The 57,671-nt window shown below is 63.6% G+C and carries 46 protein-coding genes and 5 pseudogenes; 31 read left to right on the plus strand and 20 right to left on the minus strand.

Annotation, left to right across the window (positions count from 1 at the left end):
* Positions 1–169: 169 nt before the first annotated feature.
* The 4 genes from FBY03_RS18025 to FBY03_RS18040 form a co-directional block, all read right to left on the minus strand.
* Positions 170–1,585 carry an efflux transporter outer membrane subunit gene (locus FBY03_RS18025; protein WP_147173740.1) on the minus strand — a complete coding sequence of 472 codons (1,416 nt, stop codon included), beginning with the start codon at positions 1,583–1,585 and terminating at the stop codon, positions 170–172.
* A complete protein-coding gene (locus FBY03_RS18030; RefSeq protein WP_147173741.1) occupies positions 1,582–4,755 on the minus strand; it encodes an efflux RND transporter permease subunit in 3,174 nt (1,057 codons plus the stop codon). Before FBY03_RS18030 ends, FBY03_RS18025 begins: the two co-directional genes overlap by 4 nt.
* A 12-nt stretch (positions 4,756–4,767) precedes the next feature.
* Positions 4,768–6,009: a multidrug efflux RND transporter periplasmic adaptor subunit MexE gene (mexE, locus tag FBY03_RS18035; protein ID WP_147173742.1), complete on the minus strand. Its 1,242-nt coding sequence runs from the start codon at positions 6,007–6,009 to the stop codon at positions 4,768–4,770.
* Between the two features lie 140 nt (positions 6,010–6,149).
* Positions 6,150–7,067 (minus strand): LysR family transcriptional regulator, encoded by a 918-nt coding sequence (locus tag FBY03_RS18040; protein WP_147173743.1) that lies wholly within the window; start codon positions 7,065–7,067, stop codon positions 6,150–6,152.
* A gap of 212 nt (positions 7,068–7,279) precedes the next feature.
* On the opposite strand from FBY03_RS18040, the gene FBY03_RS18045 reads away from it, so the two are divergent.
* From FBY03_RS18045 to FBY03_RS18160, 24 genes and pseudogenes are all read left to right on the plus strand, one after another.
* A complete protein-coding gene (locus tag FBY03_RS18045) occupies positions 7,280–8,308 on the plus strand; it encodes a zinc-dependent alcohol dehydrogenase family protein (protein WP_147173744.1) in 1,029 nt (342 codons plus the stop codon).
* Between the two features lie 422 nt (positions 8,309–8,730).
* On the plus strand, positions 8,731–9,576 hold the full coding sequence (locus FBY03_RS18050; RefSeq protein WP_147173745.1) for an IclR family transcriptional regulator: 846 nt from the start codon (positions 8,731–8,733) through the stop codon (positions 9,574–9,576).
* A gap of 218 nt (positions 9,577–9,794) precedes the next feature.
* Entirely contained in the window at positions 9,795–10,745 is a 951-nt protein-coding gene (locus tag FBY03_RS18055; protein ID WP_147173746.1) for an AraC family transcriptional regulator, read from the plus strand.
* A 237-nt stretch (positions 10,746–10,982) separates the two neighbouring features.
* On the plus strand, positions 10,983–12,341 hold the full coding sequence (benA, locus tag FBY03_RS18060) for a benzoate 1,2-dioxygenase large subunit (RefSeq protein WP_147173747.1): 1,359 nt from the start codon (positions 10,983–10,985) through the stop codon (positions 12,339–12,341).
* Positions 12,341–12,829, plus strand: a complete 489-nt coding sequence (benB, locus tag FBY03_RS18065) for a benzoate 1,2-dioxygenase small subunit (protein ID WP_025166123.1) — start codon at positions 12,341–12,343, stop codon at positions 12,827–12,829. Before benA ends, benB begins: the two co-directional genes overlap by 1 nt.
* A gap of 125 nt (positions 12,830–12,954) precedes the next feature.
* Positions 12,955–13,965 (plus strand): benzoate 1,2-dioxygenase electron transfer component BenC, encoded by a 1,011-nt coding sequence (benC, locus tag FBY03_RS18070; protein ID WP_147173748.1) that lies wholly within the window; start codon positions 12,955–12,957, stop codon positions 13,963–13,965.
* Between the two features lie 111 nt (positions 13,966–14,076).
* Complete coding sequence (locus FBY03_RS18075) at positions 14,077–14,853, plus strand: 1,6-dihydroxycyclohexa-2,4-diene-1-carboxylate dehydrogenase (protein ID WP_147173749.1); 777 nt, start codon at positions 14,077–14,079, stop codon at positions 14,851–14,853.
* Positions 14,854–14,924: 71 nt separating this feature from the next.
* The gene (locus FBY03_RS18080; protein WP_147173750.1) at positions 14,925–16,265 is read left to right on the plus strand and encodes an MFS transporter; all 1,341 of its coding nucleotides are present in this window, start codon (positions 14,925–14,927) and stop codon (positions 16,263–16,265) included.
* A gap of 32 nt (positions 16,266–16,297) precedes the next feature.
* Positions 16,298–17,434, plus strand: a complete 1,137-nt coding sequence (locus FBY03_RS18085) for a muconate cycloisomerase family protein (protein WP_147173751.1) — start codon at positions 16,298–16,300, stop codon at positions 17,432–17,434.
* 39 nt (positions 17,435–17,473) lie between these two features.
* Positions 17,474–17,764: a muconolactone Delta-isomerase gene (gene catC / locus FBY03_RS18090; RefSeq protein WP_147173752.1), complete on the plus strand. Its 291-nt coding sequence runs from the start codon at positions 17,474–17,476 to the stop codon at positions 17,762–17,764.
* Positions 17,765–17,814: 50 nt separating this feature from the next.
* On the plus strand, positions 17,815–18,753 hold the full coding sequence (gene catA / locus FBY03_RS18095; protein ID WP_025166117.1) for a catechol 1,2-dioxygenase: 939 nt from the start codon (positions 17,815–17,817) through the stop codon (positions 18,751–18,753).
* A gap of 165 nt (positions 18,754–18,918) precedes the next feature.
* Positions 18,919–20,133: a benzoate/H(+) symporter BenE family transporter gene (locus FBY03_RS18100; protein WP_147173753.1), complete on the plus strand. Its 1,215-nt coding sequence runs from the start codon at positions 18,919–18,921 to the stop codon at positions 20,131–20,133.
* Positions 20,134–20,277: 144 nt separating this feature from the next.
* The gene (locus tag FBY03_RS18105; RefSeq protein ID WP_147173754.1) at positions 20,278–21,567 is read left to right on the plus strand and encodes an OprD family porin; all 1,290 of its coding nucleotides are present in this window, start codon (positions 20,278–20,280) and stop codon (positions 21,565–21,567) included.
* Between the two features lie 87 nt (positions 21,568–21,654).
* On the plus strand, positions 21,655–22,827 hold the full coding sequence (locus tag FBY03_RS18110; protein WP_147173755.1) for an ABC transporter substrate-binding protein: 1,173 nt from the start codon (positions 21,655–21,657) through the stop codon (positions 22,825–22,827).
* Between the two features lie 75 nt (positions 22,828–22,902).
* Positions 22,903–23,763 carry a branched-chain amino acid ABC transporter permease gene (locus FBY03_RS18115; RefSeq protein ID WP_147173756.1) on the plus strand — a complete coding sequence of 287 codons (861 nt, stop codon included), beginning with the start codon at positions 22,903–22,905 and terminating at the stop codon, positions 23,761–23,763.
* Between the two features lie 26 nt (positions 23,764–23,789).
* On the plus strand, positions 23,790–24,830 hold the full coding sequence (locus tag FBY03_RS18120; protein WP_147173757.1) for a branched-chain amino acid ABC transporter permease: 1,041 nt from the start codon (positions 23,790–23,792) through the stop codon (positions 24,828–24,830).
* Positions 24,827–25,585 carry an ABC transporter ATP-binding protein gene (locus tag FBY03_RS18125; RefSeq protein WP_147173758.1) on the plus strand — a complete coding sequence of 253 codons (759 nt, stop codon included), beginning with the start codon at positions 24,827–24,829 and terminating at the stop codon, positions 25,583–25,585. The genes FBY03_RS18120 and FBY03_RS18125 overlap by 4 nt, the downstream gene beginning before the upstream one ends.
* Positions 25,585–26,301 (plus strand): ABC transporter ATP-binding protein, encoded by a 717-nt coding sequence (locus FBY03_RS18130; RefSeq protein WP_147173759.1) that lies wholly within the window; start codon positions 25,585–25,587, stop codon positions 26,299–26,301. The genes FBY03_RS18125 and FBY03_RS18130 overlap by 1 nt, the downstream gene beginning before the upstream one ends.
* A 521-nt stretch (positions 26,302–26,822) precedes the next feature.
* Positions 26,823–27,224, plus strand: a pseudogene (locus FBY03_RS23570) (methyl-accepting chemotaxis protein); the annotation flags it as partial.
* 123 nt (positions 27,225–27,347) lie between these two features.
* Positions 27,348–28,196, plus strand: coding sequence for a CoA transferase subunit A (locus FBY03_RS18140; protein ID WP_147173761.1), 849 nt, complete (start codon positions 27,348–27,350; stop codon positions 28,194–28,196).
* Positions 28,196–28,978 (plus strand): CoA-transferase subunit beta, encoded by a 783-nt coding sequence (locus tag FBY03_RS18145; RefSeq protein ID WP_147173762.1) that lies wholly within the window; start codon positions 28,196–28,198, stop codon positions 28,976–28,978. Before FBY03_RS18140 ends, FBY03_RS18145 begins: the two co-directional genes overlap by 1 nt.
* Positions 28,975–30,180 (plus strand): 3-oxoadipyl-CoA thiolase, encoded by a 1,206-nt coding sequence (gene pcaF, locus FBY03_RS18150; protein WP_147173763.1) that lies wholly within the window; start codon positions 28,975–28,977, stop codon positions 30,178–30,180. Before FBY03_RS18145 ends, pcaF begins: the two co-directional genes overlap by 4 nt.
* A 163-nt stretch (positions 30,181–30,343) precedes the next feature.
* Positions 30,344–31,132, plus strand: coding sequence for a 3-oxoadipate enol-lactonase (pcaD, locus tag FBY03_RS18155; RefSeq protein ID WP_147173764.1), 789 nt, complete (start codon positions 30,344–30,346; stop codon positions 31,130–31,132).
* A gap of 22 nt (positions 31,133–31,154) precedes the next feature.
* Positions 31,155–31,361, plus strand: a pseudogene (locus tag FBY03_RS18160) (YbfB/YjiJ family MFS transporter); the annotation flags it as partial.
* Between the two features lie 63 nt (positions 31,362–31,424).
* Here FBY03_RS18160 and FBY03_RS18165 read toward each other — a convergent pair.
* The 6 genes from FBY03_RS18165 to FBY03_RS18190 all read right to left on the minus strand — a co-directional run bounded on the left by FBY03_RS18165 (position 31,425) and on the right by FBY03_RS18190 (position 36,156).
* Complete coding sequence (locus tag FBY03_RS18165) at positions 31,425–32,477, minus strand: nitronate monooxygenase family protein (protein WP_147173765.1); 1,053 nt, start codon at positions 32,475–32,477, stop codon at positions 31,425–31,427.
* A gap of 221 nt (positions 32,478–32,698) precedes the next feature.
* Positions 32,699–33,430, minus strand: coding sequence for an SDR family NAD(P)-dependent oxidoreductase (locus FBY03_RS18170; RefSeq protein WP_147173766.1), 732 nt, complete (start codon positions 33,428–33,430; stop codon positions 32,699–32,701).
* A 451-nt stretch (positions 33,431–33,881) separates the two neighbouring features.
* Positions 33,882–34,070: a pyridoxal-phosphate dependent enzyme gene (locus FBY03_RS18175; RefSeq protein ID WP_147173767.1), complete on the minus strand. Its 189-nt coding sequence runs from the start codon at positions 34,068–34,070 to the stop codon at positions 33,882–33,884.
* Positions 34,071–34,200: 130 nt separating this feature from the next.
* A complete protein-coding gene (locus FBY03_RS18180; RefSeq protein ID WP_147173768.1) occupies positions 34,201–34,407 on the minus strand; it encodes a 4-oxalocrotonate tautomerase family protein in 207 nt (68 codons plus the stop codon).
* A 25-nt stretch (positions 34,408–34,432) separates the two neighbouring features.
* The gene (locus tag FBY03_RS18185; RefSeq protein WP_147173769.1) at positions 34,433–35,467 is read right to left on the minus strand and encodes a zinc-binding alcohol dehydrogenase family protein; all 1,035 of its coding nucleotides are present in this window, start codon (positions 35,465–35,467) and stop codon (positions 34,433–34,435) included.
* Positions 35,468–35,493: 26 nt separating this feature from the next.
* Positions 35,494–36,156: a DsbA family protein gene (locus FBY03_RS18190; RefSeq protein ID WP_147173770.1), complete on the minus strand. Its 663-nt coding sequence runs from the start codon at positions 36,154–36,156 to the stop codon at positions 35,494–35,496.
* A 249-nt stretch (positions 36,157–36,405) separates the two neighbouring features.
* Here FBY03_RS18190 and FBY03_RS18195 point away from each other — a divergent pair, with 249 nt between their 5' ends.
* The 6 genes and pseudogenes from FBY03_RS18195 to FBY03_RS18220 form a co-directional block, all read left to right on the plus strand.
* Positions 36,406–37,326: a LysR family transcriptional regulator gene (locus FBY03_RS18195; RefSeq protein ID WP_147173771.1), complete on the plus strand. Its 921-nt coding sequence runs from the start codon at positions 36,406–36,408 to the stop codon at positions 37,324–37,326.
* Positions 37,327–37,455: 129 nt separating this feature from the next.
* Positions 37,456–38,210 (plus strand): annotated as a pseudogene (locus FBY03_RS18200) (IS630 family transposase).
* A gap of 273 nt (positions 38,211–38,483) precedes the next feature.
* Positions 38,484–38,900 (plus strand): organic hydroperoxide resistance protein, encoded by a 417-nt coding sequence (locus FBY03_RS18205; protein ID WP_147173772.1) that lies wholly within the window; start codon positions 38,484–38,486, stop codon positions 38,898–38,900.
* Between the two features lie 68 nt (positions 38,901–38,968).
* Positions 38,969–39,100, plus strand: coding sequence for a hypothetical protein (locus FBY03_RS18210; RefSeq protein ID WP_256677980.1), 132 nt, complete (start codon positions 38,969–38,971; stop codon positions 39,098–39,100).
* Positions 39,101–39,402: 302 nt separating this feature from the next.
* Positions 39,403–40,134 (plus strand): ABC transporter substrate-binding protein, encoded by a 732-nt coding sequence (locus FBY03_RS18215; protein ID WP_147173773.1) that lies wholly within the window; start codon positions 39,403–39,405, stop codon positions 40,132–40,134.
* Positions 40,135–40,282: 148 nt separating this feature from the next.
* A pseudogene (locus tag FBY03_RS18220) lies at positions 40,283–40,438 on the plus strand (M20/M25/M40 family metallo-hydrolase); the annotation flags it as partial.
* Between the two features lie 578 nt (positions 40,439–41,016).
* Here the strand turns inward: FBY03_RS18220 and FBY03_RS18225 are convergent.
* From FBY03_RS18225 to FBY03_RS18250, 6 genes and pseudogenes are all read right to left on the minus strand, one after another.
* Positions 41,017–41,622, minus strand: a pseudogene (locus FBY03_RS18225) (IS256-like element ISPa1328 family transposase); the annotation flags it as partial.
* Positions 41,623–42,003: 381 nt separating this feature from the next.
* Positions 42,004–43,665, minus strand: coding sequence for a fatty acid--CoA ligase (locus FBY03_RS18230; RefSeq protein WP_147173774.1), 1,662 nt, complete (start codon positions 43,663–43,665; stop codon positions 42,004–42,006).
* 287 nt (positions 43,666–43,952) lie between these two features.
* Positions 43,953–45,731 (minus strand): acyl-CoA dehydrogenase C-terminal domain-containing protein, encoded by a 1,779-nt coding sequence (locus tag FBY03_RS18235; protein ID WP_147173775.1) that lies wholly within the window; start codon positions 45,729–45,731, stop codon positions 43,953–43,955.
* Positions 45,732–45,782: 51 nt separating this feature from the next.
* Positions 45,783–46,460, minus strand: coding sequence for a TetR/AcrR family transcriptional regulator (locus FBY03_RS18240; protein ID WP_147173776.1), 678 nt, complete (start codon positions 46,458–46,460; stop codon positions 45,783–45,785).
* Between the two features lie 50 nt (positions 46,461–46,510).
* A complete protein-coding gene (locus tag FBY03_RS18245) occupies positions 46,511–47,362 on the minus strand; it encodes a 3-hydroxybutyryl-CoA dehydrogenase (RefSeq protein ID WP_147173777.1) in 852 nt (283 codons plus the stop codon).
* 22 nt (positions 47,363–47,384) lie between these two features.
* Entirely contained in the window at positions 47,385–48,569 is a 1,185-nt protein-coding gene (locus FBY03_RS18250; protein ID WP_147173778.1) for an acetyl-CoA C-acyltransferase family protein, read from the minus strand.
* Between the two features lie 169 nt (positions 48,570–48,738).
* Between FBY03_RS18250 and FBY03_RS18255 the strand changes: the two genes are divergently transcribed.
* Entirely contained in the window at positions 48,739–49,752 is a 1,014-nt protein-coding gene (locus FBY03_RS18255; protein WP_147173779.1) for an AraC family transcriptional regulator, read from the plus strand.
* Between the two features lie 759 nt (positions 49,753–50,511).
* On the opposite strand, the gene FBY03_RS18260 is transcribed toward FBY03_RS18255, so the two are convergent.
* From FBY03_RS18260 to FBY03_RS18275, 4 genes are all read right to left on the minus strand, one after another.
* Complete coding sequence (locus FBY03_RS18260; RefSeq protein ID WP_147173780.1) at positions 50,512–52,950, minus strand: RND family transporter; 2,439 nt, start codon at positions 52,948–52,950, stop codon at positions 50,512–50,514.
* Positions 52,951–52,981: 31 nt separating this feature from the next.
* Complete coding sequence (locus FBY03_RS18265; RefSeq protein WP_147173781.1) at positions 52,982–54,052, minus strand: YCF48-related protein; 1,071 nt, start codon at positions 54,050–54,052, stop codon at positions 52,982–52,984.
* Positions 54,053–54,210: 158 nt separating this feature from the next.
* Positions 54,211–55,569, minus strand: coding sequence for a DUF1329 domain-containing protein (locus FBY03_RS18270; RefSeq protein ID WP_147173782.1), 1,359 nt, complete (start codon positions 55,567–55,569; stop codon positions 54,211–54,213).
* Positions 55,570–55,608: 39 nt separating this feature from the next.
* Positions 55,609–57,588, minus strand: coding sequence for a DUF1302 domain-containing protein (locus FBY03_RS18275; protein WP_147173783.1), 1,980 nt, complete (start codon positions 57,586–57,588; stop codon positions 55,609–55,611).
* Positions 57,589–57,671: the final 83 nt, after the last annotated feature.

The following is a 57,671-nucleotide window of genomic DNA, read 5'->3' on the forward strand; positions in this document are numbered from 1 at the left end:
GCTGAAAGGCTTGAGTATCCATGGTGGGCAGACCTCACAAGCGGATGTCTGCCTTAAAGCTTAGTCCTTGCAACACAATTTTGGGACAGAGCCAAAAAAAAGCCCCACGCTCAGGAGCACAGAGCGTGGGGCACAAAGAGGTCGGCAGCGCCGACCGAGGAGCTCGGTGTCAGGCGCGCGGCTGCCAGCCGCCGCCCAGTGCCTTGTAGATGGCGACTATGCCGCGGTACAGCGCCACCTCAGCCAGGGCCTGGGCATCTTCGGCAGCCAGGCGTTCGCGCTCGGCATCCAGCAGCACCAGAAAGTCCACCGTGCCTTCGCGATAACGCACGCCGGCCTGTTGCGCGGCGGCGCGGCTGGCTTCCGATTGGCGGACCAGGGCGAGCAGGCGCTGCTGGTGCTGGGCGTAATCGCTGAAGGCGTTTTCCGACTCCTCCAGCGCCAATAGCACCTGCTGCTCGTAGTTAGCCAAGGCACCTTCGGATTCCGCTTCGGCGCCGCGCAGGCGCGCACGCACGCTGCCCAGATCGAAGGCGGCCCAGGTGATGGTCGGCGCTACCGCCCAGGCACGCGCGGCCGAAGAACCCAGCTGCGAGCCGCGCCCGGCGGTAAAGCCGAGAAAACCACTGAGGCTGACCCTGGGGAACAGGTCGGCGGTGGCGACCCCGACATTGGCGGTGGCCGCCGCCAGTTGACGCTCGGCGGCGAGGATGTCCGGGCGCCGGCGCAACAGCTCGGTGGCGTCACCGATGGGCAGACGTTTGCCGATCACCGGCAGCGGGCGGGCGGATAGATCCACGCTCAGCTGCTCGGGACGCTGGCCGAGGAGGGTGGCGATGCGGTGACGCGCCCGCGCTTCCTCGGCCTGCAATTGCGGCAGGCTGGCTTCGGTGGCCGCCAGGCGCGCGTCGGCGCGCAACACGTCCAGTTCGCTGCCGACCCCGGCCTCGCGCAGCCGCTCGGTGAGATCGCGCGAGGCGTGCTGGTTTTTCAGGTTGTCGCGCGCGATACCCTCGCGCAGCTGAGCGCCGCGCAGGCTACCGTAGGCATCCACCAACTCGGCAATCAGGCTGACCTGCAACTGGTACAGCTCGGCTTCGGCCACTTGCGCCTCGGCATCGCTGGCTTCCAGCTGGCGCTGAATACGGCCGAACAGGTCCAGTTCCCAAGCCATGTCCAGACCCAGGTCGTAGCGCTCGGCATTCACCCGCTGTTCAGTCACACCAGGCTGCTGGGCCTTGCCGATTTCACTGCTGGCGCGGCTGGTGATGGTCGGCAGGCGATCGTTGGCCGTGTCGTCACGGATGGCGCGCGCCGCGCGCAGGCGGGCGAAGGCCACCCGCAGCTCGCGGTTGTCCGCAAGCGACTGCTGCACCAGCTGGTCCAGGGTCGGGTCGTCGAACTGCTGCCACCAGACCGATTCGAAACGTGAACGGTCGTAGTTGCCGCTTGTGGCGCTGGCCAGCACGGCGGGCTCAGTCAGCGGCGCGCGATAGTCCGGGCCGACGGTGCAGGCCGCCAGGGTGAATGAAGCGGCCAGGCCGAGCAGGCTGGTTCTCAGGGGATTGGTTGCGAAGCTGCTCATGCCTGCACCTCCTGCAGTCGCATGGCTTTTTTCGCTTCACGCCGCTCGACGAAACCGCGGATCAGTACATAGAACAGCGGGGTCAACAGCAGGCCGAAGAAGGTCACCCCGAGCATCCCGCTGAACACCGCGACGCCCATGGCATGGCGCATCTCGGCGCCTGCACCGGAGGAAACCACCAGCGGCACCACACCCATGATGAAGGCGAAGCTGGTCATCAGGATCGGCCGCAGGCGCAGGCGGCAGGCTTGCAACACCGCAGCGATGCGGTCCAGGCCCTCGTCCTGTTTCTCCTTGGCGAACTCGACGATCAGGATGGCGTTCTTGCAGGCGAGGCCGACCAATACGATCAAACCGATCTGGGTGAAGATGTTGTTGTCGCCCCCGGTCAGGATCACCCCGGTGATGGCCGACAGCAGGGTCATCGGTACGATCAGGATTACCGCCAGCGGCAGGCTCCAGCTTTCGTACTGGGCGGCCAGCACCAGAAAGGCCAGCAGCACGCACAGCGGGAAGACGAAGATCGCGCTGTTGCCGGCGAGGATCTGCTGATAGGTCAGCTCGGTCCACTCGAAACTCATGCCGTTGGGCAGCTCTGCCTTGAGCAGGCGTTCCATGGCGGCCTCGGCCTGACCGGAACTGTAGCCGGGCGCAGCCGCGCCATTGATCTCGGCGGTGAGGAAGCCGTTGTAGTGCATCACCCGGTCGGGACCGGCACTGTCGCTGACCTTGACGAAGGTCGACAGCGGCACCATCTCGCCGCGGTTGTTGCGCACCTTCAGTTGGCCGATCTGCTCGGGAGCCAGACGGAACTGTTGCTCGGCCTGGACGTTGACCTGGTAGGTACGGCCGAAGCGGTTGAAGTCGTTGGCATACAACGAGCCCAGGTAGACCTGCATGGTGTCGAAGATGTCGCTGATGGCCACGCCATGCGTCTTGGCCTTCTCGCGGTCGATATCGGCATCGATCTGCGGCACGTTGACCTGATAGCTGCTGAACAGGCCAGCCAGTTCCGGCACGTTCTGGCTCTTGGCGATGATGTTCTGCGTCTGCTTGTACAGCTCCTCGTAGCCCAGATTGCCGCGATCCTGCAACTGCACGCGGAAGCCGCCGATGGTGCCGAGGCCTTGCACCGGTGGTGGCGGGAAGATGGCGATATAGGCGTCCTGAATCTCGCCGAACTGCTGGTTCAACTCGGCGGCGATGGCCCCGGCGCTCATCGACGGATCAGTACGCTGGTCGAAGGGCTTGAGCGGGGTGAAGACGATGCCGCTGTTCGGGCTGTTGGTGAAGCCGTTGATCGACAAGCCGGGGAAGGCCACGGTGTTCTCCACGCCCGGGTGCTGCGCGGCGATGGCCGACATGCGCTTGATCACCGCCTCGGTGCGGTCCAGGGTAGCGGCATCCGGCAATTGGGCGAAGGCCACCAGGTACTGCTTGTCCTGCGGCGGTACGAAGCCGGTCGGCGTGCTGGCGAAACCCAGGTAGGTCAGGCCCATCAGCCCTGCGTAGACCACCAGGGCGATGCCGCTGCCACGCAGCACCCGCTTGACGGTGCCGACATAGCCATGGCTGGCGCGGTCGAACAGGCGGTTGAAGGGCTTGAACAGCCAGCCCGCGAACAGCTTGTCGAGGCCCCTGGAGAAGCGGTCCTTGGGCGCATCATGGCTGCGCAGCAGCACGGCGGCCAAGGCTGGCGACAGGGTCAGCGAGTTGAACGCGGAAATCACCGTGGAAATCGCGATGGTCAGAGCAAACTGCTGATAGAACTGCCCGGTAAGGCCGGAGATAAAGGCGGTGGGCACGAACACCGCGCAGAGCACCAGAGCGGTGGCGACAATCGGCCCGGTGACTTCCTTCATCGCCTGTTTGGTGGCTTCGACCGGTGATTTGCCCAGGCCGATATTGCGTTCGACGTTCTCCACCACGACGATGGCGTCGTCCACCACGATGCCGATGGCCAGTACCAGGCCGAACAGCGACAAGGCATTCAGCGAGAAACCGAGCAGGTGCATCACGGCGAAGGTGCCGATCAGGGACACCGGTACGGCGACCAGCGGAATGATCGAGGCGCGCCAGGTCTGCAGGAACAGGATCACCACCAGCACCACCAGCACTATGGCTTCGAGCAGGGTGTGCACCACTGCCTCGATGGAGCCGCGGACGAAGATGGTCGGGTCGTAGACGATCTCGTAGTCCACGCCCTGGGGGAAGCTCTGCTTCAGCTCGGCCATGCGCCCACGCACCGCGTCGGAAATCTCGATGGCGTTGGAACCCGGACGCTGGAACACCGGGATGGCCACCGCGGGCTTATTGTTCAGCAGTGAACGCAGGGCGTACTGGCTGGAGCCCAGCTCGATCCGGGCGATATCTTTCAGGCGGGTGATCTCACCGTCTTCGCCGGCCCGCACGATGATGTTCTCGAACTCTTCCTCGTTGACCAGGCGGCCCTGGGTGTTGATCGACAGCTGGAAGCTGTTGTCGCTGGCCGCGGGCGGCGCGCCGAGCGAGCCGGCGGCGACCTGGCGGTTCTGCTCGCGGATGGCGTTGACCACGTCGCTGGCGGTGAGGTTGCGCGAGGCCACTTTGTGCGGGTCCAGCCAGACGCGCAGGGAGTAGTTGCCCAGGCCGAACAGCTTTACATCGCCGACGCCGTCCAGGCGCGCCAGCTCGTCCTTGACGTTGAGCGCGGCGTAGTTGGACAGGTAGAGCATGTCGTAGCGGTCGTCCGGCGAGGTCAGGTGCACCACCATGGTCAGGTCCGGCGAGGCCTTGTCGACGGTGACGCCGAGCCGCTGCACTTCGGTGGGCAGGGTCGGCATGGTGCGGGTCACGCGGTTCTGCACCTGCACCTGGGCGGTATCCAGATCGGTGCCCAGGGCGAAGGTTATGGTCAGGGTCATGCTGCCGTCGGCAGTGCCTTGGGACGACATGTAGAGCATGCCTTCGACCCCGGTGATCGCCTGTTCCAGTGGTGAAGCCACGGTTTCGCCAATCACCTTGGGGTTGGCGCCGGGAAAGCTGGCGCGCACCACCACAGTCGGCGGCACCACTTCCGGGTATTCGCTGATCGGCAACTGGAACAACGAGATGGCCCCGCCGATCAGGATCAGCAGCGACAACACCGCGGCGAAAATCGGCCGCTGAATGAAAAATTGCGAGAAGTTCATGGTCGTTTACCCTTAGCTGCGCGGCGTACTGATCGGCTTGAGGTTCTGATCGGCGACGCGCGGTGCGTCACTGGCATCCACGGCGCGGCGCTGGCGGGCCAGGGCCGCGAGGGTTTCGGCATCGGCCATGGGCACGCTTTGCGGGTCGACGGTCGAGCCGGGCATGGCGCGTTGCAGGCCGTTGACCACTATCTGTTCACCCTTGGCCAAGCCGCTGCGGACGATACGCAAGCCTTGCAACTTGGGGCCCAGTTCGATGGCGCGGTAGCCCACGCTGTTGCCTTCGCCGAGCACCAGTACGTACTTCTTGCCCAGGTCAGTGCCGACGGCCTCGTCCTTGATCAGGGTGGCGTCGTAGGTGCTGCTGCCGACCAGCTTGAGGCGTGCATAGAGGCCGGGGGTGAACTGGCCGTCGCGGTTGTCGAACACCGCACGCCCGCGAATGGTCCCGGTCTTCGGGTTGACCTGGTTATCGAGAAAATCCAGTTGACCCAGGTGGGGATGGCCCTCCTCATTGGACAGGCCAAGGTAGACCGGGCTGGCGTCACGGGCATCGCTGCCATCCTGACGGGCCAGCTCGATGTACTTGAGGAACACCCGCTCATCGGCGTCGAAGTAGGCATATACCTTGTCGGTGCTGACCACCGTAGTGAGCAGGCTTTGCCCGGCGTTGACCAGGTTGCCGGCCGTCACTTCGGCGCGACTGATGCGACCGTCGATGGGCGCGGTGACACGGGTGAAACTGAGGTTCAGGCGTGCATTGTCCAGTTCGGCCTGAATACCGCTCACCGCGGCCTTGGCCTCCTGCGCGGCACTGGCGCGGGCATCGGCCAACTCGGCGGAGATCGCGTTACTCTGGCGCAGGCGTTCGCCACGGCGGGCCTCGCTGATCGCTCTAGTCTGGCCGGCACGGGCTTGCTGCAACTGGGCCTCGAGGCGCTTGACCTCAGCCTGGAACGGCCGCGGGTCGATCTGGAACAGCAGATCACCTTTGTTTACCAGGCTGCCTTCGGCGAACGTGACGGTGTCGATAAAACCCGAGACACGTGGGCGAATTTCCACCGACTCCGGCGCTTCCAGGCGCCCACTGAGTTCATCCCACTCGTTGATAGGTTGTTGAATGACTGCTGCGACGCTGACCTGGGCAACCGGCATTTGCTGGCTGGTTTCCGCGGCCTTGCCGCAGGCGCTCAACAGCAGTGCGGTCGCGAAGGCCGCTGAAAAGCGCCAGGAGAGATGTGTGAACCGTTCCATGTGTGACTCCGCCAGTCGAATATGTGGACGGGCGGAGTTTGGGTCGCGGATGGCGTGGGCACGAATCGAACGCTGCGAAGGTTAATATCAGCCGGAATGATGATAGCGCCGGTTCAATCGATACCGGCTAATGCTGTGGATTACCCCAGGCTGTCCGGGTCGCCGCAGAACATCTGAATCCGCGAACGCAGCCAGCGTTCGGCAGGGTCGTTGTCCTGCGCGCCGCGCCAGGTCATGTGCAGCTCGAAGGTTTGGGTTTCCAGCGGCAGTTCTTCGGCCCGTACACCACCGGCTGCGGTCAGCGCCGCGGCGGTATAGTCGGGCACGGTGGCGAGGATATCGGTGCCGCTGAGCAGGGTGCCGAGGCCATTGAACTGCGGCAAGGCCAACACCACGCGGCGCTGGCGGCCGACTTTTGCCAATGCCTCGTCGATAAAACCGCTGAGGTCACCGGCGAACGACACCAGGGCATGGGGGCGGGCGCAATAATCATCCAGACTCAACGCGCCGGGCACGCTGTCGGCGCGCAGCAGCTTGGCCCTGCTGCGGCGCAGCACCTTGCGCTTGGCATTGGCCGGCAGTTCCTCGGTGTAACTCACCCCGACGGAAATTTCGCCCGAGGCCAACAGGCCTGGCATTAATAGGTAGTTGGTACGCCTGATGACCAGCACCACGCCCGGCGCCTCGGCACGCAAACGCTTGATCAGCGGTGGCAAGAGGCCAAATTCGACGTCATCGGACAAACCAATGCGAAACACCGCAGTGCTGGTCGCCGGATTGAAGTCGGCGGCCCGGCTGACGGCCGTGGAGATAGAGTCCAGCGCCGGCGTGAGCAGGGCGAAGATCTCCTGCGCCCTCGCCGTGGGCTCCATGCTGCGCCCGGTGCGCACGAACAGCGGATCGTCGAACAGGCTGCGCAGGCGGGAGAGGGCAGCGCTGATGGCCGGTTGACCGAGAAACAACTTTTCCGCCGCGCGCGTCACGCTGCGCTCATGCATCAGCGTTTCAAAAACGATCAATAAGTTGAGGTCGACTCTGCGGAGGTCGTTGCGGTTCATCCGGTGTCCATTTAGGGTGTGGGGCGCGGGACTCTGCGGGTCTCAGGCTAATGCGGATCACTGCGGATAGGCAATACACAAGTAAAGGTGAGTGATATTTAGCGGCTGTATCATCATCGACAGGCATGGTGATTATCAGTTTCGGCAGGTGGCATTGCTGGTAAAGCCCAGATAAAGTCCACGGCATAAGGGGTTAACCGGCGAGGTTTGCAATGTCCCGCATCATTCGTTTTCATCAGTTTGGCGAAGCCGACGTTCTCAAGCTTGAAGAGCGTCAATCGCCAAAACCAGGCGCAGGCGAAGTTCTATTGCGCGTTTGCGCCATCGGCGTCAGTTGGTTCGACGTGCTCTGGCGGCAGAATCTGGCAACCACGCCGGCCCAGCTGCCAGCAGGACTCGGCCATGAACTGGCCGGTGAAGTGCTGGCTGTGGGCGAGGGGGTCGATGACCTGGCGGTTGGCGACCAAGTCGCCAGTTTTCCCGGCCATAGCGTCAACCGCTACCCCAGTTATGCCGAGGAAGTGGTACTGCCGCGCAGTTCCTTGACCCGTTACCCGGATGGGTTGACCCCGCAACAAGCCAGCGTGCACTACCTGCCATCGCTAGTCGGCTGGTTCGGTTTCATCGAACTGGCTCGCCTGCAGCCGAATGAAAGCGTACTGGTCACCCAAGCCAGCCGCTGCTGGGGGCCTTATATCGTACAGATGGGCAAGGCCCTGGGCGCGCGAGTCATCGCTGCCAGCGAAGACCCCGAAGACAGCGAGTTTCTGCGTGAACTGGGCGCCGATCATGTGATCCTCACCGAGGAGCAGGACCTGGTGAGCCGAGTGAATAAGCTCACTGATGGCCGCGGCGTCGATGTGGTGATGGATGCCCTGGGCGGCCCGCAGATGTGCCTGCTCGGTGACGCCCTGGCGCCGCGCGGACGCTTGATCCTCTACGGCCTGCAAGGCGGTAACGAGACGCCGTTCCCGGCTTGCGCGGCCTTTCAGAAGAACATCCAGTTCTTCGTCCACTGCATCGGTAACTTCACCGGCAAGGAAGAACTGGGTATCCCGCAGGACAAGGAAGCCGTGGCCAAGGCGCTCAAAGGCATCAACCAGCTCACCGCCGATGGCTTGCTGCGGCCACTCATAGACTCGGTGTTCGACTTCGACAAGGTCGTCGAAGCGCATCGCCATATGGAAACCTGCCCAAGCCGGGGCCGGGTAGTGCTGCAGGTTCCAACCGAGTCGCACTAAGAGCTACTACAACGCCTGTACTCGAGCCCGATAAGACTCGAGCACATGCTGATATCTAAATAGCCGCCTTTAGGTTGTGCATGGTTCAGGACAATCCGAACGGTCCTGACGCTGCATAGCCTAGGCGTGACTATGCGTAAGTCCCTCGATACGCCTGCCGGCCTGATCAGGCGCCCAGTGCTGGCCGTGACCATTGCCCCCGGCGACTCATGCTGCTTTGGCCTTGAACTAGCTCTGCCTGTCAGAACGGGTGAACGGGCTGCCGGGGGCGGAATGAATCCTCGTACCCTCGTACCAGCCCTTGAAGCCGCAAGGCTGAAAGATGACCAGGTCATCCGCTGGGAAGAGTGGACCAATTGCGATTATCGACCTTGCGTTCGATAATCGCTCGAAAGTCCACCCAACTCTTCTTCGGAGGCTGTATGAGCGAAACGCGACCGCCCCTTTCCGCCTTGGCGCCCCCCCCCTATGTGTCGCCGGCCAAGCGCATCGCCGAATTCGGCGGCGACCCGAACTTCATGGCCTCTCTGGCGCGCGGTCTCGCGGTGATCAACGCCTTCCAGGAGCGCAAGCGTCACCTGACCATTGCGCAGATCAGCCATCGCACCGATATTCCCCGCGCCGCCGTGCGTCGCTGCCTGTATACCCTGATGAAACTGGGCTATGCGACCACCGATGGGCGCACCTACTCGTTGCTGCCCAAGGTGCTGACCCTCGGCCATGCCTACCTGTCGTCCACCCCCCTGGCGGTGTCGGCGCAGCCCTACCTGGACCGCATCAGCGAACAGCTGCACGAGGCCTGCAACCTGGCCACCCTGGAGGGCGAGCAGGTGCTGTATATCGCCCGCTCGGCTATTCCCCAACGGCTGATCTCGGTGGACTTGAGTGTCGGCAGCCGCCTGCCTGCCTACTGCACCTCGATGGGCCGCATCCTCCTGGCCGCGCTGGACGACGACAGCCTCCACGATTATTTGAATAACGCCGAATTGCAGGCCAAGACCAGCCGCACCCTGCATACCCCGGAAGACCTCTGGGAGTGCTTGCAGCGGGTGCGCCAGCAGGGTTGGTGCATGGTCGACCAGGAGCTGGAGCAGGGCCTGCGCTCGCTGGCGGTGCCGGTGTACGACTCGGCCGGGCACGTGCTGGCGGCGATGAACGTCAGTACCCACGCCGGCCGTGTAGCGGCCAGCGAATTGGAGAAGCGCTTCCTGCCGATCATGCTCAACGCCAGTCGGGAGCTGAGCAGCCAGCTGTTTGCGCCTCTGTAAGGGCGGGGGGCAGGCGCGATAATCGAACGCTTTTTACCGCAAGCGGTTGACGGGATTTCCGACAGTTTTCTATGGTGGCGGTCTGCCAATAGCTCGACGAGGCCATTCGTCCGTTTGCCGAGACGCTGCCCAGCTGTTGGGTAGACTCAGAGAAATACCAGGCGGTGCAACGCCCGTAATGGCGGGCGTCAATATAAAAATAATCGGGTACTTCGCGGATGCTGCTACTGAGTGACAAGAGCATGGTGTTCGACCATGCCGATCCCTATGCCGTGTCGGGTTATGTCGACCAGCACGTAGGGCATCATTGCATCCAGTTGCCGGCCAAGGGCGGCGTCTCGGCCAGCCTCAGTCACCGCAAATTTGCCAGTATGGACCTGTGCCGGATCAGCTATGGCGGCAGTGCGCGGGTCACCTCGGAGGCGTTGGAAACCATCTATCATCTGCAGATCCTGCTCAAGGGCCACTGCCTGTGGCGCAGCCGCCATGACGAGCACTACCTGGCTCCCGGTGAGCTGCTGCTGATCAACCCGGACGACCCTGTCGACCTGACTTATTCCGAAGACTGCGAGAAGTTCATCCTCAAGCTGCCGGTCAGTCTGTTGCAGGCCACCTGCGACGAGCAGCGCTGGAAGGTCCCGGAGCGGGGCATTCACTTCACCCGCAACCTGTATGCCTTGTCCGAGCTGGAGAGCCTGACCCGTCTACTCGGCCTGGTGTGCCTGGAGGCCGAGGCCGACGACAACGCCCTGCAGACCCAGGAGCACTACAGCCGCATAGTCGCCAGCAAGCTGTTGACCCAACTCGGTAGCAACCTATGTCGCGCGCAGCCGCTGCCTCAGGCCGCACCCTTCGAGCACCTGATCGAGTACATCGAGGCCAACCTCACACAGGACATCAGCGCCGAGCACCTGGCCGCCTGTGCGCAGATCAGCCTGCGCTCGCTCTACGCCCTGTTCGAGCGCCACTCCGGCAACACCCCCAAGCAATATGTCCGAGAACGCAAACTGGCGCGCATCCACAGCTGCCTGAGTGACCCGAACTGCCATGTGCGCAGCGTCACCGAGATCGCCCTGGACTATGGCTTCCTGCACCTCGGGCGCTTCTCCGAGAGCTACAAGAACAGCTTCGGCGAGCTGCCGTCGGATACCCTGCGTCGGCGCGGCTGATTGTCAGCGCGGTGCCTCTGCCTTCCCCCCCCCCCCCAAAAAAAAAATCCCTGAAACGCCCCCGAGCAGTCCGCGCGTGCGGCCCCGGCGGCGTTTGTGCGTCCATTCGGCCGCATGCATAGCCATTTTTTGCAGTCTGCAGAAAACGGATAACGGTCATGCACAAAGCGGATATTGTCCGACAAGTTTGCCCCGTAGCCTTAATACCGTTGAAACAATAACAACGGAGCCATGGCCATGACCCTGGGACTCGAATACCTCAATAGCCTGCTTGAAGAAGACAAGGACAAGGGCATCTACCGCTGCAAGCGCGAGATGTTCACCGATCCTCGGTTGTTCGACCTGGAGATGAAGCACATCTTCGAGGGCAACTGGTTGTACCTGGCCCACGAGAGCCAGCTTCCCGAGAACAACGACTACCTCACCACCACCATGGGCCGCCAGTCGATCTTCATCGCACGCAACAAGGACGGTGAGCTCAACGCCTTTCTCAACGCCTGCAGCCACCGTGGCGCCATGCTCTGTCGGCACAAGACCGGCAACAAGAGCTCCTATACCTGCCCGTTTCATGGCTGGACCTTCAACAACTCCGGCAAGCTGCTCAAGGTCAAGGATCCCAAGGAGGCCGGCTATCCGTCGAGCTTCAACTGCGACGGCTCGCACGACCTGCAGAAGGTCGCGCGCTTCGAGTCCTATCGCGGCTTCCTGTTCGGCAGTCTCAATCCTGACGTGCCGCCGCTGGTCGAGCACCTCGGCGAGTCGGCGAAGATCATCGACATGATCGTCGACCAGTCGGCCGATGGCCTGGAAGTGCTGCGCGGCTCCAGCAGCTACATCTACGAAGGCAACTGGAAGCTCACCGCCGAGAACGGCGCCGACGGTTACCACGTCAGCTCGGTGCACTGGAACTACGCCGCCACCCAGCAGCAGCGCAAGCAGCGCGAGGCCGGCGAAGAGATCCGCACCATGAGCGCCGGCAGCTGGGCCAAGAATGGCGGCGGTTTCTACTCTTTCGACAAGGGCCACCTGCTGCTCTGGACCCGCTGGGCCAACCCCGAGGATCGCCCGCTGTACGAGCGCCGCGACCAGCTGGCCAGCGATTTCGGCCAGGCCCGCGCCGATTGGATGATCGAGAACTCGCGCAACCTGTGCCTGTACCCGAACGTCTACCTGATGGATCAGTTCAGCTCGCAGATCCGCATCGCCCGACCGATCTCCGTGGACAAGACCGAGATCACCATCTACTGCATCGCGCCCAAGGGCGAGAGCGCCGAGGCTCGCAGCCGACGCATCCGCCAATACGAGGACTTCTTCAATGTCAGCGGCATGGCCACCCCGGACGATCTGGAGGAGTTCCGCTCCTGCCAGCTCGGTTACCAGGGCAGCCGTGGCTGGAACGACATGTCGCGCGGCGCCGAGCACTGGATCGAGGGCGCCGACCAGGCCGCCGAGGAAATCCAGTTGAAGCCGCTGCTCTCCGGCGTGCGCACCGAAGATGAAGGCCTGTTCGTGCTGCAACACCAGTACTGGCAGAAGACCATGATCGAGGCGTTGCACAAGGAACAGGCGCAACTGATTCCCGTGGAGGGCCTGTGATGAGCATTTCCTATGACGCCGTGCGCGACTTCCTCTACCGCGAAGCGCGCTACCTGGACGACAAGGACTGGGACAGCTGGCTGGAACTGTACGCCGCCGATGCCAGCTTCTGGATGCCGTCCTGGGATGACAACGACGAACTGACCGAAGACCCGCAGAGCGAAATCTCGCTGATCTGGTACGGCAATCGGGGCGGCCTGGAAGACCGGGTGTTTCGCATCAAGACCGAGCGCTCCAGCGCGAGCATCCCGGACACCCGGACCTCGCACAACATCAGCAACATCGAGATCCTCGAGCAGGCGGACGGACTGTGCAAGGTGCGCTTCAACTGGCACACCCTGAGTTTTCGCTACAAGACCGTGGACAGTTATTTCGGCAGCAGCTTCTACACCCTCGATGTGCGCGGCGACAGCCCGCTGATCAAGGCCAAGAAGGTGGTGCTGAAGAACGATTACGTGCGTCAGGTCATCGACGTCTACCACATCTAATTACCCGTTCGGAGCCGGCGCAGGCTCGTACTCAAGGCTGGGAGGCCTGCTGGCCTCCCGTCGGGGGCGAGCTCGCGGCAAAAACGCCCGGAACCGTGTGTAACCACTGCTATGCGAGGTGTGCCATGAGCCACAAAATCGCCCTGAATTTCGAAGACGGGGTCACCCGCTTCATCGATGCCGACGCCAGCGAAACCGTGGCCGATGCCGCCTATCGCCAAGGCATCAATATTCCCCTGGATTGCCGCGACGGCGCCTGCGGCACCTGCAAATGCTTCGCCGAAGCCGGCAGCTACGACCTGGGCGACGAGTACGTCGATGACGCCCTGGGCGAGGAAGAAGCCGAACAGGGCTATGTGCTCACCTGCCAGATGCGCGCACAGAGTGACTGCGTTATCCGCGTCCCCGCGTCTTCAGAGCTGTGCAAGACCCAACAGGCCAGCTTCGAGGCGGCGATCAGTGCCGTGCGCCAGCTCTCCGACAGCACCATCGCGCTGTCGATCAAGGGTGAAGCGCTGAGCAAGCTGGCGTTCCTGCCGGGCCAGTACGTCAACCTGCAGGTGCCGGGCAGCGAGCAGACCCGCGCCTACTCCTTCAGCACCCTGCAGAAGGACGGCGAAGTCAGCTTCCTGATCCGCAACGTGCCGGGCGGGCTGATGAGCAGCTTCCTCACCGGCCTGGCCAAGGCCGGCGACAGCATGACCCTGGCCGGCCCCCTGGGCAGCTTCTACCTGCGCGAGATCAAGCGCCCGCTGCTGTTGCTGGCCGGCGGCACCGGCCTGGCGCCGTTCACCGCGATGCTCGAGAAGATCGCCGAGCAGGGCAGCGAGCACCCGCTGCACCTGATCTACGGGGTGACCAACGATTTCGATCTGGTCGAGATGGACAAGCTCGAGGCCCTGGCCGCGCGCATCCCCAACTTCAGCTTCAGCGCCTGCGTGGCCAATCCGGACAGCAGCCACCCGCTCAAGGGTTACGTGACCCAGCACATAGAGCCCAAGCACCTCAACGACGGCGAAGTGGACCTGTACCTCTGCGGCCCGCCGCCGATGGTCGAGGCGGTCAGCCATTACATCCGCGAGCAGGGCATCGCGCCGGCGAACTTCTACTACGAGAAGTTCGCTGCCAGCGCCTGAGGCCTTGCCCCTGTGGGAGCGGACTTGTCCGCGAAGGCATTGGAAGCATCGCGGGCAAGCCCGCTCCCACAGGATCCAGGCGCGCCGCAACCATTGATTGAGGTCGGGACTATGAACAAGCGTTTTCAAGACAAGGTCGCAGTGATCACCGGCGCCGCCCAAGGCATTGGCCGGCGCGTGGCCGAGCGCATGGCCGAGGAGGGCGCGCGCCTGGTGCTGGTCGACCGCTCCGAGCTGGTGCATGAACTGGCCCATGAGCTGGCAGGCGTCAGCCCGGTGCTGACCCTGACCGCCGACCTCGAGCAGTTCGCCGATTGCCAGCGGGTGATGAAGGCGGCGGTCGAGCATTTCGGTCGCCTGGACATCCTGGTCAACAACGTCGGCGGCACCATCTGGGCCAAGCCGTTCGAGCACTACCAGGCCGAGGAGATCGAGGCCGAAGTGCGCCGCTCGCTGTTCCCCACCCTGTGGTGCTGCCATGCCGCACTGCCGCAGATGCTCGAGCAGGGCAGTGGCGCCATCGTCAACGTGTCCTCCGTCGCCACCCGCGGGGTCAATCGGGTGCCCTACGGCGCGGCGAAGGGCGGGGTCAACGCACTGACCGCCTGCCTGGCGTTCGAGACCGCCGAGCGCGGTATTCGCGTCAATGCCACCGCACCCGGTGGCACCGAGGCACCGCCGCGGCGCATTCCGCGTAACGCCGCCGAGCAGAGCGAGCAGGACAAGCGCTGGTACCAGCAGATCGTCGACCAGACCGTCAGCAGCAGCCTGATGAAACGCTACGGCAGCATCGACGAGCAGGCCGGGGCGATCCTCTTCCTGGCCTCGGAGGATGCCGCCTACATCACCGGCGTGACCCTGCCGGTGGGCGGTGGCGATCTGGGCTAAGCCCGGTCACCGCCGCCCGAGGGATAGCCACGCCAGGACGCGCTCCTACAACAACAAAAGAGTCCCATGCCATGCGCAAGATCGACGTCCACGACATCATCGACAACGCACGCTTCAACGGCTTCCACTGGATGGTGCTGTTCTGGTGTGCCCTGATCATCATCTTCGACGGTTACGACCTGGTCATCTACGGCGTGGTGCTGCCGTTGTTGATGAAGGAATGGGGGCTGAGTCCCCTGGAAGCCGGTGCCCTGGGCAGCTATGCGCTGTTCGGCATGATGTTCGGCGCGCTGTTCTTCGGCCCGCTGGCCGACCGTATCGGGCGCAAGAAGGCCATCACCATTTGCGTCGTGTTGTTCAGCGGTTTCACCGTACTCAACGGCTTCGCGCGCAACCCCATGGAATTCGGCGCCTGCCGCTTCATTTCCGGCCTCGGCATTGGCGGGGTGATGCCCAACGTGGTGGCGCTGATGAACGAGTACGCGCCGAAGAAGATCCGCAGCACCCTGGTGGCCATCATGTTCAGCGGCTACTCGGTGGGCGGCATGCTCTCGGCCGGTCTGGGCATGTGGCTGATCCCGCAGTTCGGCTGGCAGGTGATGTTCTTGATTGCCGGTATCCCACTGTTGCTGCTGCCGCTGGTGGTCTACCTGCTGCCCGAGTCGGTCGGTTTCATGCTGCGCAACGGGCGCCAGGATGAGGCGCGCCAGGTGCTCAAGCGGGTCGATCCGCAGTATCCACTGAGCGCTGGCGACGAGCTGTTGATGGCCGCGCCCAAGAGTGCCGGCACCCCAGTGCTGCAGTTGTTCAGTGAGGGCCGTGCGCTGCGCACCCTGATGCTCTGGTTGGCGTTCTTCTGCTGCCTGCTGATGGTTTACGCGCTGAGCTCCTGGCTGCCCAAGTTGATGGCCAATGCCGGTTACAGCCTGGGTTCGAGCCTGTCCTTCCTGCTGGTGTTGAATGTCGGCGCGATTTTCGGTGCCATCGGCGGCGGGGTGCTGGGCGACCGCCTCAATCTGCCGCGAGTGCTGGCGGTGTTCTTCGTCATCGCCGCGGTGTCGATCAGCCTGCTCGGTTTCAACAGCCCGACCCCGGTGCTCTACGGCCTGATCGCCATCGCCGGCGCCACCACCATCGGTTCGCAGATCCTGCTGTACGCCTGCGCCGCGCAGTTCTACTCGATGAACATCCGCTCCACCGGCCTCGGCTGGGCCTCGGGCATCGGCCGCAATGGCGCCATCGTCGGGCCGCTGCTCGGTGGCGCGCTGCTCGGCATCAACCTGCCGCTGCAACTCAACTTCATGGCCTTCGCCCTGCCGGGCGCGGTGGCTGCCATTGCCATGATCCTGTTCGCCATCAGCAGCCAGCGCCGCACTCGCGTCGCGCAAGGCGCTGCACTGGCGGCTTCCTGATGACAACCCTGCGGAACCTACCGGAACCTGAAATGAGCCCTGTCCTGAATGAAAGCATCCTGATCGAAAGCATCGAGGCGATCATCGTCGATCTGCCGACCATCCGCCCGCACAAGCTGGCGATGCACACCATGCAAAAGCAGACCCTGGTGGTGATCCGCCTGCGCTGCTCCGACGGCATCGAAGGCCTGGGCGAGTCGACCACCATCGGTGGCCTGGCCTACGGCAACGAGAGCCCGGAGAGCATCAAGCAGAACATCGACAGCCACCTGGCGCCGCTGCTGGTCGGCCAGGCCGCGGGCAATATCAACGCCGCCATGCAGCGTCTGGACAAGGCGGCCAAGGGCAACACCTTCGCCAAGTCCGGTCTGGAAAGCGCGCTGCTCGACGCCCAGGGCAAGCGCCTCGGCCTGCCGGTCAGCGAACTGCTCGGCGGCCGCGTGCGCGACAGCCTGGAAGTGGCCTGGACCCTGGCCTCGGGCGACACTGTCAAGGACATCGCCGAGGCCGAACAGATGCTTGAGGCGCGGCGCCACCGCATCTTCAAGCTGAAGATCGGTGCCAACGAAGTCAGCCACGACCTCAAGCACGTGATTGCCATCAAGCGGGCGCTGGGTGACTCCGCCAGCGTGCGGGTCGACGTCAACCAGGCCTGGGACGAGTCGGTGGCCCTGCGCGCCTGCCGCATCCTCGGCGACAACGGTATCGACCTCATCGAACAACCCATTTCGCGGATCAACCGCGGCGGGCAGATCCGCCTGAACCAGCGCAGCCCGGCGCCGATCATGGCCGACGAGTCGATCGAGAGCGTCGAGGACGCCTTCAGCCTGGCGGCCGACGGCGCGGCCAGCATCTTCGCCCTGAAAATCGCCAAGAACGGCGGCCCGCGTGCCGTGCTGCGCACCGCGCAGATCGCCGAGGCGGCTGGCATCGCCCTGTACGGCGGGACCATGCTCGAAGGCGCGATCGGCACCCTGGCTGCGGCCCATGCCTTCCTCACGCTCAAGCAGCTGACCTGGCACACCGAGCTGTTCGGCCCGCTGCTGCTGACCGAGGAAATCGTCAGCGAGGCGCCGCTGTACCGCGACTTTCACCTTCACGTGCCGGCGACTCCCGGCCTCGGCCTGAGCCTGGACGAAGAGCGTCTGGCGTTCTTCCGCCGTCCCTAACGCCCCAACCATTGGCCCACCGGCCGAGGAGAGAAACCCATGCTGTTCCACGTAAAGATGACCGTAAAACTGCCGGTGGATATGGACCCGGCCCGCGCCAGCCAGCTCAAGGCCGACGAGAAGGAACTGGCCCAGCGCCTGCAGCGCGAGGGCGCCTGGCGCCACCTGTGGCGCATCGCCGGGCACTACGCCAATTACAGCGTGTTCGACCTGCCGAGTGTCGAGGCGCTGCACGACACCCTGATGCAGCTGCCGCTGTTCCCCTACATGGATATCGAAATCGACGGCCTGTGCCGCCATCCCTCGTCGATCCATAGCGACGACCGCTAAGTCGCCAGGCCCTAAGCAGACGCCATAACAACAACTCGAGGTTAACCGTCATGACTGTAAAAATTTCCCAGACTGCCGAGATTCAGAAGTTCTTCGAAGAAGCCGCTGGCTTCGGCAACGATCAGGGCAGCCCGCGGGTCAAGCAACTGGTGCTGCGCATCGTCCAGGACGCGGCGAAGATCATCGAAGACCTGCAAGTGAGCGACGACGAATTCTGGACCGCCGTGGACTACCTCAACCGCCTGGGCGCGCGCAGCGAGTTCGGCCTGCTGGTGCCGGGCCTGGGCCTGGAGCACTTCCTCGACCTGCTGCAGGACGCCAAGGACGCCCAGGCCGGCCTCAGCGGTGGCACCCCGCGGACCATCGAAGGCCCGCTGTACGTAGCCGGCGCGCCGATCAGCGAAGGTCAGGCGCGGATGGACGACGGCAGCGAGCTGACCGAGGCCACCGTGATGTTCCTCGAGGGCGTGGTGCGCGACACCGATGGCCAGCCGGTGGCCGGCGCGGTGGTCGACCTGTGGCACGCCAATACCAAGGGCAACTACTCGTTCTTCGACCAGAGCCAGAGCGAATACAACCTGCGCCGGCGCATCGTCACCGACGCCGAGGGTCGCTACCGCGCGCGCAGCATCGTGCCGAGCGGCTACGGCTGCGCCCCGGACGGCCCGACCCAGGAGTGCCTGGACCTGCTGGGCCGCCATGGCCAACGTCCGGCGCATATCCACTTCTTCGTCGCGGCGCCGGGCCACCGCCATCTGACCACCCAGATCAACCTGGATGGTGACCAGTACCTGTGGGACGACTTCGCCTACGCCACCCGCGAAGGCCTGGTCGGTGCGCTGCGCTTCGTCGAGGACGCGGCGGCGGCCGAGGCGCGTGGGGTGCAGGGGCGCTTCGCCGAGCTGGCGTTCGACTTCCAGTTGCAGAAGGCGCCAGCGCCGGCGGCCGAGCAGCGCAGCCAGCGTCCACGGGCCTTGCAGGACGCCTGAAGGGCAGGGTGGATGACGCGGTTTTCATCCACCCACACCCAGCGCCAGAGACCTCGGGAGGCTGGTTAAAGCGCCAGCCACCCGAGGACTCCCTGCTTCATCCATAACAACAGCGATCCGGGTTTATCACCACGGATGGCGAGCTGCGCCCTGCGGCGAGGTCTTATGAAAGCCTTGTTCCACGATTTGTCCCTGTCCGCCCTGGTGGCGGGCTGTATCGCCACGCTGATTTCCTACGCCGGGCCGCTGGTGATCATCTTCCAGGCGGCCGACAGCGCCGGCCTGTCCCACGCGGTGCTGACGTCCTGGGTCTGGGCGATTTCCATCGGCAGCGCCGTGCTCGGCATCGGCCTGAGCCTGCGTTACCGGGTGCCGCTGGTCATCGCCTGGTCGGCTCCCGGCTCGGCGCTGCTGGTTTCGCTGCTGCCGCAGATCAGCCTGAACGAGGCGGTCGGCGCCTATCTGGTGGCCAACCTGATCATCCTGCTGGTCGGCCTGTCCGGCGCCTTCGACCGCATCATCGGCCGCCTGCCGCCGGCGATCTCCGCGGCCATGCTGGCCGGCATCCTGTTCAGTTTCGGTACCGGTCTGTTCGTCTCGCTGCAGAGCCAGCCCTTGCTGGTGCTGGCGATGTTCGCCACCTACCTGGTTGTCAAACGTCTGTTGCCGCGTTACGCGGTAATGGCGGTGCTGCTGGTCGGCTGCCTGATTGCCCTGGTCAGCGGCGAACTGCACGGCGAGGCGCTGGTGATCGGCCTGGCCATGCCGCTGTGGATCACCCCGCAGTTCAGCCTGGCCGCGACCCTGAACATCGCCTTGCCGCTGGTGATGGTGGCCCTGACCGGGCAATTCGTGCCCGGCATGGCGGTGCTGCGTAACGACGGCTACCAGACTCCGGCCAGCCCCCTCATCAGTGCCAGTGCAACAGCCAGTCTGCTGCTGGCGCCATTCGGCTGTCACGGTTTGAACCTGGCGGCGATCACCGCGGCCATCTGCACCGGCCGCGAGGCCCATGAGGACCCGCGTAAACGCTATGTGGCCGGCGTTGCCGGCGGCCTCTGCTACCTGCTGCTGGGGCTGTTCGGCGCCACTTTGGTGTCGCTGTTCAGCGCCTTGCCCAAAGAGCTGATCGCGGCACTGGCCGGGCTGGCGTTGTTCGGCGCCATCGGCGGTTCGCTGGCCAGCGCCATGGCGGCGCCGAACGACCGCGAGGCGGCGCTGATCACCTTCCTGGTCACGGCCTCGGGCATGTCCTTTCTCGGCCTGTCGGCGGCGTTCTGGGGACTGATCTTCGGCATCGCCGCTCATCTGCTGTTGAGCGCACGGCGCACTGAGCGCCGCCAGGTCGAGCCACTCGGCGAACGGGAGGTGGCGCGCTAAGCAACCCGTTTTATCGGTTATTGCCGCTCTGCCTGGGGGAGACCGGGGCAGGGCGGGGGTAAGGCCACCCGCTTGCGTTGCCGCGCCTCGTTGCCGGCAAGGGTGGAAGTCAACATCACTACAACAACTACAAAGAGTGAAACGATGAAGCAATCAAACCCTGTATCTCGTGCATTGCGTGCCCCCTTGGCCCTGGCTGTCGCCCTGGCCTTGCCTTCGACCCTGATGGCGGCCGAAGGCGGCTTTCTCGCAGACAGCACCGCGACCCTCACCGCGCGCAACTACTACTTCAGCCGCGACTACTCAGGCATTGTTGGGCCTAACCAGCAGTCCAAGGCCGAGGAGTGGGCCCAGGGCTTTATCCTCAACTTCAAGTCCGGCTACACCCCGGGCACGGTCGGCTTCGGCCTGGATGCCGTGGGCCTGCTCGGCCTCAAGCTCGACAGCAGCCGTGACCGCGTCAATACCGGCCTGCTGCCAGTAACCGACGAGGGCAAAGCAGCCGATGACTACAGCCGTCTGGGCGCGGCGCTGAAGGTCAAACTGTCGAAGACCGAGCTGAAGATCGGCGAGCTGCAGCCCATGCTGCCGGTGCTGTATTTCGGCGATATCCGCCTGCTGCCGCCGACCTACCAGGGCGCGAGCATCGTTTCCAACGAGATCGCCGGATTGACCCTGCAAGGCGGTCAGTTGCGCTCCACCAGCCTGCGCAATGAGGCTGGCGACGGCGAGCTCGGCGCCATGGTCGGCTTCGTCCCGCGCCGCCAGGCCGGCCAGTTGGTCACCACTGACCGCTTTAACTACGCCGGTGCCGACTATGCCTTCAACGACAATCGCACTGCGGTCGGTGCCTGGTACTCCCAGTTGGAAGATATCTACAACCAGCGCTATTTCAGCCTCAAACACAGCGAACCGGTCGGCGACTGGGTGCTCGGTGCCAGCCTCGGCTACTTCGACTCGGCCGAGGACGGCGAGCAGCTGATCGGCAAGCTGGACAACCAGGCGGCGTTCTCCCTGCTGTCGGCCAAGTACGGCGGCCATACCGTCTACCTCGGCTACCAGGCAATGTTCGGCGACGACGGCCTGCCGCGGGTGTTCGCCAACGTCAGCCCGCTGGGCAACGAGGTGCCGACCTACGCGTTCGACGCAGCCGACGAGCGCTCCTGGCAGGCGCGCTACGACTACGACTTCGCCGCCCTGGGCGCGCCGGGCCTGGTGGCCGGGGTGCGCTACATCAAGGGTGACAACGTCGACACCGGCCGCGGCTTCGAGGGCAAGGAGTGGGAGCGCGACCTGGACATCGGCTACGTGGTGCAGAGCGGCTCGCTCAAGGGCCTGGGCGTGAAAGTGCGCAACGTCACCGCGCGCTCCAACTACCGCAGCGACGTCGACGAGAACCGGCTGATTTTCAATTACACCTGGAACCTGCTCTGACGCCCGGCGCCGCTCCGGCCAGCTCGTCGGCGCGGCGCAACGGAGACCCGTTACATCCCGATAACCTTGCGAACCTGGATAACCACGATGAACAACTATAAGAAAATCGCTTCCACCCTCAGCTCTGCCGCCTTCACCCTGGCCCTGTTCGGCAATGCGCAGGCCGCCGACCCAGTCAAGGTCGGCCTGTTGCTGCCCTACACCGGCACCTATGCGGCCCTCGGCGAGGCCATCACCAACGGCATGAAGATGGCCATCGAGCAGCAGGGCGGCCAACTCGGTGGGCGCCCGGTGGAGTACGTCAGCGTCGACAGCGAAGCCAACCCGGGCAAGGCGGTGCCGAACATGCAGAAGCTGGTCGACGGCGCCAAGGTCGACGTGGTGGTCGGGCCGGTGCATTCCGGGGTCGGCATGGGCGCGGTCAAGGTCGCCCGTGACAGCGGCGTGCCGCTGATCATCCCGAATGCCGGCTTTAACGCCGCCACCGGCCCGCTGTGCGCGCCGAACATCTTCCGCACCTCGTTTACCTCCTGGCAGACCGCCTACCCGATGGGCCAGGTGGCCGCCGACAAGGGCTACAAGAACATCGTCACCGTGGCCTGGCGCTATGGCTTCGGCACCGAATCGGTGGAGGGCTTCAAGGAAGGCTTCGAGAAGGCCGGCGGCACCGTCAGCAAGGAAATCTACGTGCCGTTTCCAGACGTCGAGTTCCAGTCGCAGCTGACCGAAATCGCCGCGCTGAAGCCGGACGCGGTGTTCGTCTTCTTCGCCGGTGGCGGCGCCGCCAAGTTCGTCCAGGACTACGCCGCCGCGGGTCTGCAGGGCAAGATCCCGCTGCTCGGTTCGGGCTTCCTCACCGAGGGCACCCTGGCCGCGCAAGGCCAGGCCGCCGAAGGGGTGCTGACCACACTGCACTACGCCGACAGCCTGGACACCGAGCAGAACCGTAGCTTCCGTGACGCCTATCGCCAGCAGTTCGGCAAGGAGGCGGACATCTACGCGGTGCAGGGTTTCGACACTGGCCTGCTGCTGGCCCAGTCGCTGCAACAGGTAGCCGGCAACACCGAGGACCGCGACGCCTGGATCGCCGCCATGAGCCAGGCGCACATCGCCAGCCCACGCGGCGACTGGAGCTTCTCCAAGGCGCATAACCCGGTGCAGAACGTCTACCTGCGCGAGGTGCGTGACGGCGCCAACCACGTGGCCAGCATCGCGGCCACGGCCCTGGCCGATCCGGCGCCAGGCTGCAAGCTGCAGTAAGCGTCCCGGCCTCCGCCCGCGCCGCGCCATGAGCGCGTGCGCGGGCGGTTCACTCGTCTACGCCAGGTACTCCCGATGGATTTCTCCACTGTTCTCATCCAGACCCTGAACGGTCTGCAGTACGGCCTGCTGCTGTTCCTCATCGCCAGCGGCCTGACCCTGATCTTCGGCATCATGCAGATCATCAACCTGGCCCACGGCGCCCTCTACATGGTCGGCGCCTACCTGGCCTTCTGGTTGACTGCACTGACCGGCAACCTGTTTCTCGCCATCCTCCTCGGCCTGCCGCTGGCGGCGCTGCTCGGGGTGCTGATCGAACGCTTCCTGATGCAGGCGCTGTACCGCCGCGACCACCTCGACCAGGTGCTGATGACCTTCGGCATGATCCTGGTGATCGACTCGCTGCGCAGCATCGCCTGGGGCAACGACGTCCACAGCGTGGCGATTCCGGCGTTGCTGGAGGGCTCGATCCAGCTCACCGAAACCCTCGAATACCCGGTCTACCGGCTGTTCATTTCCGCGGTCTGCGGGCTGATCGCCCTGGCCATGTACTGGGTGCTGCAGCGCACCCGGCTGGGCATCGTCATCCGTGGCGGCGCCAGCAACCGCGAGATGGTCCAGGGTCTGGGCATCAACATCCGGGTCATCTACAGCCTGGTGTTCGCCGCCGGCACGGCGCTCACCGCCTTCGCCGGGATGATCGCCGCGCCGGTGTCCTCGGTGTATCCGGGCATGGGCAACCAGATCCTCATCATCGCCTTCGTGGTGGTGGTGATCGGCGGCCTCGGCTCGATTCGCGGCGCCTTCCTCGCCGCGCTGCTGGTCGGCCTGACCGCCACCTGGGGCGCGGTGCTGGTGCCCGAGTACGCGGGCATGGCGATCTACCTGCTGATGGCCGTCGTGCTGCTGTTCAAACCGCGCGGGCTGTTCGCCTGACACCTGCCCTTCGGAGGATATGCACCATGCGTCCCTTACCCCGCACCATCAGCTACCTGCTGTTGCTCTTGACCCTGCTGCTGGCCGCTTTTCCGCTGTTCGGCGAGAGCCTCAGCGGCGAGCAGCACAGCTACCACCTGCAGCAACTGACCCACATCATGATCCTCGCCATCGTCGCCCTCAGCCTCGACCTGCTGGTCGGCGTGACCGGCATGGTCAGCCTGGCCCAGGCGGCGTTCTTCGGTATCGCCGGCTACAGCCTGGTGCTGTTCGCTCCGGAGTTCGAGGCGGTGAACTTCTGGCTGGCCCTGGCGCTGTGCCTGGCGCTCAGCGCCGCCGCTGCGCTGCTGATGGGCCTGTTGATCATCCGCACCTCGGGGATCTTCTTCATCATGGCGACCATCGCCTTCTCGCAGATGCTCTACTACCTGTTCCACGACTCGGCCTTCGCCGGCGGCTCGGATGGCATCTACCTGTTCCTCAAACCCGAGGTGGCCATCGCCGGGGTGCAGCTGCTCGACCTGGAGAACCCGCGCAGCCTGTTCTACCTGGTGCTCGGCTCGCTGGTACTGCTCTACCTGCTGCTGCGCACTTGCCTGCGCGCGCCGTTCGGCCGGGTGCTGCTGGGCATCAAGCACAACGAGGACAGGGTCCGTTCCATGGGCTACAACCCGTTGTTCTACAAACTGGCGGCCTTCGTCATCGCCGGCACCATCGCCGGTTACGCTGGCATGCTCTCGGCCACTCAGTACGGCTTCGTCAGCCCCGGCCAGGTCAGTTGGCAGCTCTCGGCCCATGCCCTGGTGATGGTCATTCTCGGCGGCATGGGCAGCCTGTTCGGCCCCATTCTCGGCGCCTTCGCCTTCGAAGGCCTGCACCAGCTGTTCGCCGGGCTGACCCCGCATTGGGAGCTGCCCATGGGCCTGGTGGTGATCGCCATGGTCCTGCTGTTGCCGCGCGGCATCGCCGGGCTGCTGTTGCAGCTGTGCAGTGCGCGCAAAGCCAAGCCCGCCGACGACGCGGCGCTGTCCACTGCCGTCACGGTGAACAAGGAGACCGGTGTATGACTGCCTACGTTCTACAAACCCAGGGGCTGAGCAAGGCGTTCGGCGGCCTGCGCGCGGTCAGCGATATCTCATTGTCCGTCGCGCCCTGCGAGGTGCACGCGATCATCGGCCCCAACGGCGCCGGCAAGAGCACCATGGTCAACCTGCTGTCCGGCCACCTCAAGCCCAGCGCCGGGCAGATTCTGTTTCACGGCCGCGACATCACCGGCCTGGCACCCAACCGTGTGTCGCACCTGGGCATCGGCCGCAGCTTCCAACGCACCAATATCTTCCCCAGTTTCACCTGCCTGGAAAACTGCTGGCTGGCCGCACAATCGCGGTTGAAGAACTCCTTCCGCTTCTTCCGTCGCTGCGAGGCCTACGCCGAGGTGCGCGAGCGCGCCGAACGGGCGCTGGAACTCTGCGGCCTGGCCCGGCACCGCGACACCCTGGCCGATGCCTTGAGCTACGGCGAACAGCGCCAGCTAGAGATCGGCATGGTGCTGGCCACCGAACCGAGCTTCCTGTTGCTCGACGAGCCCATGGCCGGCATGGGCAAGGACGAGTCGGCGCGGGTGGTCGAGCTGCTGGCAAGGCTATCGAAGCAGTACGCCATGGTCCTGGTCGAGCACGACATGGACGCGGTGTTCAGCATCGCCCACCGCCTGACGGTGATGGTCAACGGCGAAATGCTGGCCAGCGGTCCGCTGGACCAGGTGCGCAACGATCCGGCGGTACAGCAGGCCTATCTGGGCGACGGCGAGGAGCAATTCTGATGAGTACACAAGCCCTGGTGCAGGCTACGGGCCTGCACACTTACTACGGCAACAGCCACGTCCTGCATGGCGTCGACCTGCAGATCCAGCCGGGCGAGACCCTGGCGCTGATGGGCCGCAATGGCATGGGCAAGAGCACCACCATCCGCTCACTGCTCGGCCTGACGCCGGCGCGCCGCGGCGAGGTGCTGATTCGCGGCGAGCGCTGCAGCGGCCGCGCCACCCACCAGATCATCCGCCGCGGCATCGGCTACGTGCCGGAGGGGCGGGGCATGTTCCCCAACCTGAGCGTGCGCGAGAGCCTGATCATGGCCGCCCGGCCAGGTCTGGACGGGCGCCGCGACTGGGACCTGGAACGGGTGCTGGAGACCTTCCCGCGCCTGGCCGAGCGCTTCGCTCATCTGACCGGCAACCTCTCCGGCGGCGAGCAGCAGATGGTGGCGATCGGTCGCGCACTGATGACCAACCCCGAGCTGATGATTCTCGACGAGGCCACCGAGGGTCTGGCGCCGTTGATCCGCAAAGAGATCTGGCAGGTGATCCGCCTGATCAAGGCCAGCGGCATCGCCACCCTGGTGGTGGACAAGAACGTCAACGTGCTGCTCGACCTGACCGATCGCAGCATGATCATGGTCAAGGGCCGGGTGGTCTACGACGGGCCCAGCGCCGAGCTGAAGAGCCAGCCGGAAATACTCCAGACTCATATCGGCCTGTGAGGCCAGGGAACCCGAACATGATCCAGTCGACTGCCATTGAACCTGTGCGCAGCTGGCAGAAGCCTCTGGCGACCCTGCTGCAACTGACGGCCGTGTTGGCGGCCGCGGGTCTGCTGCTCGATAGCGGCCAGCACGGCTGGCTGGCGGTGCTGGTGCTGACCAGCGCCGGGCTGGCCGGCCTGTGCTACCACTGGCTGCCGCCGACCCTGGTGCAACTGCCGCCGGCGCCGTCGCCCACGCCAGAACCGCCGCCGCTGTTGGCGCCGGTCGCGCTTGCGGCGGTGCCCGAGCCGCAGCCTGACCCGACCTTGCCGCTGCGCGCGCCCCTGGCCCAGTTGCTCGACGGCATTCTGCGCACCGAGGAGGACATGCAATACGCCACCGATCTGGCGCGGGCAGGGGGCGAGAAGGTGCAACTCAGCGCCGCCAGCATCCAGGCCTGCGAGGCGGCGATCAGCGAACTGGCCGGCTACATGGGCAGCATCGACCAGGTGTTCGACGAGCTGTCGCAGCAGTCGATGCGCATCGGCGCCATCGTCAGCAGCATCCAGGACATCGCCAAGCAGACCAACCTGCTGGCGCTCAACGCGGCCATCGAGGCGGCGCGCGCCGGTGAGCATGGACGCGGTTTCGCCGTGGTGGCCGATGAGGTGCGCCACCTGGCCCAGCGTGCCAACGAGTCCAGCGAGCAGATCCGCCAGATCGCCGGCGGCCTGCAGAAGTCGGCGCAGGAGGCGCGGGCCGGGGTCGAGCACATCGCCCAATCCGCCAGCACCGGCCTGGATAAGTCCGCCGCAGCCCTGGCTGCCATGGGCGAGATGCGTGCCGGCGCTGCGGCAAGGCTGGCGATAGTCGAGCGCATCGTGCAGCGCCTGAACGAGCAGCGGGCGCTGACCCAGGGCATGGTCGAATTGGTCGATTAGACAGTGTTCGATAATCGAACGGTTAAGCGATTATCGGATTGTTTGGAGGCGCCACTCGGCCTACTGTTGACTCACCCGCCACCTTCAACCGGTGGCATCGTCAACCGAGAGAGAACGACTCCGATGGCCGAAATCATATCCCTTGGCGAAGCTATCCAGCGCTTCGTCAACGACGGCGACACCGTCGCCCTCGAAGGCTTCACCCACCTGATCCCGACTGCCGCCTCCCACGAGATCATTCGGCAGAACAAGCGCGAGCTGACCCTGGTGCGCATGACCCCCGATCTGGTCTACGACCTGCTGATCGGTGCCGGCTGCGCCAAGAAGCTGGTGTTCTCCTGGGGCGGTAATCCCGGCGTCGGCTCGCTGCACCGCCTGCGCGACGCGGTGGAGAAGGGTTGGCCGCAGCCGCTAGAAATCGAGGAACACAGTCATGCCGACATGGCCAACGCCTATGTCGCCGGCGCCTCGGGCTTGCCGTTCGCGGTGTTGCGTGCCTACGCCGGTTCCGACCTGCCGAAAGTTAATCCGCTGATCAAGACCGTGACCTGTCCGTTCACTGGCGAAGTGCTGGCGGCGGTGCCCTCGGTACGCCCGGACGTCACCGTGATCCACGCGCAGAAGGCCGACCGCAAGGGCAACGTGCTGCTGTGGGGCATCCTCGGCGTGCAGAAGGAAGCGGCCCTGGCGGCCAAACGTTGCATCGTCACCGTGGAAGAGATAGTCGACGACCTGAACGCGCCGATGAACGCCTGCGTGCTGCCGAGCTGGGCGCTGACCGCGGTCTGCCATGTGCCCGGCGGCGCCCACCCATCCTATGCCCTCGGATACTCCGAGCGGGATAACCGTTTCTACCAGGCCTGGGACCCGATCGCCCGCGACCGCGAGACTTTCACTGCCTGGATCGATACCTATATCCGTGGCACCGAGGATTTCGCCGCGTTCCAGAAGAAAATCGCGGAGGGCAAATAATGAGCGCCTACAGCACCAATGAAATGATGACCGTGGCCGCCGCGCGCCGCCTGAACAACGGCGCGGTGTGCTTCGTCGGCATCGGCCTGCCGTCCAAGGCCGCCAATCTCGCGCGCCTGACCTCCTCGCCGGACGTGGTATTGATCTACGAATCCGGCCCGATCGGCGCCAAGCCGACCGTTCTGCCGCTGTCCATCGGCGACGGTGAGCTGGCGGAAACCGCCGACACCGTGGTGCCGACCGGCGAGATCTTCCGCTACTGGCTGCAGGGCGGGCGCATCGACGTCGGCTTCCTCGGCGCGGCTCAGGTCGACAAGTACGGCAACATCAACACCACGGTGATCGGTGACTATCACTCGCCGAAAGTACGTCTGCCGGGTGCCGGTGGCGCGCCGGAGATTGCCGGCAGTGCCAAGCAGGTGCTGATCATCCTCAAGCAGTCGCACCGCACCTTCGTCGACAAGCTGGCCTTCATCACCTCGGTCGGCCATGGCGAGGGCGGCGATCACCGCAAGCAACTGGGTCTGCCCGGCGCCGGCCCGGTGGGGATCATCACCGACCTGTGCATCATGGAACCGGAGGAGGGTACCCACGAGTTCATCGTCACCTCACTGCACCCGGGCGTGAGCCGCGAGCAGGTGGTCGCGGCTACCGGCTGGGCCATCCGCTTCGCCGACGATGTCGCCGAGACCGCCGCGCCGACCGAGCTCGAACTCGAAGCCCTGCGCGCCCTGGAAGCCCGCACCGCGGCCGCCCATGGCCAGGCCGGAGGTGAGGAATGAGTCGCGAAGTCTTTATCTGCGATGCCGTGCGCACGCCCATCGGCCGCTTCGGCGGTGGCCTGGCAAGCGTGCGCGCCGACGACCTGGCGGCGGTGCCGCTCAAGGCGCTGATCGCGCGCAACCCGCAGCTCGACCTGAGCCAGGTCGATGAAGTGTTCATGGGTTGCGCCAACCAGGCCGGCGAAGACAATCGCAACGTCGCGCGTATGGCCTCACTGCTGGCCGGCCTGCCGGACACTGTGCCAGGGGTGACTCTCAACCGACTCTGCGCCTCGGGCATGGATGCGATTGGCACCGCTTTTCGCGCCATCGCCAGCGGCGAAATGGAGCTGGCCATCGCTGGTGGCGTCGAGTCCATGTCGCGCGCGCCCTATGTCATGGGCAAGGCCGACAGCGCCTACGGCCGCAACCAGAAGATCGAAGACACCACCATCGGCTGGCGCTTCATCAATCCGTTGATGAAGGCCCAGTACGGCGTGGATGCCATGCCGCAGACCGCCGACAACGTCGCCGACGACTACCAGATCAGCCGCGCCGATCAGGACGCTTTCGCTGTACGCAGCCAGCAGCGTGCAGCCGCCGCCCAGCAGGCCGGCTTCTTCGCCGAGGAAATCGTGCCGGTCACCATCAAGGGCCGCAAGGGCGACACAGTGGTCGAGGAGGACGAGCATCCGCGTCCGGAAACCAGCCTGGAAACCCTGGGCAAACTCAAGCCGGTCAACGGTAACGGCAAGACGGTCACCGCCGGCAACGCCTCGGGAGTCAACGACGGCGCCGCCGCGCTGATCCTGGCCAGTGCCGAAGCGGTGAAAAAACACGGCCTGACCCCGCGTGCCCGCGTGCTGGGCATGGCCAGCGCCGGCGTGGCTCCACGGATCATGGGCTACGGCCCGGTGCCGGCGGTGCGCAAGCTGTGCGAACGCCTGGACCTGCAGGTCAGCGATTTCGATGTGATCGAACTCAACGAAGCCTTCGCCAGCCAAGGCCTGGCGGTGCTGCGCGACCTCGGCCTGGCCGACGACGCGGCCCAGGTCAACCCGAATGGAGGCGCCATCGCCCTCGGCCATCCGCTGGGCATGAGCGGCGCGCGTCTGGTGCTGACCGCGCTGCATCAGCTGGAAAAATCCGGCGGCAAGCGTGGCCTGGCGACCATGTGCGTCGGCGTCGGCCAGGGCCTGGCGCTGGCCATCGAGCGAGTTTAAGTAGCGGAGGAGGGGACAGCATGGTGCTGTTTGGTACCGTCTCGTCTACTCCAATAAAGCCTACGCTTTACACACTCAACACCTGTTGTGCCGGTCGAGCCAAAGGCAAATTCCGACCCGAACCGGCACGTTTATATGAACCGTTGAACATAGGAGTCTCTTCGTGCCCTTCGTACAGCTCGCCGACGGCCCACTGCATTACCAACTCGACGGCCCAGCCGCTGCACCGGTGCTGGTACTGTCCAATTCCCTGGGCACCGATCTGCATATGTGGGATGCGCAGATACCCGCATTCACCGAGCAGTTCCGCGTGCTGCGTTACGACACCCGCGGCCATGGCCAGTCGCTGATCAGCGAAGGCTTTTACAGCATCGAGCAGAATGCCCGCGACGTGCTGACGCTGCTCGATGCCCTGGATATTGCCAAGGTGCATTTCTGCGGCCTGTCCATGGGCGGCCTGATCGGTCAGTGGCTGGCGATAAACGCCGGTGAGCGCCTGGACAAGTTGGTGCTGTGCAATACCGCGGCGAAGATTGCCAGCCCCGAGGTGTGGAATCCACGTATCGACAGCGTGCTGCGTGACGGTCAGGTCGCCATGTTGGCGCTGCGCGACGCCTCTATCGTGCGCTGGTTCACCGCCGAATTCGCCGCTAATCAGCCGGCTAAGGTCGAGGCTGTGGTGGCCATGCTCGCGCAGACCTCGTCGCGAGGCTACGCGGCCAACTGTGCGGCGGTGCGCGATGCCGACTTCCGCGAACAACTTGGTGCGATCCAGGCGCCGACCCTGATCGTCTGCGGTAGCGCCGATCCGGTTACCACTCCAGCCGATGGCCAGTTCATGGCCGCGCGCATCGGCAATTCGAAACTGATCGAATTGCATGCGGCGCACCTGTCCAACGTCGAAGCCGGCGAACTGTTCAGCCGCGCGGTGCTGGAGTATCTAAACGCCTGAAGCTGTCGCAGCGGCGCTGCTTATTTTTCGCGCTCCAGCGTCTAGATCCACCAGTGTATGGCGGAGCACTGTGGCCGGTTTTGCAGCCAGCCTGGTAGGCATTGGCCTTGCGCGATTCGCGTATACACCGCTATTACCCGCGATCATTGGAGTTCAATGGTTTGACGCATCCAATTCGGCTTATCTGGGAGCTGCGAACCTTGCCGGATACTTCATCGGGCTGTTGTTAAGAATTGATTCCAGCAACGCCTAGTGCGCCTGAGCAGTATCCTTGGGTCATACGATCCAGCGGTTAGTTCTGCGCAGCCATCTCCCTTACCAGCGTTGCGACCAGATCGGCTGCCGGCATTTCGCGCGCCAGGGGCGCTCCCTGGCCAGCCCATTGCACGGCAAAGTCGTCGCAGCCTTTGGCAATGGCTGCGGCGTGCAGCGCCTTGGCGGCGTCGTAGGTTACTGGGTAGTCGGGCAACGCCGGTGCCGCTGGGCTCGCGACATCGGTGAACAGGCGATTGACCAGACCGCGCGCGGGCCTGCCGGAAATGGCTGCCGAGATGGCCGTGCGCTCGCCCCGGGGACTCTGCATGGCCGCACGGTACGAGGCATTGGCGGCGGACTCGGGGCTCAGGATGAAGGCCGTTCCCAACTGCGCGCCCGCAGCCCCCAGCTGCATTGCAGCACGGATACTCACGCCATCCATGATCCCGCCCGCCGCGATGATCGGCAGGGTCGAATGACGCGCCAGCGTACGCACCAGGGCGAAGGTACCGATCAGCGCATCCTGCTCGGGCTCGAATGCGCCGCGGTGGCCGCCGGCTTCCGCGCCTTGGGCGACGATGGCGTCGAGTCCGGCAGTAGCGATCAGGCGTGCCTCATCCAGCGAAGTCGCGGTCGCGAGCAGACGAATTCCCCTGGCCTTGAGCTGATCGATCCAATCTTGTTTGGGCAGGCCAAAGTGGAAGCTGACTACGGCCGGACGGGTATCCAGCAAGACCTGAAGCGTTTCAGGATCATCCACGAAGCTTCGATAGATCTCACGCAGGCTGGCCGGCGGCTCGGCATCGAACTCGGCGAACAACGGGCGCAGGTGTTCAAGCCAACGTTGATCGCGCAGCGGATCGAGGCGTGCGGGCTGGTGGCAGAAGACATTGACGTTGAATGCCCGGTCTGTGAGCTCGCGCGTCTGCTTGATCATCGCCTCCGCCTGGGCCGGTGAACTGGCACCGATACCTATCGAGCCGAGCGCCCCGGCATTCGACACTGCCGCAGCCATGCGTGGCGTGGAAACACCGACCATTGGCGCTTGAATGATCGGGAAATCGATTCCGAGTAGTTGCGTGATTTGCATGTTCGGCGGGCCTCTTGCTGGGCGGTTGTGTTTAATTGACGCAAGTTATCTTCAGCGGTCGTAGCGTCAGCATGGCGGAAACTGCTGCGGCGTCAGTACCCCCGATACAGCACCGGCTCGTTGCTGCTGGGCCGTATCGACAGTGCCCAGTATAGGGCGCAGATTTTTACCGGCAGAGGCAAGAAAAGGGAGGCCATGCCTCCCTCGTTCTGCTCAGTCGATTACCACTTGCCAGTGCTCATGCCGCCGTCCACTGCCAGGACGACACCGGTGGTGAAGTCGGCCTTGGCCAGGTACAGCACCGCCTCGGCAATTTCTTCGACGGTGCCGACACGGCCGGAGGGCGCCAGGTTATTCAGGAAGTCGCGCGAACTCGGATCGTGCATGGGGGTATCGATGATGCCAGGCGCGACCGTATTCACCTGGATATTGTGCGGCGACAGTTCGAGGGCCAGCGCACGGGTCATCTGGTTGACCCCACCTTTGATCAGCACCGGCAGCGCCGCAGGGACGGCGATATTAGGTTGCAGGGCCACGGCCGCGGAGATGTTCACGATATGCCCGGCACCGCGCTGGATCATATGCGCGGCAGCTACCTGGGAGCTGTAGACCACGCCCTTGAGGTTGGTATCCAACAGGCTTTCCAGATCTTCCGGGGTGTAGTCGATGAAGGGTTTGGGCAGGAAGAAACCGGCGTTGTTGACCAGCACTTCGACGCTGCCGAACTTCTCGATCGCCGCGGCGAAGATATCGCGAGCGGTCGACGCATCGGCAACGTCACCGGCAACGCCAATGAAATTGTCGGGATTGCCAAGGCTGTTGGCGGCTGCGTTCAGCCCCTCGATAGAGCGTGCGCTGCCGACGACGTTGTAGCCGTTGTCGAGGAAGGCCTTGGCCAGGCCCAGGCCGATTCCGCTGGATGCGCCGGTGATTACTGCGGTTTTCTTGCTCATGCTCTATTCCTCATAAGGGTCATCAGCTGATTGCTAGGAGCCGCTAGGTTTTGCAGGTGAGCTGCTAGTGAGCTGGACTATATTTATGATCCTGGTGCGGATAAATCATGTTCCTTTAACTTCAGTTGATACCTCGTGTAACTAATTGAGCGGCTATCCACGCCCATAGGGCAGGTCTGTTCTGCAACCAGTGGTTAAAGGGGCGGTACAGGCGATCTTGCGCGGGTGGCAGAGGCAGGCCGCCGCCGGTCACAGTCCACAAGCCCGTCTCACGCGGCGGTAGCCGGCGGCATCCCCAGTCGAATGGGGATGCCACTGGATCTGCGAGAGGGTTCAGTTGCTACGATTTCCGACGGCTGCATGCGTGCGCGGTAGATCGGTCTCGTCCGGAGACCGCCACGGAATGACTGGTCGCGCCCTCAACCCGCGCGAGCTTGCCGGGCGGCGCTTGTCAGCTGTAGGCGGTTCTATAGGCAAAGATCCCGGGTAATCCGCCGGTCATGATGAACAGCAGATTGCTGCCGGCGGGGTGATCGCCACGGGCAATGGACTCCAGCAAACCCGCGAATGCCTTGCCACCATAGACCGGGTCGGTCAGCAGTCCTTCCTGGGAGGCCAGGGTTCTGGTTGCCGCCAGCATGCTGGCGGTCGGTGCGCCCTAGGCGTTTCCTCGCTGAGAATCATCGATTTGCAGCGCCTCGGCGGCCAGCTCAGTGCTGCTTAAGCTACCCGGCCGGTCTGGGACTGGCCGAGTCTGGTTCAGGTAGAGGTCACTCCTGGTCTGTCTTGCGATATTCGGTCGTGGTCATACCTGCATAGCCCCAGTTATCGGTGTCTACTTCTTCGATGACGATATGCGTGAGTTTGGGGTCTTTGCCCAGCACTCGTTGCAGGGTGGCGGTGATCTCGGAAATGACCCGGGCTTTTTGCTCCCGGGTAACTCCGTCACGGGTGATGCGAACGCTTACAAAGGGCATGGTGAACCTCCATTGAGAGGGTGGTTTAGTGGCACCAGGGCAGCAGAACAACGCCGCCCTTGGCCCGGTTAGCCGCTACTAGCTCGTGAGCCAGCGCGGCTTCGCTGAGTGGAAGCACCGTGTCCACCACCGGTTGTATGTGACCGGTACGAACGCGATGCATCCAGGTCTTGAGGTCCTCGATGTCGGCCATCAAGGTGCCTCTGATCTGCTTCTGGGTATTTATGAAGCGCCGGATATCAAAGCTGACCTCTGCGCCGGCCATGAACCCCACTGCGACAACGATTCCAAACGGACGTACGGCGTCGATCGTGCGTGCGAAATCGGGGCCGCCAAGGCAATCGATCGCCACATCGACACCTTGCCCTCGGGTCCATTGCTGGATGGCTTCGGAAAAGTCCTCCTCGCCAGTATCGATCACTTTGTCTGCACCGACCTGGCGAGCGACAGACGCTGCCGCCGAGCTGCGCACGGTGGTGGCAACCAAGGCGCCAAGGGCTTTCGCGATCTGAATGCTCATGGCGCCTGTGCCTGAAGCGCCGGCATGAATCAACACCTTGTCGCCGGCCTTGATCTGCCCGACGGTTTGCACCGCCCTAATGGCGGTCAGGAGCGTGACCGGCAGTGTTGCCGCTTGCACCGGCGGCAGCCCCGAGGTATCGGCAACCACCCAGGCCTCGGGCAGTACGATGTACTGGGCGTAGGTTCCCGAGGCATCCAGCCCGAGCAAGCTATAGCTGGGCGCGGCGGTCGCGGGACGGATCGCCCACTCGGCCGGGTTGGCGGGATAACCGGGCATCGCCATCACCCGGTCCCCTACCGCATGGTTCACCGCGCCGGGCCCGAGTTCGGCGACCTCACCAACGGCGTCGGTTCCGAGGATGTGCGGCAGCGTTATGGCAGTGGAGATATCACCCTGGCGGATGTAGTGATCGAAACGATGCACCATAGTCGCCAGAACCTTGATCAGTACCTGCCCAGGCCCGGGACGGGGAGTGGGCAGGTCGACAAGCTCGATCACCTCCGGCCCACCGAAACGGGTGATGACAGCCGCCTTCATCTTCGCAACTCCAATTGGCAGAGGTTTCAGGCCATCGCGGCGGGACGATGGCCCACGCGCTCGAGAACCAGCCGCAGGTTGTGTTTCAGCTCGCGGGCACTCGTGTAGCCCGGCGCCACGGTGTGCAGTTGCCCGTTCGCCTCCAGCAGCAAGGCCGGAAAGCTGGAGACGCCCCAGCTCTTTGCCTGGATGAAGTCCTGCCGGGTTTCGGCAATGGTCGCCTGGTCCCTCCAGGTCGCCAGAAAGGTGTCGTTGTGGATGGGATAGCCCTGACTGCTCATGGCGTGCGCTGCGACCTCCGCCAGCACTTCGCCGCTCGTGGTGTCTCTTCCATGCACGTAAAAGGCCTCCTGCACACGACGGAATACCGGCAATATCGCCATGCCCGGCGCGAGCTTGCGGGCCGTCACCACGGCCCGGCAGACGGGCTCGGTGTCGTACACGAAATTCTCCAGGGCAATGAAAGCGTCGCGGTTTAAGGTCAGGCCGCTGGCGCTTTCAACGCGCGCCCAGTGGCCGAGCCGGAATTGCTTCATCTCTTCGCTCATGACGGCGGTGTCGCCTGCTCGTACTCCGCCCACGACTATCTGCAGCGGCAGTTCGGGATGCGCCTCTGTCAGAGCGGTCAGTTCCTTGCCGAAGCCATAGCACCAGGAGCACATGGGGTCGGCGACGTAAATGAGGTTCATGGGGCTATCCTCTGACTGTTGGCTTGATGACCGGCAATGCGCTGGACTCTTGCGGCCGCTATTCGTAGACGTCACTGGCGCAATCTGAGTGGCGGCCATGGCCGATATAAATTTCTGCAGGGCAACTCACGCGATGAGGCCGAGTCCGGCACGCGCCGGGTTAGTCGTCCTTGGGAGAACTATATTTGTGCTCATCGATTGGATAAATGTAGGCTCGGACACTTCAGTTGATACCTGGTGTAATTAATCGTGAAGCGCCACTTTGATGACCTTCAGCTCGGTAGCATCGAGCTCTTTTGCTTGGCCGCAGAAGAAGGGGGGTTTACCGCAGCAGCGCTGTCCGCCGGCGTCACCCCAGCGGCGGTGAGCCGTTCGATTTCGCGGCTGGAGGAGCGGCTGGCGACGCGTCTGTTCGTGCGAACGACGCGCAGTATTAGGTTGACGGAAAGCGGTCGTGCGTACTTTGAGCAGTGTCGCCAGGCGCTGACCCAACTGGTGGAGGCTGAACGTGAAGTGATGGGCAAGCAGCTCGAACCGACGGGAGAGTTGCGCATCAGCATTCCTACCACCTACGGCCACCACCGAATTCTTCCGCTGCTGCCGCGTTTCAGGGAGCGTCACCCGGGAGTGAAGATCGACATCCACCTGAGCAACAGAAACGTAGACTTCGTGGGGGAGGGCTATGACCTGGCAATCCGGGTGCGCGCTCAGCCCGACTCAACGCTTATTGCGCGCCACCTTGAAGATGCCCGGCTGGTCGTGGTGGCGACGCCGGAGTACCTGGCCCGGCACGGTGCCCCATCGAACCTGAAAGACCTCGGCAGTTACGACTGCATCCAGTTCGAATTGCCCAGTAGTGGCCGGCGCATTCCTTGGCTGTTCAGCGAGAACGGCAAGGAGCGCGAGATCCTGGCCGCCGGTAATTACTGTTGCTCAGACGATGTTCTCGGCGGTGTGACCCTGGCCAAGAACGGCGCCGGCCTGTTCCAGACCTATCGCTTTATCGTCGAACGGGAACTGGAGGAGGGGAGCCTGGTCGAGGTTCTTCAGGAGTTCGGTGGCCGGTCCCGGCCCTTCACGCTGCTGTACCCGCACGGTCGTCACGTTCCGCTGCGCCTGCGTGCTTTTATCGATTTCCTGATGGAGTGCAAACGCCAATGGCCTACCTGAGCGCCAGCAAGTAAGCGAGTTAGGTGAAACTTGCTGACGCGCGAAGCCTTGACGTCACTAGTGTTCTGTCCCGCAAATAACCGGCATAAATAATGTATCTTTCTGCGCTATCCTCTTGGAGATAGCGCGATGCGAAACGGCCGACCCAAACCCCTCCTCGAACTCACTGACGCCGAAGCGGCGCAGTTGCAGTCGTTCGCTCGCAGCCGCTCGCTGCCGGCGTCGCTGTGCCAGCGGGCGCGAATCGTGCTGGCCAGTGCAAGTGGTGAGAGCAACACCGACATTGCGGTACACCTAGGTTTGAGCAAGGCAACCGTGGGCAAGTGGCGTGCGAGCTTCCTGGAGAAGCGGATTGCGGGGCTTTATGACGATGTACGCCCTGGCCGCCCGCGCAGCATCGACGACGAGCAGGTCGCGCAGCTGATCCAGAAAACGCTGCATAGCAAGCCCCGGGACGGGGCGACGCACTGGAGTGTGCGGACGATCGCCGCAGAGACCCATATCTCCAAAAGCAGTGTGCAGCGTTACTTCCAGCTGTTCGGCCTGCAGCCGCATCGCAGCGAATCCTTCAAGCTATCGACTGATCCATTCTTCATCGAGAAGCTGCGCGACGTCGTCGGTCTGTACCTGAGCCCACCGGACAACGCGATCGTGCTCAGTGTTGACGAAAAAAGTCAGTGTCAGGCGCTGGAGCGCACCCAACCGATGTTGCCAATGGGCTTCGGCTACGTCGAGGGCGTGACCCACGACTAGTCAAACGCATCGACCAGTTTGTGCAGGGCTACAACGCCAGCTGCCAACCGTTCCGCTGGACCGCCACAGCGGATTCCATCCTGGCAAAGCTCGAACGACTTTGCTCACGTATTAGCGGGACAGGACACTAGCAGGTCGTTACTTAGACTCCATTCCTTCCATATGCGATGGCCTTCATTCAGTGGCAGGGCCGCCTTCGTGGTGGGTGACCAGGGCGATCTGCTCTCGCGCTGGTTAGTTCGTCACTGTTGATGAGAGGCTTGGACCACGGGAGCTGGAGCGGGTGGCGCCGCTCACGAACTGGGTCCATGAACGGAGAGCATCCTCGAGGTAGTCGACTAGAATTAGTTCGCTCCAATATGCTTGAAAAGTAGTTTCTTAGACGCCTATTGAGGAACTCATTCATGACTCATATCGAAAAGGTCTTGTACACCGCCAAAGTTCATACTTCGGGCGGTCGCGACGGTGCTTCTGTCAGCTCCGACCGCCGATTGGACATCAAACTTTCATCCCCAGGGGCCGCTGGCAACGGCACGAACCCGGAACAGTTGTTCGCCGCAGGCTGGTCGGCCTGTTTCATCGGGGCACTTGGAGTCGTGGCCAGCAGAATGAAGGTCAAACTACCGTCAGACGTGGCCGTCGATGCCGAAGTAGACCTTGGTATGACGGGTAGCGACTACCTCATCCAGGCGCGGCTCAATGTCAGCTTGCCTGGACTGGAACGCGACGTAGCGCGTGCCATGGTGGACGCTGCGCACCAGGCTTGCCCTTACTCCAAAGCCACACGGGGCAATATTAACGTCGAAATAAACCTACTCTGAATCACAAGACACGCTGGGGCTACGGCGCTAAGCATGACGGCGAGCGCTACGCGGTGCATCTGTGTGAGATGTGCTTTTTCGGCACGCTCAGTCATCTACGCCGTGAGCGCTCGGTCAACACCATGTTCGATGGTGGGCACAGTACTGCAGAAGAAGAATTCGGCTTGGTGCGCCGTGACGACTACTGGGGTGACAGCTAGCGTCAGTGGGTCCAGGATACCTGGGAGTAGCTCATGGCTTGCCTAGGCCGCAACGTCCTCACTCAGAACCATATAGCGGCGCACGCTGAGATGACGTTTTCTTTGGCGAAAGTTGCCGCAGGACGCTGCGTTAACCAACCGCGCACCAACGCTATCTATCCCAAGGTGCAGCTGCCTGCGCATCCATGACCGCGCGCATTCACTTGGGTGCCTGGCCCTGCTAGTGAGTGTGCTCATCAGCCTGCGCTAACCAACACTAAACTACCTACCATGGCTTCTCTCCACTGTTTAGGAGAAAGTGTATGCGTCGTGTTCTTGTCCTATTGCTCGGTCTGCTGTTCTGCGCCCTTGCGTGGCCCCAGAACATCATTGCGGCAGCCGACGCATATCCTCCCTACATGGACCCGGCCCATCCCAAACAGGGAATTAGTTTGCAAATCGTCCGGGCAGCGTATGCCACTCAAGGCTACGTGATCGACATGCACTTCGTTCCCTGGGCTCGCGCGATGAATGGTGTGAAAAGCGGCGAGTATGACATCCTGCCAAATGCTTGGTGGACACAGGAGCGGGCGAGATTTCTGCTCTACAGCGAGCCCTATATGCAGAGCGAGATCAAGTTCATCAAGCGCAAGGGCGATCCGTTTGAATATCATGGACTGGGGAGCCTGAGCGGAAAAACGGTGGGTATCGTCAAGGGATATGGCTACGGCGACGAGTTCCTCAATTCCTCCAACTTCGCTCGGCCCGAGGTTTCCGAAATCCTGCAGAACGTCAAGAAGTTGGTTCTCGGCCGGATCGACTTGACCCTCGATGATGAGATAGTCGCCCGCTGGATCATCAAGCACCGTGCACCCACCCTTATGCAAAGCATCGAGTTCACCCAGAACGGCTTGTCCAGCCAGCAGATGCACGTGACCAGCAGTTTGAAGAATCCGCGCCACAAGACCATCATCGACGCGTTCAACAAGGGACTGGCGACAATCAAGGCAAATGGCACTTTCGACAATATTCTTCGGGAAAACGGTCTCAAGTAATCACGGGCAGAGGCGCTGCATTTTGATGAAGCATCTGGTAGCAACCGATCCGGATCAGTCTTCCCGTATCTTCCTGATCTGGTAGGCGATAAATGATGGCGATCACCAGAACGGCCACATAGAGGCCTGCATCCTTGGGCAAAAGGTCGATGCCCAGATGATCACGCCTTCCGCGATGATTTTCGTACCCAGCCGTGGCGGCATCAGCCACAACCCCCGTGAACATACCGATGACGAGCAGTTGCTCAAGGGCGCCGAGGCGCTGCTGGACGTCGTTGTCAGACGTCTGAGCGCCGACCGCTGATTTAACTGCCTTACCCGAATCCGTCGGCGTTTGTCGGCAGCATCTTGGGCTGCGCTGGCTATGGTGTCGAGTCCAGCTTGCTTCTTCAGGATGACGATGGCTCTGATCCGTACTATGCGGATATTTCTAAGCTAACTGTCTTGGAGGTTCTTTAGTTCTACTACCGGTGGTTTGGCTCGCTTGCTTGGGTTCTGTCGTACTCGTGCCGCGCCATGGACTTTGTCAGATACATACACCAGCAATGCAAGGGGCTTTGCCTGTTGCACGTATCCGGCGTGCTGTCGCGGAGCGACTCCCGCCTGATCCGTGCGGCAGGATCGCTTGTAATCGGTTTGAGCGATTTTCAGCAAAACCCACTGCGTGATACCAGATTGCGCAGAACGCAAAGTACAGCGTCTCTCTGGAGTCTTCCTGACTACATACTTCGCATAATGTATATTATGTTAAATTACCAATGTGCGGCTACAACGCTTTCGGGGCTTTTGCTGTGGCTCCTGACATTTAAAGAGACAAAACCTGTTCAAAAAAAATACTGCAAAATCGAGGGTGTGCAGAATTTTGTGTAACCGGGGTTGGGGTTACTGCTGTGGCAGCCTGTCCTCGTAGCTGATCGTAAAGCGCGTCAGCGCCGCCTTCCAGTCACGGATCGGCATCGTCCATTTCTTGCTGATATTGCGCAGCGCCAGATAGAAGAGTTTCAGCAGCGCCTCGTCGCTGGGGAATGAGCCCCGGTTCTTGGTGATCTTGCGCAAACTCATGTTCACCGACTCGAGGGCGTTGGTGGTGTAGATGACCTTGCGGATCTCCGGCGGGAAGTCGAAGAATGGCGTGATCCGGGCCCAGTTGCGCCGCCAGGACTGACCAATCGGCAGGTAGTCGTCGTCCCATTTGGCCTCGAACTCGCCAAGGCGCAGTTCCGCCTCGTCAGCCGTGCTGGATTGGTAAATCCGCTTCAGGTCAGCGGCGACTTCAGCCCGGCGCTTCCAGGACACATAGTTCAGGCTGTGCCTGACCATATGCACGATGCACAGCTGCACGCTGGTGTGCGGGAACACCGCCTCGATCGCCTTGGGGAAGCCCTTCAGGCCATCCACGCAGGCGACGAAGATGTCCTGCACACCGCGATTGCGCAGCTCGGTCACCACCTGCAACCAGAACTTGGCGCCCTCGTTCTGGGCGATCCACTTCGCCGACAACCACGCAACATCCTGGCCCAGCAGCATCAGGCAAGGGCCGCGGCTGGCAACCAGCGTCCCTTCGCGATCGACAACGAAGACATACAGATTACCGACGGTGAACGGCCCCTCGCGACTGAACGTCGCCAGCGCCTGGTCGCCCTCCTGTTGGTAATAGACCACCGCCTTGTCCAGTAGAGTTCGAGCTTCCTGCTCTTCTGCGCTGTAGCGTGAACTGGCGGTTGCTGGCGCTCGACTATCCGCTGCGACGCCCAGTATCGGCAGAGCCAACACGCCCGGCAGAGTACTCATGCGAATCAAATCGGATATGTTGCCGCCTCGTTTCAGAGTTGCTCGTTGCTTCGAGTCGTCAGCGCCGCGGCTTATGCCTCAGCCCTGTGATCCAGCCTCGACCAGTTCGGCTTCGCGGATCAGCTTTTTGTTGATCTTGCCGACGCTGGTCTTGGGAATGTCGCTGGCGAAGCGGATAGTCCGGGGAATCGCCCATTTGTTGATCCGTCCGCTTTCGACGAATTGCAGCAGGTGCGCTTCAATGGCCTGGCGGTCGAGGCTCTCGCCCAGTTTGCAGACTACCAGTGCCATGGGGCGTTCCCCCCACTGCTCGTCGGGAATACCCACCACCGCTACTGCATTGACCGACGCATGCGAGCTGATCAGGCTTTCCAGTTCCAGCGAACTGATCCACTCGCCGCCGGTTTTGATCACGTCCTTGATGCGGTCCTTGATCTCCACCACTCCGCGACCGTCGATCGAGGCCATGTCGCCGGTGTGCAGCCAGCCGCCATCCCAGAGTTCGGCGCCCTTTTGTGGTTCGCCCAGATAGCCCTGGGTCAGCCAGGGTGCACGCACCACGACCTCGCCCAGCGCCTCGCCATCGTGCGCCACGTCGTTGCCGTCGGCATCGACGATGCGCAGGTCGACCAACGGGATAGGTACGCCGGTCTTGATACGCAGGGGCAGCTGCTGGTCCATTGGCAATGCCAGTTCCTCCTCCCGCAGGTGGGTCATGCACAGCAGCGGACAGGTCTCGGACATGCCGTAGCCAACATGGATGCGCATGCCCTTCCCGGCCGCTTGGCCGGCCAGGCCCAGTGTCAGCGCGCTACCCCCCAGGAGGATCTTCCAGCCGGCGAAATCGGTGCGCTGGCCTTCCTCGCATTCGAGGAGCATCTGCAGGATGGTTGGCACGCAGTGCGAGAAGCTCACTTTTTCCTCGCGGAACAGGCGAACCAGCATGTTCGGTTCATAACGACCCGGATACACCTGCTTGACGCCAAGCGTTGTCGCCACATAGGGCACGCCCCAGGCATGCACGTGGAACATCGGGGTGATCGGCATGTAGACGTCGTTGGAGCGCAGCAGCGGCTGGCCCTCATAGGCTGCGAAGGTACCCAGTTCATTGAGGGTATGCAGCACCAGTTGACGATGCGTGAAGTACACGCCCTTCGGGTTGCCGGTAGTGCCTGTGGTGTAGAACAGGGTGGCGACCGAGTTCTCGTCGAAATCGGGGAACTCGAAGCTGGCGTCGGCCTGGCTCAGCAACGCCTCGTACTCCCCCAGCAATGGTAACTCGGCGGGCTGGGCAACGCTGTCGCTCAGCTGAACATAGCCCTTGACGGTGGTCAGCTCAGCGTGGATCTGCGTCAGCAGCGGCAGGAAGTCGTCATGCACCAGGACATAATCATCCTCGGCATGGTTCATGGTGTAGACGACCTGCTCCGGCGACAGGCGGATATTCACGGTGTGCAGCACCGCCCCCAGCATCGGCACGGCAAAGAAGCACTCCAGCGAGCGATGACTGTCCCAGTCCAGCAGGGCCACCGTGTCGCCGGCCTTTACCCCCGCCTCCGTCAGTGCATTGGCCAGGCGCTGGATGCGCTCGTTGAGGGTGCGGTAGTTGTAGCGCAGCTTATCGGCGTAGACGACTTCCTGATCGGGCTGGTAGCGCACGCCTGACAACAGCAGGCGCTTGATCAGCAGTGGATAGTCGTATGCGCCTGGCGCCGGCGGAATTATTTTTGTCTTCGCCATGATCATTTTCCCAACGTTGGTCTTCTGATTTTTTGGTTATGCGAGCGCAGGGCACTCACCTACCTGCACACGCAGGGCTCAAAGCCACGAAACGGCCGTCCGCTCAATAGGACCAACAGTAAATAGCCACCCTCCTGGCGGCTTTACATTCCGTGTCAAAAACTACTCATTTAATGACAAGCTCGCGCCGTTTCTACGACCGCTCCGAGGCGTTCTCAGCGCGAAAGCTGCGCCGCCAAGAGAAGAGGCCCGGCACTTGGCCGGGGCTGCTGTTCGACACAGGCCGCTTAGAACTGCGCGGCGTCCAGCAGGTACAGGCTCTCGCTACCGGCCTTGACCGAGGCGGTCAGGGAGTGGATGCGCGGCAGAATGCGGGCGAAGTAGAAGCGCGCGGTGCCCAGCTTGCTCACGTAGAAGTCGTCCTGGTCCTGCTTGGCCAGCGCGGTGCGCGCCATCAGCGCCCACATATAGGCGTAGGCGGTGTAACCGAACACCTGCAGGTACTCCACCGAGGCGGCGCCCACTTCGTTGGGGTTGGCCTTGGCGCGCTCCAGCAGGTCGGCGGTCATCAGCTCCAGGTTGCCAATGGCCTCTTTCAGCGGGTTGACGAACTCGTTCAGCGAGGTATCGGCGCTGTCGGTGAAGGCCTTGACCTCTTCGGCGAAGTGCTTGTAGAACGCCCCGCCGCTACCGACCACCTTGCGTCCGACCAGGTCGAGGGCCTGGATGCCGTTGGTGCCTTCGTAGATCTGGGTGATGCGGCAGTCGCGGATCAGCTGCTCCTGGCCCCACTCGCGGATATAGCCGTGGCCGCCGAAGATCTGCTGGCCATGGGTAGTGGTTTCCAGCGCCATGTCGGTGAGGAAGGCCTTGGCCACCGGAGTCAACAGCGCCACCAGCTCTTCGGCGCGCTTGCGGGTAGCGGCATCTTCACTGTACTTGGCGGTGTCCAGCTGCATGGCCACGTAGCTGGAGAAGGCGCGACCGCCCTCGTTCAGCGCCTTCATGGTCAGCAGCATGCGGCGCACGTCCGGGTGCACGATGATCGGGTCGGCCACCTTATCTTTAGCCAGCGGGCCGGTCGGCGCGCGGCTCTGGATGCGCTCGCGGGCGTATGCCACGGCGTTCTGGTAGCTGCGCTCGCCCAGGGACAGGCCCTGGATGCCGACGCCCAGACGCTCGTAGTTCATCATGGTGAACATGGCCGCCAGGCCCTTGTTCGGCGCATCGACTATCCAGCCGGTGGCTCCGTCGAAGTTCATCACGCAGGTAGCGGAAGCTTTGATGCCCATCTTGTGCTCGATCGAGCCGCAGGACAGCGCGTTCTTCTCGCCCAGGCTGCCATCGGCATTGACCATGAACTTCGGCACCAGGAACAGCGAGATGCCTTTCGGCCCGGCTGGGGCGTCCGGCAGCTTGGCCAGCACCAGGTGGATGATGTTCTCGGTGAGGTCGTGCTCGCCGCCGGTGATGAAGATCTTGGTGCCGGAAATCTTGAAGCTGCCGTCGGCCTGCGGTTCGGCCTTGGTGCGGATGATGCCCAGGTCGGTGCCGGCGTGTGGCTCGGTCAGGCACATGGAACCGGCCCAGGTGCCGGCGTACATGTTCGGCAGGTACTTCTGCTTCAGCTCTTCGCTGGCGTGGGCGTTGAGCGACAGGCAGGCGCCGGCCGTGAGCATCGGATAGAGGCCGAACGACAGGTTGGCCGAGTTGACCATTTCCTCGACTTGGGCCGAGATCGCCTTGGGCATGCCCATGCCGCCAAACAGCGGGTCGCCGCCGACGCCGACCCAGCCGCCCTCGGCAAAGGTGCGGTAGGCCGCCGGGAAACCGGCCGGGGTCTTCACCGCGCCGTTGTCCCAGCTGCAGCCTTCCTCGTCGCCACTGCGATTGAGCGGCGCGATGCTACCCGCGGTGACCTTGCCGGCTTCTTCGAGGATGGCGGCAGCGGTGTCTTCGTCCACCACTTCGGCCAGGGCCGGCAGTTGGCTCCACAGTTTGGAGACTTCGAACACTTCATTGAGCACGAAGCGCATGTCGCGCAGGGGGGCTTGGTAGTCAGCCATGATTGAATCTCTCAAGTAAAAAGGGCGTGAGTAGCCCGAAGGAAGTAGGGTTCAGGCCTGCGGGACAGCAGTAACGGCTTGCAGTGCTACGACGGTCGAGCCGTCATGATCTGCTTGCGGCAGTACGCCGGACAAAGCTCTCATGATCATGTCATGGGTCAGGGCCAGCCTTTGTGCGGTGTCCAGGCCGCTGGCTGCGCCAGAAATCGACAGGCCGTTGAGCCAGGTCACTGTTGTCTGCACACAGGCCCTGAGCACCGTATCGGCTGCTCGAGCGCCCGCCGCGCGCAGACGAGACAAGAGTTCGTGTTCATACTGCTCGCGCATCTGGCGAATCTGCTGGCAGTGCGCCGGCGACAAGTTGCGCTGCTCCTGTTCAGCCATGAGGAAATGCAAGCTGCGCCGCTCATGTAGTGCGATATGCGCCCGCAGCAGACCTTCCAGGCGCTGCGTGGCCGAGCCCGCGCGGGTCAGCGTCGCCGCGTCGTGCAGGTCTTCGTAGAGCTCCTCGATCAGTTCGAAGAGCATTTGCTCCTTGCTGACGAAATGGTGGTAGAACGAGCCGGCGCCGATTCCCAGGCGCAGGGCCAGTTCGCGCATGCCGACCCGAGAGAACCCACGTTCGGCGAACAGCTCCAGGGCCTTGCTGCGAATCTGCTCGATCCGCGCCAGCGACGCATCATCTGTCTGCTCGGGACAGTCGTGACTGGTTTTGCGCTTGGTATTCATGACGATGGACTCCTTGGCGCACCCGACAGCGCTCAGTACCCGGCTACGGATCAGGGATAGCGATGAAAGCCTTCGCCGCTCTTGCGGCCAAGGCGACCGGCCGCCACCAACTCGCGCAGCAGCGGCGCAGGACGGTACTTGGGATCGCCGAACTCACGCTGGAAGGCTTCCACAATCGCCAGCAGGGTATCCAGGCCGATCAGGTCGGCCAGCGCCAGCGGCCCCATGGGCTGGCCACACCCCAGCTTCATGCCGGTATCGATATCCTCGGCGCTGGCCAAGCCCTCCTGCAGGACGAAGATGGCCTCGTTGATCATCGGTACCAGGATGCGATTGACCACAAATCCCGGACGATTACCGGCGCTGATGGCGACCTTGCCGATGTGCTCGGCGAAGGCCAGGGTATGCGCCTGGCAGCTATCACTGGTCTGCACACCGCGGATCACCTCCACCAGCGCCATCAGCGGCACCGGGTTGAAGAAGTGCAGACCGATGCACCGCTCTGGGTGGCTGACCCGCGCAGCGAGCTGACTGATCGACAGCGACGAGGTGTTACTGGCGATGATCGCCTGGGCATCGACTTGGGCACTGAGCTGTTCGAGGATGCGCAGCTTGAGTTCGAGGTTCTCGGTGGCTGCCTCGATCACCAGTCCGGCATTGGCCAGACTGGCATAATCGGTCGAGGTGCTGATCCGCTCCAGGCTCTCCTCACGCTGCTCGGCCGTCAGCATCCCCTTCTGCACCTGGCGTTCCAGGCCGCCGGCGATGCCATTACGGGCCTGGTCCAGCGCCGCCACGGCAACATCCACCAGGGTCACCTGGAAACCGGCCAGGGCACACACTTGAGCGATGCCGCTGCCCATGATTCCGGCGCCGACCACGCCAATTCTTTCCAGATTCATGCTGTTCACCTGTCAGTGCCGTTCAGACGCGTTCAAAAATCGCTGCGATGCCCTGGCCGCCGCCGATGCACATGGTCGCCAGGGCGTAGCGACCCTGGGTGCGCTGCAGCTCGTGGATGGCCTTGGTGACGATGACCGCCCCGGAGGCGCCGACCGGATGGCCAAGGGAAATGCCCGAACCATTGGGGTTGACCTTGGCTGGATCGAAGTCCAGTTCGCGGGCCACCGCGCAGGCTTGAGCGGCAAAGGCTTCGTTGGACTCGATGACGTCCAGGTCGGAAACCTTCAGGCCAGCGCGCTGCAGGGCCAGACGGGTCGCCGGAATCGGTCCCAGGCCCATCAGTTCCGGCTCTACACCGGCATGGGCGTAGCTCACCAGGCGCGCCAGCGGGCGCAGTCCATCACGCTGTACTGCCGTCGCGCTGGCCATGACCACCGCGGCGGCGCCGTCGTTGAGTCCCGAGGCGTTGCCAGCGGTTACCGTGCCGTCTCGCTTGAATGCCGTGCGCATCTGCGCCAACTGTTCCAGAGTGGTCTCCCCGCGCACGTGCTCGTCGACCTCGAACAGTTGCACACCTTTGCGCGTCTTCAGCTCGACCGGGACAATCTGCCCGAGAAAACGTCCCTCGGCGATGGCCCGCGCCGCTCGCTGCTGGCTCTCCAGGGCCAGGGTATCCTGAGCTTCGCGGCTGATGCCCATGCGCTCGGCGATGTTCTCCGCGGTGACACCCATGTGAATGTTGTGGAAGGGGTCATGCAGGATGCCTAGCATGTAGTCGACGGCTTTCATATCGCCCATGCGCCCGCCCCAGCGGGCGCCAGGCAACAGATAGGCGCCGCGACTCATGGACTCGGCGCCAGCGCCAACGGCGATGTCGCAGTCGCCCAGCAGCAAGCTCTGCGCCGCCGAGACGATGGCCTGCAGGCCGGAACCGCAGAGGCGGTTGACGTTGAAGGCCGGGCTTTCCTTGGGAATGCCCGCGTTGACGGCCGCCACCCGTGAGAGATAGGCGTCCTGCGGCTCGCTGGGAATGACTGTACCCATCACCAGGTGACCCACCTGCGAGGCGTCGCAGCCGCTGCGTTGCAGTGCGGCCTTGACTGCGGTGGTGGCCAGATCGGCCAGCGGTACATCCTTGAGCGATCCGCCGAAGGAGCCGATCGCCGTCCTGGCGGCGCTAACGATGAAAACTTCAGGATTGGACATGGGAGATTCCTATGGCGCTGGCATCCTGAGGATGCGAGAGAAGGTTGGGCGCGAGGCCGTCACAGCGAGATAGACTAGGGGGCAACATGCCCCCTGCCTATGCCGAAAATGACCGCTTTGTCTGATGTTTTTTGCAACCTCCGATAACCACCCGCAACGAGCGAGCGCCATGCAAGAGAAGGACTCGGTGTCCACGTATTTTGTCCGTGCCGCCCTCTACGGGCTGGGTGATGACCCACAGCGTATTAGCCAGGTCCTGCTGCGGGCAGGCATCGCCGAGCCGTTGCTGTCAGCATCCAACACTCGCGTCGCCGCCACGCGATTTGCCGCCCTGTGGCTGGCGGTGGCCCAGGAGTTGGACGATGAGTTCCTTGGCTACGATTCCCACGGCATGCCCCTGGGCAGCTTCGCCCTGATATCCCGCGGCCTGATCCAGACGGACAGCCTCGGTCAGGCCTTGCGCCAGTGCCTGGGCAGCTTGCGCCTGTTCATAAGAGACATTCAGGGCAAGCTGTCGCTGCACGGAGAGCGTGCGGTGATCAGCTTGCACAACCACCAGCAGGACCCGACGGTGCGTAGCGTCGCCGAGGAAATCTACCTGAGTGCAGTACTGGGCCTGCTCTGTTGGCTGGCGGGAAGGCGTATTCCCATTGATCGCTCGCAGTTCGGTCATCCGCGGCCCGACCATAGCGATGACCACCTCTTCTGGGGGCCAAACCTGACCTACGAGGCGAGCCATACCGAAATCGAGTTCGCCGCCAGCTATCTGCAACTGCCGGTGGTGCAAGATCTGCCGGCGCTGAAAAGCTTCCTGCGCACCTCGCCACAATGGCTGATCGTCCGCTTCAGCAACCGCCAGGGACTCAGTGCCTGGGTGTACAAGGCGTTGCGCCATTGCAGCTACGAACAGTGGCCGACCCTGGCTGAGATGGCGGCCGAACGGACCACGAGTGTCGCCAGCTTCCGCCGCCAGTTGCAACGCGAGGGCTTCTCATTTCAGGAATTGAAAGACGAGGTACGCCGCGCCATTGCCTTTGACTGCCTGCACAACCGCGAGTTGAGTATCGCGGCGATTGCCGAGAAAGCCGGTTTCCGCGAAGCCAGCGCCTTTCACCGGGCCTTCAAGCAGTGGACGGGCGAAAGTCCCGGCCACTATCGAATGAAATGGCAAAAGGACGCCTAACAGGCCGTTGAAAAACTACCTACAGGGACAGCCGGGGTTGCACCTGGCCGTCGCCATTATTCCTGCGGCGCAAAAGGGGGCAAACCGGCGTTCTGCAACGGTCCGATCGAAGGTCCGGTCGTTTGCCGCAGCGCGGCAATTTCGTCCCAGATGACGTTTACCAGGTGACTGCGGCGCTCATAGAATCGCCGCCCTATCGCGAGATAGATCGGTGCCTCGCCGAAGGGGACCGGCAATACCTCCAGGCGGAGCTGTCCGCCGGACGATAGAGCACCAAGCGGGTGACACCCAGGGCGCGTAGCGGATCCGCCTTTCCAGAGCGACGCCATATAGGCTTGATATTCTGACGTTACCGAAGCCCCGGCGGCGCCACTGTACAAACCCTCCTCCACCCCCGTCCACCCCCGCCAGGCATCGACGCCATGGTTGGGGGACAAAATTCACACGCCATCCCTGGCGCTCCGCCGCCTGCCGGATCAGCTGTTGGCTGCTCCCCTCGCGGTCGGGAAAGGTGAAGGGTGGAAAAGCCTCGTCGCTGATGCACACGGACAGCGTTGCCCCTATACGGGAGCGGCCATACAGAGCGGCAGCAGGAGAACTGCCAGGAACCGGCGGGATCGGCTGATTCCCTGCCCTGCCTCGCTCCCGCGCGGACACACTGCCAGCCTTCGTCCGTACAAAAAACTCAAGGCTTCGGTGTATCCGCCAAGGCAACGCCGCCATCGTTTACCGTTTAGGATTCTGAGTAGCAGCGACACCTCACACCCGATGTTTGGGCAGCAGGAAGTGCGACAGTGCGGGGATCAGGATCAGCGCACCGAGCATGTTCCACAGGAACATAAAGGTCAGCAGGATGCCCATGTCAGCTTGGAACTTGATCGGCGACCAGGCCCAGCAGATCACACCGGCAGCCAAGGTGATGCCGACCAGCCCGACCACCCGACCGGTAAAGGACACGGCGTTGCGGTACGCTTCTATCAGCGGCATACCTTGACGCTGATAGTGCAGTTGCACACTGAGCAGGTAGAGCGCGTAGTCCACCCCGATGCCGACGCCGAGGGCGATCACCGGCAGGGTCGCCACCTTGACGCCGATGCCCATGTACACCATCAGCGCCTCGCAGAGGATCGAAGTCAGCATCAGCGGCAGTACCGCCACCAGCGCCGCCCGCCAGCTGCGGAAGGCGATCAGGCAGAACAGGGTCACCGCCGAGTAGACGTAGAACAGCATGGTGCGGTTGGCCTCGCGCACCACGATGTTGGTCGCCGCCTCGATCCCGGCGCTGCCGGCGGCGAGGAGGAACTGGCGCTCCTCGCTGCTGTTGTCGCGGGCGAACCGGTCGGCGATAGCCACCACCGCGTCCAGGGTCTCGGCCTTGTGGTCCTTGAGAAAGGCGATCACCGGCATCAGCGAGCAATCGGTGTTGAACAGCTCGGGGGCGTTGACCGAGGCCTGCTGCGCCGCGTAGTTGAGCATGTTCTGGTTGCGCTGGATGCTGTTCAGCTTGGGGTTGCCCTCGAAGGAGCCGGCGGTGATCTGGCGCACCGCGTTGACCAGCGACACCGTGGTCTGCACCCCCGGGTGCTGCTGCAACTCCCAGGCCAGGCGGTCGGCCAGGACCAGGGTGCGGTAGTTCAGGCAGCCTTCCGGCTCGGTCTTGAGCATCACCGCGAACAGGTCGCTGGACAGCGCGTAGTGGCCGGTGATGTAGGCATTGTCGCGGTTGTAGCGCGAGTCCTCGTGCAGTTCCGGGGCGCCGCTGTCGAGGTCGCCGATCTTCAGGTTGAGGCTGACCATGAAGCCGCCGATGCCCAACAGCAGCGCCACCGTCACCGCACCAGTCGCCCAGCGGGGGGTGGTGAAGTGGTCGAGCAGGTCCCACAGCTTGCCGAAGCCGCGATGCTCGGCGGCATTACTGTCGATCTTCAGCGCCCGTTCGGCGGCCTTGGCGCTGACGCCGACATAGGACAGCGCCACCGGCATCATCAGCAGGGTGGTGAAGATCAGCACGGCCACGCCAATGCTGGCGGTGATCGCCAGGTCCTGGATCACCGGGATGTCGATCAGCATCAGAACGGCGAAGCCCACCGCGTCGGACAGCAGTGCGGTGACCCCGGCGATGAACAGGCGACGGAAGGTGTAGCGTGCCGCCACCAGCTTGTGGGTGCCCTGGGCGATGTCCTGCATGATGCCGTTCATCTTCTGCGACGCGTGCGACACGCCGATGGCGAAGATCAGGAAGGGCACCAGCACCGAGTAGGGGTCGATGGCATAGCCCAGCCAAGCGACGATGCCCAGCTGCCAGACCACGGCCATCAGCGAGCAGCCGATCACCAGCAGGGTGCTGCGCAGGCAGCGGGTGTACAGCAGGATGATGACGAAGGCGGCCGCCACGGCGATGGCGAAGAACATCATCACCTGGATCAGGCCGTCGATCAGGTCGCCGACCAGCTTGGCAAAGCCGATCACGCGGATCTTGATCTTGCCCTGGCCTTCCTCGTCGGCCTGCAGCGCAGCGCTGCTGCCGGCGAACTCGTAGCGGTCGCGCAGCTTCTCCTCGAGCACCTGGGAGAACTGGTGGTAGTCGATGCCGCGACCGGTGGCCGAGTCCTTGTCGAGCAGCGGCACGATCAGCATGCTCGACTTGAAATCGCTGGCCACCAGGCTGCCGACGATGCCGGCCCGGGTGATGTTCTGCCGCAGCAGCTCGATGTCCGCCGGCTGGCCGCTGTAAGCGTCGGGCATCACCGGGCCGCCCTGGAAGCCCTCCTCGGTGACCTCGGTCCAGCGCACCGCCGGGCTCCACAGCGACTTCATCCAGGCGCGGTCGACGCCCGGGGTGACGAACAGCTCGTCGTTGACCTGCTTGAGCACCTCCAAGTACTCGGGATCGAAGATGTCGCCCTCGGTGTTCTCCACCACCACCCGCACCGAGTTGCCCAGCCCGCGCAGCGAGGCGCGGTTCTCCAGGAAGTTCTGGATGTACGGCTGGCTCTGCGGAATCATCTTCTCGAAGCTTGGGCGCATCTCCAGGCGGGTCACGGCCATGTAGCCGAGCACCAGGGTGATCACGACCATGAACAGGACGAACAGTGGACGGTGGTTGAACACCAGGCGTTCCAGCAGGTTGCCGGTACTCGGATCGAACTCACGCAAGTCGCGGATCACCGGCATGGTGTCTTGCTTTATTTTGCCCATGGCAGGGTACTCGCTCTTCTAATTTTTCTGGTTATTCGACTGGCAGGGCGCGCACGCCACGGCCACCGACCAGCACCAGGGCGCCATTGGCGGCCAGGCTGGCGCCAGCGACCGGCGATTGCTGGGCCTGCGGCACCACCTGCAGGGCGGCCTCGGCGCTGGCCCGGAGCATGTGTCCGGCCTGGGTGAACAGCCGGTAGTCGCCGCGGGCATCCAGCGCGGCGGCGGTGATGCTGACCTGCAGGCCGCTGTCCAGTTCGTTCCAGCTGACGCCGCCGTCGCTGCTGCGGAACACATGGCCGCGCAAGCCATAGACCAGCAACTCGCCGGGCCGGCCGATGACGCCGAAGAAGCTGCCCTGATAGGGCGTCTCGACGGCGACGAAGCGCTCCTGCGCGGCGTCCCACTTGCGCAGCAGGCCCTGTTCGCCGGCGAGGTAGAGCGCATCGCCGGTCCAGGCGATGGCATTGAGGTGCAGGCCCTGTGGGTTGTCGGTGCGGTCCTGCAGCGGCGTCCAGCTCCGGCCACCGTCGACGGTGGCGAGGATCAGGTTGAATACGCCGACCGCATAGCCACGCTTGGCGTCGGCGAACCAGACGTCGAGGAACGGCTTGTCGGCGCCCTCCTCGACCAGGCGCTGGCCTTCGGCGGCGAGCCGCGGCCAGTCTTCGTTGGTCGGCTCGGCACTGGCCAGGGCGCCGTAATGCTCGACCAGCAGGGCGCCGATGTCACGGCCATCGAGCTGCTTGCTCCAGTTGGCGCCGGCATCGCTGCTGTGCAGGATCACGCCGTCGTTGCCGACCGCCCAACCCTGCTCGGCGGTGGGAAAATGCACGGCATTGAGGTCGGAGCTGACCGGCACGGCGGCCTGCTGCCAGGACTGGCCGGCATCATCGGAATAGAGAATGTGGCCACGGTGGCCAACGGCGACCAGCCGTTCGCCCGCGCGGGTGACGTCCAGCAGGGGACTGCGCTGCGCCAGGGCACTGGGCTTGGCCGGCAGTTCCAGCACATCGACAAAGCCGGCTGCCTGGGCGACAGCCTGCAGCAGTACCAGCGTGGCACACAGCGCCAGCCGCACATACTGTCTGACAGAACACATAACGCGTCCTCTTGGAAAAAGGGCGCCGGAGTGCACCCGTGGTACAGCCCCGGCGTCAGGGTCAGCAGCTCCTGTTGACCGGCCGGCAAAGCCGGTCAGCTGCCGGTCGCGCCGCCTGGGTTGGCAGCGGACCGGTGAGTGCTATTGTTAGCTTGCGTTTAGCGGATACCGGCACCTGCCAGGGCTTCCGGCGACCACTGCACCTTCGACAGGGGCTCGATGTACTTGATGCCGCCGTAAGGGCCGACCACACCGTTGATATTGTAGTTACCACCGACCAGGTCATAGATCACGTGGGGGGCGGTGTTGGGCGTATCCACGTCGTAGCTCTGGGTGAAGAAGCTGTAGGAGCCGCGATACAGCTGGCCGCGGGCATCGTACTGGTCGGACGCCAGGGCCACCCAGCTGTCCTCGTCCAGATAGAAGCGGCGCTTTTGGTAGATATGGCGCGCACCCTCCTTGAGGGTGCCTTCGACCACCCACACGCGATGCTTCTCCCAGCGCACGAACTCGGGTGCCAGGTGGTTCGGCGTAGTCAGCGGCTTGGGATCCTTGATGTAGGTCAGCGCGTAGGTGTTGTACGGCACGAACATTTCCTTCTTGCCGACCAGTTTCCAGTCGTAGCGGTCCAGGCCACCGTTGAAGACATAGACATCATCGTAGGTACCGGAGCCGGCGGTGCCCGGGTTCGGCGTGTCGTAGGCCAGGTTCGGCGCCAGCTTGACCCGGCGCACGCCGGGCAGGTACTGCCAGGCACGGCGCGCTTGCACCAGCGGGTTGGCGGCGTCCTTGAGCATCAGCGACTCGCCGGCGCGGCGGGCCGGACCGCTGTAGTACAGCTTGGTCTGCCAGTAGGTGTCCTTGGCGTCGATGACCTTGTTCAGATCTTCGTAGATCGGGTAGGAATTGAAGGCCATACCGGAGGTGGCCAGGGTCGGGGTGCCTGCGGAGTCGACGTTCCAGGAGTCGTACTTGGTGGAGTAGGCGACCCCCTGGTAGCGCAGCAGGTGGTTCCACATGGCCTCTGCTCCCGACTGCGGAATCGGGAAAGGCACGCCCGGCAGGACGTTGTCGATGGCGTTGCCACCTTCCAGCGACTTGGCGCCGGTGGCGTTCTTCAGGGTGTTATCCAGCAGGGCCTGGGGCAGGGTCGCCGTGCGATGAGTCGGGTAGACATCGATACGGAAGCTGGGGAAACGCTTGGCCAACTCGGCGGTGACCGCCGTCAGCTGGTCCTTGTGCTGCTCGAGGTTCTTGCCGTCGATCACCAGCAGTGGCTTCTCGTCGGCGAAGGGATCGGGACGGAAGGTGTCGCCGGCCTTGAACCCGGCCGGTGCGGTCTTCAGGCCGCCGTCGAAGGCCGGGATGGAGCCGTCGGCGTTGCCGGCTTGCTCGGCGCCGACCGCAGTCAGGCTGGTGCCCAGTTTGGCCGCTTCCTCGGCCGATACCGCCGCCAGGGCGGCACTTGAAATCACGGTGGCCAGAGAGGCGGCCAGCAGCGTAGTCACGAATTTCATCTTGTTGTACTCCTGCCTAGTGGCTAGGTTATTCGCGGATCAGAAGGTGGTTTTGAAGGTCAGGTACATGGCGCCACGGTCTTCGCCGGTGGCACCGCCGCCGGAGAACGAGGAGTAGCCGCCGCCGTAGCAGGTGTAACGCTCGGGACCATCCAGGGCGTTCGGCGTGGAGCCGTCGGTGGCGCCGTCGTCGCACTTATCCGTCTCGCCGAAAGAGTCGACGTACTTGAGGTCGACGTAGTACTTGTTGTAGATGGCCGCGCTCACGCCTACCGCATAGTTGCCGGTGTTTTCGGCACCGCCTGCTACGACTGGGGAGACGCCATCGAGGCCGACGTTGATCGACATCGGCGCGCTCAGGTCGACACCCGGGAACACCTGGTACCAGGTCGGGGTGAAGTTGACCGCCAGACCCCAATTGTCGCGGGTCGGTTTGTCGATGCCGCGGTAGGTGCTCTTGCCCTTGTACAGCGCCTCGTTCTTGCTATCGAGGCTGATCAGGTTGCTGTAGTACAGCTCGCCGAGCAGGGTGGCCGAATCGAACAGCGGGGTTTCGGCGATGGCCACCAGGCCGTTCACGGTCCAGTGCAGGGTGTCACCGGTGGCGCTCATGCTGTCGCCTTCGCGCGGCAGGTCGGTGACCACCCCGGTGCCCGGGGTGCGCGCCGGCAGTGCACCCAGACCAGCCGCCAGACCGCCCGGCCCGGTGGCGCTGATGATGGCCGGAATGCTGGCCAGCGGCATGTTCTGACGGAAGTTGAGGTCGCTGCCAACACTGACGTCGCCGAAGCTCTTGGACAGGCTCAGGCCATAGATGTCGATGTCGTCGCCGTAGCTGAGGCTGTAGCTGGTGCCGGCCAGGGAGTCGACCAGACGGCATACCCCGGTAGCGGGTACGTTCACCACGCCGCCCGGGGCTACCACGCAGCCACCCTGGGTCAGCGACAGCGAGCGGGCGTCCAGCACGGCCTGCGGCAGGATGTCCGAGGTGTTGCGGTAGTAGGCGCCCAGGGTGCCGTCCAGCCACTCCGGCGACCACTTGACCATCAGGCCCCAGTCGCCGCGATCATCGGGGGTGTTGTCATCGCCGCGACGCACGTTGGTCAGCGCGTCCTGGCCGAGGAAACCGGGCGGCGTGGCGGTGTGACCGAGCAGGAAGGACTGCGCGCCGGCGCCGAGCACATCGGAAGTTCCGTAGTAGGTGCCAGCCTCGGGCAGGCGGGCCTCGTCCCACTTGAGGAAATACTGGGCGCCGAAGGTCAGCTCGGGATTGAGGGTGAAGGTGGCGGAAATCTGGTTGCGCGGGACGAACAGTTCCTTGGCCTCGGTGCCTGGCGAAGCGGCCAACTTGGCCAGGTCCAGGCCGGACTGGCCGTAACTGACCGAATGCACCGGGTTGAGGATGGTCTCGCCCCAGAATACGTTGTGCTGGCCGGCCTTGATGCTGAACAGCGACTCCTCGCCGACCTCGGTGCTGTAGAACAGGAAGGCGTCGAGGATCTCGCCGGATGGCCCGCTGTAGTAGCGCTGGGCATAGTTGCTCAGGTGCGGGCTACCGTTGCCCACGCCGTCGAGACCGGAGAAGGCTCCGACCAGGGGGTGCTGGCCGACCATGCCGCTCACGGCGCCATTGCCGTTGACGAACGGATTGGAGCTGGAGCCGGTGTTGTCGTAGGCCTTGTCGTACCAGCTCGCCGCACTGACGCGGAAGCCCATCGCCCGCTGATAAACCACGTCCAGCTCGGTCAACAGATCGACGCGGTTGGTGATGTTGGTACCGGACTTGCGGAAGTTGTAGTCGCCGTCGTTGTTGTTCGGCGTGCCCAGCAGGCGCTTGTCGGCACTCTCGGCACGCACGCCGTAGTTGTACTTGAGGGTGTTGTCGAAGCGGACGCTCCAGTCTTCGCTGCCGGTATCGACCTCGAAAGCATGGGCCGCCGGTATGCTAGCGGCGATGATGGCCGAGGCCAGCAGGCTGCGGCGCAAGGGGTTGACGCTGTAACTTTTATTGTTGTGCATTGCGTTGTCTCCGCTTGTTGTGTTCTTGGGGTACTGACAACTGCCTTCATTCTGTATAGCAACCCTGCAATCCCTGCGTTCCT

Origin of the sequence: Pseudomonas sp. SJZ079 (assembly GCF_007993865.1) — a bacterium.
In the GTDB taxonomy this organism is placed as follows: domain Bacteria; phylum Pseudomonadota; class Gammaproteobacteria; order Pseudomonadales; family Pseudomonadaceae; genus Aquipseudomonas.

Bases quoted from the DNA above. Each gene is read 5' to 3' on its own strand.
- FBY03_RS18025 (WP_147173740.1), bottom strand. From the start codon at position 1,585: ATGAGCAGCTTCGCAACCAATCCCCTGAGAACCAGCCTGCTCGGCCTG.
- FBY03_RS18030 (WP_147173741.1), bottom strand. From the start codon at position 4,755: ATGAACTTCTCGCAATTTTTCATTCAGCGGCCGATTTTCGCCGCGGTG.
- mexE (WP_147173742.1), bottom strand. From the start codon at position 6,009: ATGGAACGGTTCACACATCTCTCCTGGCGCTTTTCAGCGGCCTTCGCG.
- FBY03_RS18040 (WP_147173743.1), bottom strand. From the start codon at position 7,067: ATGAACCGCAACGACCTCCGCAGAGTCGACCTCAACTTATTGATCGTT.
- FBY03_RS18045 (WP_147173744.1), top strand. From the start codon at position 7,280: ATGTCCCGCATCATTCGTTTTCATCAGTTTGGCGAAGCCGACGTTCTC.
- FBY03_RS18050 (WP_147173745.1), top strand. From the start codon at position 8,731: ATGAGCGAAACGCGACCGCCCCTTTCCGCCTTGGCGCCCCCCCCCTAT.
- FBY03_RS18055 (WP_147173746.1), top strand. From the start codon at position 9,795: ATGCTGCTACTGAGTGACAAGAGCATGGTGTTCGACCATGCCGATCCC.
- benA (WP_147173747.1), top strand. From the start codon at position 10,983: ATGACCCTGGGACTCGAATACCTCAATAGCCTGCTTGAAGAAGACAAG.
- benB (WP_025166123.1), top strand. From the start codon at position 12,341: ATGAGCATTTCCTATGACGCCGTGCGCGACTTCCTCTACCGCGAAGCG.
- benC (WP_147173748.1), top strand. From the start codon at position 12,955: ATGAGCCACAAAATCGCCCTGAATTTCGAAGACGGGGTCACCCGCTTC.
- FBY03_RS18075 (WP_147173749.1), top strand. From the start codon at position 14,077: ATGAACAAGCGTTTTCAAGACAAGGTCGCAGTGATCACCGGCGCCGCC.
- FBY03_RS18080 (WP_147173750.1), top strand. From the start codon at position 14,925: ATGCGCAAGATCGACGTCCACGACATCATCGACAACGCACGCTTCAAC.
- FBY03_RS18085 (WP_147173751.1), top strand. From the start codon at position 16,298: ATGAGCCCTGTCCTGAATGAAAGCATCCTGATCGAAAGCATCGAGGCG.
- catC (WP_147173752.1), top strand. From the start codon at position 17,474: ATGCTGTTCCACGTAAAGATGACCGTAAAACTGCCGGTGGATATGGAC.
- catA (WP_025166117.1), top strand. From the start codon at position 17,815: ATGACTGTAAAAATTTCCCAGACTGCCGAGATTCAGAAGTTCTTCGAA.
- FBY03_RS18100 (WP_147173753.1), top strand. From the start codon at position 18,919: ATGAAAGCCTTGTTCCACGATTTGTCCCTGTCCGCCCTGGTGGCGGGC.
- FBY03_RS18105 (WP_147173754.1), top strand. From the start codon at position 20,278: ATGAAGCAATCAAACCCTGTATCTCGTGCATTGCGTGCCCCCTTGGCC.
- FBY03_RS18110 (WP_147173755.1), top strand. From the start codon at position 21,655: ATGAACAACTATAAGAAAATCGCTTCCACCCTCAGCTCTGCCGCCTTC.
- FBY03_RS18115 (WP_147173756.1), top strand. From the start codon at position 22,903: ATGGATTTCTCCACTGTTCTCATCCAGACCCTGAACGGTCTGCAGTAC.
- FBY03_RS18120 (WP_147173757.1), top strand. From the start codon at position 23,790: ATGCGTCCCTTACCCCGCACCATCAGCTACCTGCTGTTGCTCTTGACC.
- FBY03_RS18125 (WP_147173758.1), top strand. From the start codon at position 24,827: ATGACTGCCTACGTTCTACAAACCCAGGGGCTGAGCAAGGCGTTCGGC.
- FBY03_RS18130 (WP_147173759.1), top strand. From the start codon at position 25,585: ATGAGTACACAAGCCCTGGTGCAGGCTACGGGCCTGCACACTTACTAC.
- FBY03_RS18140 (WP_147173761.1), top strand. From the start codon at position 27,348: ATGGCCGAAATCATATCCCTTGGCGAAGCTATCCAGCGCTTCGTCAAC.
- FBY03_RS18145 (WP_147173762.1), top strand. From the start codon at position 28,196: ATGAGCGCCTACAGCACCAATGAAATGATGACCGTGGCCGCCGCGCGC.
- pcaF (WP_147173763.1), top strand. From the start codon at position 28,975: ATGAGTCGCGAAGTCTTTATCTGCGATGCCGTGCGCACGCCCATCGGC.
- FBY03_RS18165 (WP_147173765.1), bottom strand. From the start codon at position 32,477: ATGCAAATCACGCAACTACTCGGAATCGATTTCCCGATCATTCAAGCG.
- FBY03_RS18170 (WP_147173766.1), bottom strand. From the start codon at position 33,430: ATGAGCAAGAAAACCGCAGTAATCACCGGCGCATCCAGCGGAATCGGC.
- FBY03_RS18175 (WP_147173767.1), bottom strand. From the start codon at position 34,070: ATGCTGGCGGCAACCAGAACCCTGGCCTCCCAGGAAGGACTGCTGACC.
- FBY03_RS18180 (WP_147173768.1), bottom strand. From the start codon at position 34,407: ATGCCCTTTGTAAGCGTTCGCATCACCCGTGACGGAGTTACCCGGGAG.
- FBY03_RS18185 (WP_147173769.1), bottom strand. From the start codon at position 35,467: ATGAAGGCGGCTGTCATCACCCGTTTCGGTGGGCCGGAGGTGATCGAG.
- FBY03_RS18190 (WP_147173770.1), bottom strand. From the start codon at position 36,156: ATGAACCTCATTTACGTCGCCGACCCCATGTGCTCCTGGTGCTATGGC.
- FBY03_RS18205 (WP_147173772.1), top strand. From the start codon at position 38,484: ATGACTCATATCGAAAAGGTCTTGTACACCGCCAAAGTTCATACTTCG.
- FBY03_RS18210 (WP_256677980.1), top strand. From the start codon at position 38,969: ATGTGCTTTTTCGGCACGCTCAGTCATCTACGCCGTGAGCGCTCGGTC.
- FBY03_RS18215 (WP_147173773.1), top strand. From the start codon at position 39,403: ATGCGTCGTGTTCTTGTCCTATTGCTCGGTCTGCTGTTCTGCGCCCTT.
- FBY03_RS18230 (WP_147173774.1), bottom strand. From the start codon at position 43,665: ATGGCGAAGACAAAAATAATTCCGCCGGCGCCAGGCGCATACGACTAT.
- FBY03_RS18235 (WP_147173775.1), bottom strand. From the start codon at position 45,731: ATGGCTGACTACCAAGCCCCCCTGCGCGACATGCGCTTCGTGCTCAAT.
- FBY03_RS18240 (WP_147173776.1), bottom strand. From the start codon at position 46,460: ATGAATACCAAGCGCAAAACCAGTCACGACTGTCCCGAGCAGACAGAT.
- FBY03_RS18245 (WP_147173777.1), bottom strand. From the start codon at position 47,362: ATGAATCTGGAAAGAATTGGCGTGGTCGGCGCCGGAATCATGGGCAGC.
- FBY03_RS18250 (WP_147173778.1), bottom strand. From the start codon at position 48,569: ATGTCCAATCCTGAAGTTTTCATCGTTAGCGCCGCCAGGACGGCGATC.
- FBY03_RS18255 (WP_147173779.1), top strand. From the start codon at position 48,739: ATGCAAGAGAAGGACTCGGTGTCCACGTATTTTGTCCGTGCCGCCCTC.
- FBY03_RS18260 (WP_147173780.1), bottom strand. From the start codon at position 52,950: ATGGGCAAAATAAAGCAAGACACCATGCCGGTGATCCGCGACTTGCGT.
- FBY03_RS18265 (WP_147173781.1), bottom strand. From the start codon at position 54,052: ATGTGTTCTGTCAGACAGTATGTGCGGCTGGCGCTGTGTGCCACGCTG.
- FBY03_RS18270 (WP_147173782.1), bottom strand. From the start codon at position 55,569: ATGAAATTCGTGACTACGCTGCTGGCCGCCTCTCTGGCCACCGTGATT.
- FBY03_RS18275 (WP_147173783.1), bottom strand. From the start codon at position 57,588: ATGCACAACAATAAAAGTTACAGCGTCAACCCCTTGCGCCGCAGCCTG.